Raw genomic sequence first — 53,394 nt, 5'->3', positions numbered from 1 at the left:
CATCAGGGTGGATTCCTTAGCGTCTGTGAAAGATCAGCAGACCCTATATTCTCTCTGGAGAGAATTAGAAGCGGTATGCACCACGGATACCATAGGTATTGTAGTCATCACCGAAGCCAATACGACCTTCAAGGCTGACCTGCTGGTTGAAGAATTTCTTCGCAGAAATACCCCACTCATCACGATCAGTTAAGTCGTTGTTGTAGTAGTCAGCGCCGACACTGAGGGTCTTGTCAAGATAGTAGTCACCCTTAACTCGGTATTCATCCAAGTCACCAAACGCACCGTAGGCTTCAAGGTTGACATCATTGCCACCTACCTGAGTCACGTACTTGGCACGCACGGTTGGGTCTGCACCATCTTTACCATCTTTTTCATCGTAGCCAGTCACACCCAATGCAAGCAACAAGCCTGGTGCTGGTAAATAACCCACTTCAGCGCCATAAGTTGTTACTTTTCGATCCACTGGAGTGTTGTCCACTTCAAGTTCGGTACGGCCCAAACGACCACTTAAGTAAAAGTCGCTGTTCGGTACGAAGTATTCAACCCCAGCGCCATATTCAGAATTTTTCACACCGCTATTGCTGGCGTAGTCAATCTTTGCATTCACGTTGCTGGCACGGTTTAAGAACGCAGCCTCAGCAAGTGGTGCGTTACGGGTTTGCACGGGATTGAAATAATAAGTCCCATCCACACCAAAATTGTTTGTGCTATCAAAATCGTCCCAATCTGTATAGGTATATGAACCACCCACTTCAGCTTGATACGCATGAGCGGTTCCTGTCACTGCAAGTACAGATAAAAGTGCCGATGCAATTGCTAATTTTTTCATGGTTATGCCCCTTTTGAGATAATGAACCAAGTGAATATTGATTACACGTTTTGTTACAACTTTTAGTCTAGTGGAAAAAAAATGATCGTCAATCGCTGGAAGGTAATTTAACATTAAAAATGTAAATGACTTGTAAAATTGACATTTTATCTTTTTGATTATTATTAATAATTTTTAAATGTTTTGATTTATTAAAACTTAGGAGATATTGTGTACATTGGTGTTTTTCGTGTAATTTTTACTCATTTCTATGAAAAAAACAGATAAGCATAAATATTAATCCATCAGAAAAACTGTCCTAAATATTAGGGTCTGTTGACATTTCACAGATGCTTGCGACAGAGGACATTTTTTAGATGATACAAGGCATGACTTATGAGATTTAGCCATTCTAAATGAATAAGGCATAACGCAGTAGCAGCAAAAAATGTCCCTGTCCCGTAGGGTTATGGCTAAAATTTCCCTAAACTTCGTTATGAAACTTGGCAAGGGAGTCGCCATTGCCTGCGTTTCATGCCTTGTTTATGTCGTTTTAGCCTATAACGCAATGCATGGCTGATAATGTCAACAGACCCTATCTTTATCAATAAAACTTGTCGGAATCAGGTGGCTGTGTCGTATAGGGCAGTTATGTTAAAATAGTGAATTGTGTGAAAAATATTGAGAGAAAAGACACGTGGAAATTAATCCGTATCTAAACCAATTGAAAGATTTAACTGATCGTAGCCAGACACTACGGGGGTATCTTTGACTACGATCTAAAGGCTGAGCGTTTAGAAGAAGTTTTAAGAGAACTAGAAGACCCTGCAATCTGGAATGATCAAAATCGTGCCCAAGCGATTGCCAAGGAAAAGGGCAGTTTAGAAAATACTTTAGGTGTGTTTGACCGTCTTGCGGAACAGTTGGACGATGCCAAGGCCATGCTGGATCTTGCGGTTGAGGCCGATGATGAAAGTTTACTCACCGATGTGCAGGCCGAATTGGACAGTGCCGAACAGGCATTGGGAAATCTTGAATTCCGCCGTATGTTTAGCAATCCAATGGACCCAAATCCTTGCTTCCTTGAAATCCAGTCAGGTTCAGGCGGGACAGAGGCACAGGACTGGGCATCCATGTTATTGCGTATGTATCTGCGCTGGATTGAACGTCATGGCTTTAAGGCTGAATTGATGGAAGTCTCTGATGGTGATGTGGCGGGCATTAAGTCGGCAACCATTCGTGTTGATGGCGAGTTTGCCTATGGCTGGTTGCGAACTGAAAGTGGCGTACACCGCTTGGTACGCAAGTCGCCATTTGACAGTAACAACAACCGTCATACTTCATTCTCGGCAGTGTTTGTATCGCCAGAGATTGACGACAACATCGAAATTGACATCAATCCATCCGATGTCCGTACCGATACCTACCGTGCGTCGGGTGCGGGTGGTCAGCACATTAACAAAACTGACTCTGCGGTACGTTTGACCCACGCCCCAACAGGCATTGTGGTGGCGTGCCAGAACCAGCGTTCACAGCATGCCAACCGTGACCATGCCTGGAAACAGTTACGTGCCAAACTCTATGAACTGGAAATGAGTAAACGTAATGAGGCGGCTCAGGCGCTGGAAGACTCCAAGTCGGACATTGGCTGGGGTAGCCAGATTCGTTCTTATGTGCTGGATGATTCTCGCATCAAAGACTTACGTACAGGGATTGAAAATTCAAATACCAAAGCAGTTTTGGATGGCGATTTGGATAAGTTCATTGAAGCAAGTTTAAAGCAGGGTCTATAAGTTTAGTCAGCTTAAAACGGCAATCTCGTTCAGCACAGGTTTGTTAATCGAAAAAATATGATATTAATATCGGAAAAGATGGATATTAATATTTATAAAATTCGATATAATGAATTCAGGTGCTGAACAAAGCTTTGCCTGTTGAGAAACGTGGTGAGTCTATGGATATTGATGTAATCAGCAAGGCCTTAGCCAATCCATTACGCCGACAGATTTTGCAATGGCTGAAACAGCCTGAGCAATTTTTGCCTGTGCAGGAATGTGGTGGCAGTTTTGAACGTGGCGTATGTGCAGGGCACATTGAACGTTTAGGCAAGGTGGCGCAATCGACCATGTCGAATCATTTGTCTGTGTTACAACAGGCGGGTTTGATCAAGGTTGAGAAATATGGACAATGGTCATATTTTACCCGCAATGAAGCTTTGATTCAGCAATACATCGAACATTTAAAACAAACACTTTAATACCGTGTTGCATAAGCCCAGCACGACTGAAAAAGTGAAGTTGAGGCGATCATGGCTGAACTAAATTCTACGCTGCAAGTGGGTGATTTCACGGTTAAAAACCGTCTGGTTTTGGCACCCCTGACCAGAGCGCGCAGTGGGGCGGAGCGTATTCCAAATGACTTGATGGTGGAATATTACCAGCAACGTGCCAATGCAGGTTTAATCATTACTGAAGCAACGGTGATTAGCCCAAAAGCGGTAGGTTATGCCAATACTCCAGGTTTATGGTCACAGGAACAGGCGCAGGCATGGCATAAAATTGTAGATGCGGTGCATGCACAGGGTTCAAAAATCGTGGTTCAGCTTTGGCATGTGGGACGTATTTCACACCCAGACCTGTTGGATGGCGACACGCCAGTGGCGCCGAGTGCAATCCAGCCCGCAGGTGAAGTGAGCTTGCTTCGTCCAAAACGTCCTTTTGTCACGCCTCGTGCTTTATCGCATGAAGAAATTCAGGATATTGTCGCGCAATATAAGAATGCTGCTGAACTTGCCAAAGCGTCTGGTTTTGACGGTGTTGAGCTACATGCGGCCAATGGCTACCTGATTGACCAGTTCCTGCAAAGTTCAACCAATATACGTGAAGATGAATACGGTGGTTCAATTGAAAACCGCGCCCGTTTACTTCTACAGGTGGTTGATGCCTTTATTGAAGTATGGGGTGCGGGTCGAGTGGGTGTGCATCTGGCACCGCGTGGCGATTCACATGACATGGGGGATGACAACCCACTTGCGACTTTTGGTTATGTGGTTGAACAGCTTGATCAGCGCAATGTTGCCTTTATTTTCACTCGTGAATATGAGGCGGAAGATAGTCTACAGCCGCAACTGCGCCCTAAATTTAAAGGCGTTTGGATTGCCAATGAAAACTTAACTGCCGAATCAGCGAATCGTATTTTGGCTACTGGACAGGCGGATGCAGTTTCATTTGGTAAACCTTATATTGCCAATCCTGATTTATTGGAACGTCTGGAAAATGATTTGCCTTTAAATCAAATTCAGTTCGAAACTTTATATGGTGCAGGTGCAGAAGGTTATACCGATTATCCTGTTTTTGAACAACTGGAAGCATAGGCTGCGTTTTTATTCGGCATGGTTTCCATCATGCCCTGTATCATTCTCATAAAAATATGAATATCGGGTGGATGATGATCTGCCCGATATTCATTTAATTTTAAGTCTTGCTTTGCTGCACTACCGCCTGTTCACTTCGATTCTTATAAAAATCCAGAATCACATTGGAAAAATCATGCACCATCAGTTGCGCAACACGATTGGCATAGAAATTCACTTCGGTACTGATGCGATAGTCTATTTTTAAGGTCACTCTGGTTTGTTGCGGATTGATTGGGGTCAGTTCAAAAGAGGTATATTTAAGATCAAAATACTTCCCTCCAATACTGACATGATCATCCAGCGCACCTTTGGGAATTGAATCTGGCGCAAAGCGATAGGTCCAGCTTAAATATTGGTTCGGTTTGGACTGCTGGATGATTTCATCAAAATGAATATCTTTTTGCCAGGTCGAATAACGAATCAGCCCCTCATCTGTGGTTTTGGTGATGCCTGAAACAGGATAGGGCACACCGATGGAATACAGCAGGCTGGGTTTAAATTCCTCTGGTCGAATATCATGTGCATGGTTAAGCTGATACCAAATCACTTCAGCAGGTGCATCAACCACAATGCTTTTTTCCACCTGATCATAATGCAGTTGGGTTTTCTCTGGTAAGGTCAGCAGGATAAAAGGCAGCAAGGCAATGCTATAAATGGCTTTATTCGGTTTCCAGATAAAATGACACAGCCATTTCATCACGGCCGCACCCAGTAGCATGCCCACAAATAAAATCGGGGTCATGATCGCCACACAAATCGCACCCTCATGCAGCACAATGATGGCAAACAGCAGCAACACCACCAGAAAAATACAAATCACTTTAAAGGACTGCACAAAGGAAACTGCATGCTGATAGTTCTGGATATAGGCGATCAATGCCCCAATGATAAACGGAACACCGATCAGGAAACTGGCGGTCATCAGCGCTTCAAGATGACTGGCAAACAGCGCCCATAGGCAGCACAGTAGCGCCAACAACAAAAAAGGCAGCATGATTTTAATCGGGCTACGTGCTGGGTAATGACTTTTTTCTGGTTGGGGTGGTCTAATCTGGTCGGACCAATCAGGCTGCATGGTTTTTCTCAAAGCTATTCTTGTTGGTGTATTAGCCTATCATTTTTTGTTTCAGCCGATTGGGTCAATGGTCGTTTCCACAATTATAAATTGTCAAAACCCCATCAATTTCCGCATAATGGGCTGAGATGAAATGGTAATGTATGGTCTAGGATGGCGCAGACACAGACAACACGACAAACCCCGTTCTGGTATAACTTTTTACTGGCGTGTCTCAAGCCGCTCTATCGCTGGAAAATAAGACAACGGGCGGAAAATGAGGTGCTGTTCCAGCAGGAATGTGTCGAGCGTTTCGGGCCTTTCCAGCCAGCTAAAAATGTCAATGCAATCTGGTTTCATGTCGTGTCAGTGGGTGAGACCAATGCCGCACAGCCCTTGATTGAGCATTATTTAAAACAAGGTCATGCGGTGTTGGTGACCAATACCACCAAGACAGGACAGGCACGAGCCAAGTCATTATTTGCTGAAAAATATTCAAATTTATTTCAGGCAGTATATTTACCAGTTGATCAAAAGCCTTTACTCAAGCAATTTTTCAATCTCTACCAACCTCGACTGTTGGCTTTGGTCGAAACTGAAATCTGGCCAAATTTGATTGCGGAAGCACGGCAGCAAAATATTCCATGTATCTTGCTGAATGCCCGACTTTCTGAAAAATCGGCCAAAGGCTATGGCAAGGTTCTTCGCCTTACCCAGCCGATGTTACAGCAACTGACTTGGTTGCTGGCACAGGATACCGCAACGCAACAGCGTTATGTGGCATTAGGTTTGGATCAGGCCAAAAGTCAGGTGGTAGGCAATATTAAATTTGATATTGCTGCACCGCAATCTTATATCGAACAGGCTGAGCAATTGAAACAACAGTGGCAATTGGCAGACCGACAGCTCATCGTGCTTGCAAGTACACATGCACCTGAAGAAGAAATTTTACTCAAGCAATTACAGTCCCATTTACAAACCCATCCAGAGTTATGTTGCATCGTTGTACCTCGTCATCCTGAACGTTTTGATGAGGTCTATAGTGTCTGTCAGCGTTTAAATTTAAATACCCAGCGTCGAAGCCTAAACCAAACGATTCAACCAGATACACAGGTTTTTCTTGCCGATAGTATGGGTGAGATGTGGCTATGGTATGCCTTGAGCCAGGCCTGTTTTGTCGGTGGTTCATTGAATGAACCTGGGGGAGGACACAATATTCTGGAACCGATGGTGCTGAATATTCCAACGGTGATTGGCCCCCGCTATTTTAATTTCCAGAGTATTGTCGATGAGTTTGTGGCAGAACAGGGCATCCTGATTGGGGAAAATGCCGAGCAGGTGGTACAGCAGCTTTTAGGTTATCTGAATGATCAATTCCAGACTCAGCAATTGGTTACTCACGCCCAGCAGGTGTTGCAGCGCAATAAGGGTTCTCTACAAAAACATATCCAGTTGCTGGACCACTATTTACAGCAAACCGCATCATCATGAATATTGTTTTACTTGAAGCTGAACAAACCCAATCCGAGTTCTGGAAAATTGAAAATCCAAGACAACTGCAACATTTAAGCCAGCATATTCAGTTAAATGCTGGAGATACCTTAAAGGTCGGTGTTCGCAATGGTCAGCGCCATCTCACTGAAGTTGTAACGATTTCAGAGCAACATATTGTACTCAGGCCGATTCAGGTCGAAGCCGTACCTGCAAAGTTGCCTGTGCATTTGATTCTGGCATTGCCACGTCCCAAAGTGCTGCGCCGTGTCATCATGGATGCGGTGACTTTGGGCGTGGAGCGAATTAGCCTGATTCATAGCTATCGGGTGGATAAGAGTTATTGGCAAAGCCCATTTTTACAGCAACTCAATGATTATGTAACGCTAGGGCTGGAACAGGCGGGTGACACCATCGAACCAGAAATCCAGCTTTACAAAAGGTTTAAACCTTTTGTTGAGGATATATTGCCAAGCTTTATTTCAGGACAACGGCCCGCCTATGTGGCACATCCCTATGCAGAACAGCAGATGCCATATGCAATCCAGCATTCATGTAGCCTGATCATTGGGCCAGAAGGCGGCTTTATTCCGTATGAAGTCGATTTACTGCAAAAAAATGGTTGCCAGGCCATGAGCCTTGGCAACCGAATTTTGCGTACTGAAACAGCGGTATCGTCTATTTTAGGTCGGTTGTTTGTCTGAGCGCTCGGCGTTGTCTGACTGATCGCCACGATCGACTTTTACTTCCTGTACAGGGTAGGGAATTGAGATACCCTGTTCATCAAAGGCTGCCACCACCAGTTCCTGAATCTCGCTGATTGAGGTTCCAGTTGAGGTTTCGGTGGTGTTGACCCACCAGCGTACCGTCAGGTTAATCGAGAAGTCGGCTAGTGCGGTAACATTCACTGAAAAGGCAGGCTGACTCAGCACGTTACGGTTATGGTCCAGAATCTTCAGGATAATGTCCTTGGCCTGCTGGATATTGTCTTCATAGCCAATGCCCACCATAAACTCACAACGGCGGCGCTGGTAGGCATTGTTCACCGTTACGGCACTGGTATAGACCGTTGCGTTGGGAATCACGATACGGCGACCATCTGGAGAACGCAGGAATGTGGCACGAATCTGGATATCCTCAACATTGCCCTCCATGCCATTCACCACAATGTCATCGCCAATGCGGAAAGGTTCCCCCAGCAGAATCAGCACGCCTGAAAGTAAATTCTGGAAGATGTCCTTAAATGCAAAACCAATGGCGACCGAACCAATCCCCAGCGCCCCAATCAGTTGGCTAGGGGTAAAGCCTGGAATGGCAATCACCAGCGCGATCAGGAAACCAAAGAACAGGATAAAGGTGCTGCCGACCCGATTCAGTACCAATACCAGGTTTTGGCGGGTGTAGCTGCGATTTTCCAGCGTTTTGCGAATAAAGAACTTAAACAGCTTGGTCAACAGCCAAAAAATGATAAACACCGCAATCGCGATGCAGATATAGGGAACCCGCTGCCAGAAACTGTCGATGATCTTGTCAATCGTGGTATAGGCATCATGGTATTTTTCAGTATGGGCCAATACAGTCTGCGTGGTTTTGGCACCTGCCTGCTGGATCAGTTCACCTGTGTCCTTGGCGACATTGGTCAGGGTTGTTTGTTCATTTGCCACAGAAAAATCTCTATTTCGCAAAGTGGGAATGGAAAGGGGAAGCAATCATAATGAATTTATCGCAAATATGCATGTAAAGTTCAGTTGTTGTTTCACCCCACTTATGCTCTGGAAACCTAGAAGTATCCAGTGGTGTTCTGGATAATTTGTGTTGGCCCCTCCCATAAGTCTGGGCTGGCAAAGTAATAGAAAAACACGAAGATAAACAGCATCATCAAGATACTCAGGATGATCATGATCCATGCCAGCAACTTTTCCCAAGTGGTGGATGGACGGACATCGCCATAATCATTGCGATAGGGCGTACCTGGCGCAAGCAACACATAGAAGGTAAATAGCAACTGGATAAGGGGAACGAGCAGCAGCAGGCTCAGCCAGCCTGTTTTATTGAGGTCGTGTAGACGACGAATCAGGAAAATAATCTGGAAATAAACCGTTGCAAACCACAGTGCAATCATGGCGAATATCATAAGGCCTGGAAATGCGGAAAGCATGGGGGTGTCCAGATTGACATTGTGAATACTGACAATGCCAGTGAACAGCATAAGGAAGATCAAAACCGCCATGCAGGTCAGGCTGAGCAGGCCATACCAGCCCAGATAGCTGAGTCGGTTAAACCGCCCCTTGGCGGATAAGGGATGGTCATTGATGGGCTGTGTCTGGGAGGAGAGTGTGGGATTCAACATCATATTTTCCTATTTTTTGTTTATTAAATCTTTTAAGGTATGGGCAATGATCAAAATAATCACTTATTTTAAAAACAAAAAGCATAGACAAGCAGTTCAAATTTAAATTATTTTGAGTAAATTTTTGAAAATAAACTGATCGTAACATTCCTACGACCAAAGCCGCATTGTTTAGTCTTGTAAATGGTGTCCATACTGCAAGAGAGAACAAAACATACCAGAAGAATAGATGTGATCATCTAGGGTATGAAATAAAAAACCAAGGAAGTAAGCTATGAAAGAAATCTACCCAGTGCCTGATAAATTCAAAGAAACGGCAAGAATCTCGGAAGCAGACTATTTCAAACGTTACCAGCATTCCATTGAGCAGCCTGAAGCATTTTGGGCGGAAGAAGCGCAAAAGATTGACTGGATTAAGCCCTTTACCCAGGTCAAGAATACCAATTTTAGTCAGGATGACTTCAAGATTGAATGGTTTGCTGATGGTGAGCTGAATGTCTCCGCAAACTGTCTGGATCGTCATCTCAAGGATAATCCATTAAAACCTGCCATTATCTGGGAAGGTGACCATCCATCACGCCATAAAATCATCTCCTTTGCCGAGTTGCATGATGAGGTGTGCCGTTTTGCCAATGTGTTGAAGAAACAGGGTGTGGTGAAAGGTGACCGTGTGGTGCTGTACATGCCAATGGTGCCTGAAGCGGCGATTGCCATGCTGGCATGTGCCCGCATTGGTGCGGTGCACTGTGTGGTGTTCGGGGGGTTCTCGCCCGATTCACTGGCCAGCCGTATTGAGGACAGCCAGGCCAAACTGGTGATTACTGCCGATGCGGGAATGCGTGGTGGCAAGCTGATCCCATTGAAGGAAAATGTTGATGCCGCCCTGGACATTCAGGGAACGGACAGTGTAGAGAACGTGATTGTGGTACACCGTACAGGCAACCCGATTCAGTTCAATGAGGCGCGTGACATCTGGTATCATCTTGCCATTATGGAAGTGGATGAGCACTGTCCACCTGAGCCGATGAAGGCGGAAGACCCACTTTTTATCCTTTACACCTCTGGTTCAACAGGCAAGCCAAAAGGGGTGCTGCATACCACGGGTGGTTATCTGGTTTACGTCAACACCACTTTTAGGGAAGTGTTTGACCTTAAAGAGGATGATGTGTACTGGTGTACCGCAGATGTGGGCTGGATTACAGGCCATAGCTACCTGCTGTATGGCCCACTCAGCAATGCCACCACAACAGTGATGTTTGAGGGGATTCCACAGTATCCAACATGGGCGCGTATCGGCCATGTGATTGACAAGCACAATGTCACCATCCTCTATACCGCACCAACCGCCATTCGCGCCATGATGCGTGAGGGTGATGCCTATGTGCGTGAAAGTGACCGCAGCAGCCTGCGCCTGTTGGGTTCAGTTGGTGAGCCAATCAACCCAGAAGCGTGGAACTGGTACTATGAAGTCGTTGGTGAAAGCCGTTGCCCAATTGTGGATACATGGTGGCAGACTGAAACGGGTGGAATCCTGATCTCACCATTGCCAGGTGCAACCGCATTAAAACCAGGTTCGGCAACCCGCCCATTCTTTGGGGTGCAGCCTGCCCTTGTTGATGGTGAGGGCAATGAGCTGGAGGGTGCCAATGAGGGCAATCTGGTGATTAAAGACTCATGGCCAGGCCAGATGCGAACCATCTGGGGCGATCCAGAGCGTTTTATTGAAGCCTACTTCTCCACCTTTAAAAACTGCTATTTCACTGGCGATGGTGCGCGCCGTGATGAAGATGGCTACTACTGGATTACTGGCCGTGTGGATGATGTCCTCAACGTTTCAGGTCACCGTTTAGGCACAGCCGAAATTGAAAGTGCGTTAGTTGCACATGAGGCTGTTGCCGAGGCTGCGGTGGTTGGAATGCCGCATGACATCAAGGGACAGGGGATTTGTACCTTTGTCACCTTACAGGCTGATGTGGCTGAATCGGAGGAATTGCGCAAGGAACTGGTCAACTGGGTGCGTAAGGTACTTGGGCCAGTGGCAACGCCTGATGCCTTGCACTGGGCACCTGCCTTGCCAAAAACCCGCTCAGGCAAGATTATGCGCCGTATCCTGAGAAAGATCGCCGCCAATGAACTGGATACACTGGGTGATACTTCAACCCTTGCTGAACCAGCAGTGGTGGATGCCCTCATTGCAACGGTTTATCCAGACAGATAAGCCTTACCCAAATAATAAAAGAAAAGAGCGTTCAAGTGAACGCTCTTTTTTATGAGCAGTGTTTAATGGTCAGCCAGGAAAGTTGAAACCTGCCGAAAATAAAAAGCCCCAAGCCGAGTCTTGGGGCAATAATACTTGCCATTACTTTATTTTTCTTCTTATCAAGGCTAAAACCGCGTTATTGTTTATGCAACGTGGTTTAGATTTTTTTGTGGTTTTGGATGGAGGCGGGATTCTGCCGCATCCAGATCAGGTACTGCCGCTGAGGGAAGCACATCCGCCTGTTCAATCTGTTTGTTAATACCGAGATTCTGGTTGGCCTGTTCAGTTTTTGCCCTGGTTGCCGCCGCACGTTGACCCTTGGCAGGTGCCCATTCCAGAATTGGTAGGGCACGTGCCACAGCCAGGGTCACACGGTCTGACAGTTGCTCACTTTTTACCGTGTATTCAGGTGTAAAGTCGCGATCAGTGGCATATACACCAATCGGCAGGGTCTGTGCCTGAAAAAAGCTAAATAGCGGACGTAGCTGATGCTCCAGCACCAGTGCATGCCGATCACTACCGCCTGAAGCCGCCAGCAATACAGGAACATCGACTAAAGCAGTCTGTTCAACAAAGTCGAAGAAGTGTTTAAATAAACCAGTGAATGATGCACGGTAAACGGGTGTGCCCACAATCAGGGCATCTGCCGCCTCAACTGCGGCAAGGTCATCCTGTACACGCTGTGGCAGTTGGTTGCGGTAAATGGCGCCACCCAATAAAGGACCAATTTCACTGAGTTTAATGAAATGTACCTTAATGCTGATCGCTTCTGAAAGTTCATCAAGGATGGCCTGAATTAAACTTTCAGTTTTAGAGGGACTATTTAGCCCCCCTGAAACGGCAACAATGTTGAGGGGAGTGGTGATTGTCTTGTGATTTGGCATGGTTGGGCCTGGGCAGTTTTCCTGAATTGCCCCTATTTATCTACCTGAATATGCTGGCTGTAAAATAAGGAAATGCTGCAAGCTTATCTTTTTTATCGATATATCTAAAAATAACGATAGGCTTGAAGTTAGTTGGTTTTAATTGCATGTTTCTATTCAATATTTCTTTAAGGGCTTTATTCTTGAATAAATAGGATATGGATTATATAAATATTCGATTTATTTTGCTGGAAAAGGAAATAAATCAGGTCTTGTGCTTGACCTGCGGTTTATTTAAAAATAGGCTAGGATAGATTGAATTTGAATAAACACAGTACATTGACGTACTTACAGATTGCGTAAAGCGCTTATGAATATTTTAATTGTAGATGATCATCCCTTATTTAGACATGCGTTGATTCAAGCGGTTCGTTATAGCCTGCCACAGGCACAGATTCAGGAAACGGCCGATGTTGACGAATTCTATGCGCGGCTGGAGCATGGGGCGGAACCCGATCTGGTGTTGCTGGACCTGAATCTACCAGGTGCTTCTGGATTTTCTGCGCTGGTGTATGTACGGGCACAGTATCCAGCGATTCCAATCATCATTGTTTCTGCCCATGAAGAAGTGTCGATTATCCAGCGGGCAATTGCACACGGGGCAATGGGATACATTCCAAAATCTTCACACCCCAGCCATATTGGCGAGGCCATTAAGCAGGTGTTGGAGGGTGAGATCTGGCTGCCACCGAATTTACCGACACATGCGGGATTTGACCCAAGGGCTGCGGACGAAACCGCACTGGCAGAGCGTTTACAGTCACTGACACCGCAGCAGTTCCGCGTGTTGATGATGGTGGCTGAGGGATTGCTGAATAAACAGATTGCCTATGACCTGGAAGTGTCCGAGGCAACCATCAAGGCGCATGTAACCGCCATTTTCCGTAAACTTGGCGTACAAAACCGTACTCAGGCAGTGCTGGCAATCAGTGCCTTAAATATCGAAGACAAGAAGATGTAGTCGAGAGCAGGTGAGAACTGAATGACTTTTCCAATTTCTCCCTAAAATAAAAAAACCAGTTCAAAATGAACTGGTTTTTTTATGATCAATCTGGGTTCTGGACAGAACTACAATTCAATCTTAGAAACGTAACTTCGCATTTACGCCAACAGTTTGCATATCTGCGTCAGAACCTACAGCATTTGCATTTACATAGCTTGCACCAACCGCAATTGCTGGAGTGATGAAGTAGTTTACATTCACACCCCAAGCTGAGTCTGGTGAACCAGCAAAGCTAGATTCAGCATAAGAAACGCCTGCACTAAGTTGTGAGTTTAGGTACAAATCAGTTTTTAACTCGTACGCAGTGTCTTGACCGTAAACAATACCTGTTTCAAAACCAATTGACATTGGAGTACCTGTGATTGCACCAACGTATTTAGTACGTGCAGTGATCGCATCCTGGTCATCGGCAATCGTCGCTGTCTCACCAACCGCTTTGGCAAAACCACTGTTTAGGATTGTGAACGTATCTAAAGATGTTTGTTCAACAACGTTGGTATAACCTACAGCCACAAGGAAATTTGGTGCGATAACAGAACCAAACTCAACTGCCCAGCGTTGACCACGGTCATCAGAAAGACCATATTTACCGTCATTGTCAGTTGCGCTGTAGCTTAAGCTTGCATATGCAGGCATATATGGAGTTGGCAGGTAAGCTTCAGCCTTAATACCCACGTTTTGGGATTTAACGTCGTCAAGGTTTGCAAAGTTATATCCAACAGCAACATTTGAAGCCTGGTTAAGGAAAGCAGCTTCTGCCAAAGGACCTTTAGATGCATCTACATTATTGAAATAGTAGGTTGCCTGTCCACCCACAGTAAAGTTGTTATAATCTCTGTTTTCATCATTTGAATCTAGGGCTTCAGACTGACCTTGAATTTCGAATTGGTAAGCGTGAGCACCGGTCATGGCTAATACTAAAGCAGTGGCTAAACCGAGTTTTTTCATACGAATTTCCAGCATTAATAAAAAAAAGATATACATCTAAAAACAGGATTCATTGTATTGTAACAAAATATGAAGTCAATGTAATAAATGGGTTACTCCGATAAACGAACAATCAAGGGCTAAGGGTTGTTTAAAAAATAGACAAATATATTTTATTTTGTCAACCTGACACGAAATATATAACTAACAATTAGATAGATGAAATTTTCATCTTTGAAATCGCTGTAATAGGATGGTCATAATTCCATATTTTAATTGATTTATTCGATATTATTGATCGTTTTTTACATTTAATGTGGGCGGAAAAATTACATAATTAAGCTTAAAAAGTGTGAATAGAATCTACTTTTCCTGTGTTTATGCGGTTTGTTTTTTATAATTTAAGTAGATTATCTGAATAAGATAGATAAAACCAGGTTAACAAAAGGCTGGATTTTTTAAAATGGATTAACAAAAACGATGAAAAATGTAAATCTGATCTATTTAATCGACTTTACTTTTTGAGATGTGGTTCACATAATAGTGAGCAAGAGGTGTGGTATTTGCATTTTACCTCATAACATTTTCTCGAGTATTCGATGTGTCATGCATCATTGTTTACTAGCTCGGCTTTCCCCAAGGCTGAGCTTTTTTTTTTGCCTATTATTTTAGTCATTTAATATGCAATTAAATGAGAGATAAAAGACTGGGATTCGAACAGGTTGGTGCTCCAAGATTATTTTTTATGATCTGGGAGAATCACGTATGGGTTGCCGAAAGAAGCATAATTTTCCCATAAAAAAAGACCCAACCTTAATTTGAAAGATTGGGTATTAGAAAAGGATGTTTCAATAGAGGGGAGAAAACATCCTTGAGGGTTTATGGATCAAAAGGACTCTTTGGAACTGGTTAAATTATTGCCTGTTTCGGCAGATATGTGAAATTGGTAATTTTCATCTTATGGATTTAGTTTCCCGATGAATTGGCATTTTACTTCCACTAAAGAAGCACCTAAATCATGACAGTACAAATTAAAATTCAGGTAGAATCATTGTCTGTTTAAAAATCAGCCGAAATATTCCTGAGAAGCGCAAGGTGTATGCATGGAACGTAAGTTAAAGAATGAAAAATTACGTTCAGAGCAAATCAGCCTGCGCCTTTTTGCCTGTATGGTCGTGATTATCTTATCGATCCTCTATATTTCCATTCCGCTTATTATCCATAGTGATCAAGAATATATTAAAACCCAACAGGTACTGACTGAAATGACCAGTTTGCGTGCCTTGGTGAAAACCGCCAACAAAATTTCCAGGGAACGTGCCCCCAGCAATAAGCTGATGTCGAGCCAGCCAGATGAACTGGAAAACAACAGGAAAGAATTACAGGCATTCAGGCAGGTGGTGGATGCGCAAATCAATGAAACCATCCTCACACTACAAAAAAATGGCTTTGATTCAATCGCGCTACAATTGAGGGCGGATTTAAAACCAAAACTGGCACAGGGACGTAAAAAGGTCGATGCCTATGCCGAAATTCCAGCTGATCAACGTACTTCTGCCCAGCTTGACCATGCAATTGTGTCAATGTTTAAGATTTGGGATAGCAACCGTAAATTGCTCAATGTGTTAATGACCCAGTCGAAAACCAAAGACAGCAAGATGTCGAATTATTTTATTTCGATTCTGGTGTTGACCGATATGCGTGATCAGGCAGGGCGGGTTGCTTCGAACATTATGGCACCTGTTACCTTTGGCGAGAAAATTTCTGACGAGAATCGGGCACGTTCCCTACAAACCCAGCATCAGGCACAATATTTTTGGACAATGGTGGATGCCATTCAGCCACAAAATGCAAAAACCTCTGAATATCAATATTTATATCGACGTGTAAAAACTGAGTTTCTGGATCAGGGTCTGCCTCTCATCGTGAAACTGCTGGATGAAAGCAAGAATAATGAAGCCTACTTCTTAACTGGAACGCAACTGACGGAACGTATTGTTGATAAGTTCATCACGGTGATGGACTTGCAAAACTATATTCTGGACTACAGCATTGAAGTTGCCACTGAACAGCATAAAAGTGCCAGACATCAATTGATCTTTACCCTGTGTATTTCCAGTCTTTGCCTGTTGATCGCGATTTTTACCATGATTTATGCAAGGCAAAGGGTTTTTAGCCCACTGATCAGGGCCAGAGATATGATTCTAGGCTTATCAAATACGCCTGATGAGCAGCAGCCGAGCAAACCTCAGCAAGAATTTGTTTCCCTGTTTGAGGCGATAGGTAAGCTAAAAGACATGCTGCAACAGCGTGACATGATGGAATTGCAGCTTAAACAGATTGCGAATTCTGATGTTTTAACAGGTGTGTCCAACCGTTTGGCCCTGGATGAATATATTGGTATCTTGGAATCACAGCCTGAGTCTTTGGCACAAACCTGTGTGATTGTGGTGGATATTGATAATTTTAAATTCGTAAATGACCAGTATGGGCATATTGTTGGTGATCAGGTGATTGTCATGATTGCGGATCAGTTAAAGCAGCATGTACGTTCATCTGACCTGATTGTGCGTTATGGTGGTGATGAGTTTTTGGTGGTGATTGAAAATATCCAAATGGATGTGGCAAAGGCGATTGCTGAGAGTATTCGTTTGGGTATTTCAAAAGAGCGTATTGTAATTTCTAATATGGATGAAGCGATTCAGGTTTCGGTCAGTATTGGCGTGGCGATTGGTGCAGGAAGCTGGTTGGAGCTTTTGGAAAAAGCCGATCAGTCGATGTTAAGGGCTAAGGCAAAAGGTAAAAATGTGGTGGAGGGGTAAAGTGGGTTTAATAATATGATTTTTATCGTTATTCTAAATAAGTCAGCGAATTTAAATCTGCTGTTGTTAGCATGCAAGATAATTAAAAAAATTGAGTTTTGCCTGTGCTGCCGAAAGACCAAGAAAAATTGTGTAAGATAATTTATTCACCCGACCATCATAAAGACTGGCAGAAGATAGCTCGATCCTCTAAACAATATGATGCTAATGATATTGCCCAAAATGCTTTTCTATTTGTTATAGACAAGTGGATGGATGAATTTGATTTATGCAATCCTAAACATTGGGTTGAACTAAAACAAAAGATGTGGAGTCTTTATGGTCATGGCGTTGATCGTGTGCTGAAAAAAGCATTGAGTATGGATCAAACTTCTCGAAATGATCCAGACGAGGCAATTAATCCAATTCTTTTGGGTATATCATCTCCAACATCAACTGAGCCATTACAGGGTATGATTGATGCCGAGGAACAGCAAATATTACGAAAGAAGCAGGTAAAGCAGATTCAAGAAAATAGTTTTTCGATGGCTTTAGCCTATGTTCAGCTATTTGAAAGTCTAAAACCTAAATTACTCAAATATACCTATTTAAATATCGCTGATTATATGAAAATGTCTTATTCATGGTTAAGGCAATGTTTAAAGCGTGCTGAGAAACTCCAGCAAACTCAGCATTCCTTGTTTGATAATATTGAGTATGCACCAGCTCAACATTTAGGGAGTTGGCGTAAATTCAAGCTAGAGAGACAAAATCAACCTAAATTTGCGCCAGTATTTAAGAACCAGTTAAATTTATTTCAACATCGGCTTTAAGAATCGCCCTGTATGTGAAATCTCAACTTCAGCAACTTGCTCAGGTGTACCTTCTGCAATGATCTGGCCACCACCCGAACCACCTTCAGGCCCTAAATCAATCACCCAGTCAGCCGTCTTGATCACATCCAGATTATGTTCAATCACCACAATCGTATTGCCCTTGTTGCGAAGCTCATGCAGGATATCCAGCAACTTGGCAATATCATGAAAATGCAGGCCAGTGGTCGGCTCATCCAGAATATACAGGGTTTTACCTGTATCACGTTTTGCCAGTTCACGAGCCAGTTTTACCCTTTGCGCTTCACCACCTGAAAGTGTAGTCGCTGCCTGACCCAGACGGATATAACCCAAACCTACTTGCATCAAGGTTTCCAGACGACGGTGAATCACGGGAATCGCGCTAAAGAACTCTGCCGCATCCTCGACGGTCATTTCCAGCACATCGGAAATGTTCTTGCCTTTATAACCCACTTCCAGCGTTTCGCGGTTATAACGCTTGCCATGACAGGCATCACAAGGCACATACATATCAGGCAGAAAATGCATCGCCACCTTGATCATGCCATCGCCTTCACAGGCTTCACAACGCCCACCTTTCACATTAAAGGAAAAACGGCCTGCACTATAGCCCCGTGCCTTGGCTTCAGGTGTCTGCGAAAACAATTCACGAATCGGGGTGAATAAACCTGTATAGGTCGCAGGATTCGAACGTGGCGTACGTCCGATCGGGCTTTGGTCAATATCCACCACTTTATCCAGATGCTGTAAGCCGTCGATTGAATCAAATTTTTCCGCAGTGAGTGTGGTTGCGCCATTCAGCTGTGTGGCGGCCAAAGGCAACAGGGTGCGGTTAATCAGGGTTGATTTACCAGAACCTGACACACCCGTGACACAGGTCATAATACCTAATGGGATGGTCAGATCAACATTTTGCAGGTTATGTCCACTAGCGCCAGACAGCTTGATCACTTCATTTGGACGAGGTGATTGGGTACGTTGTTTTGGCACTTCAATTTTTAACTTACCTGAGAGGTATTGACCTGTGAGTGAGTCAGCGTGATTGGCCAGTTCCTCATAGGTTCCTTCGGCAATGATGGCACCGCCGTGAATCCCCGCACCTGGACCAATATCAATAATATGGTCAGCGGCTCGGATCGCATCTTCATCATGCTCGACCACCAATACGGTATTGCCCAGATCACGTAAGCGAATCAGGGTTTGTAACAGGCGATCATTATCACGCTGGTGCAGGCCAATGGATGGTTCATCAAGCACATACATCACGCCCATTAAACCCGCACCAATCTGTGAGGCGAGACGAATACGCTGCGCCTCACCACCTGACAGGGTTTCAGCCGAACGTGCGAGACTTAAGTAATTAAGTCCAACACTGACCAAGAAATGTAAACGCTCACGAATCTCCTTAAAGATTTTATCGGCGATTTCACCTTTGGCACCTTCAAGGTTCAGGTCCTGATAATAGTTTTCAGCATCGCCAATCGACATCTTAGTGATTTGTGCAATGGTTTTATCCTTGACTCGAACATGACGTGAGATTTCATTCAGACGTGAACCACCACAGGCATCACAGGCGGCATTGGAAAGATATTGAGCCAGATCATCACGAACGTAGTTTGACTCAGTTTCACGGTAACGACGTTCCAGATGTGGCAGGATTCCTTCAAACGGTTGCACACGGGTGTGCTTACGACCACGTTCATCAATATAACTCAGGTCGATTTTCTCTTTGCCTGTGCCTTGCAGGAATTTTTTCTGCGTATCCTTATCCAGCTTATTCCACTGCTCATCCAGACTAATGCCAAAGTGATCAGCGACTTTTTGCAGCATGGTGTAGTAATAAGGACGCTGTCTGTCCCAACCTCGAATTGCACCCTGGCTGATGGAAAGCTCAGCATTTGGAATCAGTTTTTCTGCACTGAAATGGCTACGTGTGCCTAGACCATCACAGACAGGGCAGGCACCAAATGGATTGTTGAATGAGAACAAACGTGGTTCAAGTTCAGCCACCGCACGGTCACATTCAGGACAGGAGTGTTTTGCCGAGAACACCCGTTCAGGATGCTCACCATTCATCCATGATAAAACCGCTATATCGCCGCCTAAACGTAGAGCGGTTTCAAAGGATTCTGCAATACGGTTGCCAAGGTCATCCCGTACCTTAAAGCGGTCCACCACCACTTCAATGGTATGTTTTTTCTTTTTGTCCAGTTCAGGCGGGGTATCAATATCAATGATTTCACCATCAACACGGGCACGAACAAAGCCCTGACCCTGTAACTGTTCAAATAGCTGGGTATATTCACCCTTGCGCTCACGCACCACAGGCGCAAGCAGCATCAATGCCGTGCTTTCGGGCAGTGCCTTGACTGCATCAACCATTTCGGAAATGGTCTGGGCCACCATTGGCAGGTCATGTTCAGGGCAGTATGGCGTACCGACACGTGCATACAACAAACGTAGGTAGTCATAGATTTCGGTAATGGTTCCCACCGTCGAACGAGGATTGTGGCTGGTCGACTTTTGCTCAATCGCAATCGCAGGGGATAAGCCCTCAATTGAATCGACCTCGGGTTTTTCCATTTGCGAAAGGAACTGGCGTGCATAGGCCGAAAGCGACTCGACATAGCGGCGCTGACCTTCGGCATACAGGGTATCAAAGGCGAGCGATGATTTACCTGAGCCAGAAAGTCCCGTAATCACCACAAATTTGTCACGTGGTATATCGAGTGACACATTCTTTAAGTTATGGGTACGTGCGCCTCGAATACGGATATGACTTTGACTCATAAATACATCTCGAAATTGTGCGAATAAAACGTGTATATAATAGCGATTTAAAATTGTTCAAGCTGTAACAAAACGATTTTAAACGTCAGATTGTGTCGGATTAATGATTTCAAATATGTTTTTAACATGAAATTCTAATGTGACCCAAAGACTTATCCCTGAGATTTACAGACCATCCATTCAAAAATAAATTCCTAAAACCGAGGGCATCATGTCAAAAAAACTGCAAGTTTCGATTGTTGCGATTATTCTGCTGGCTTTCGTTTATGTGTATGCGTCTCCCTATCTGGTGATTTACCAAATCCATCAGGCACTAAAGAATGAGGACAGTGCAGCACTGGCAGCCTATGTGGATTTTCCCAGTGTTCGACAGGGAATCAAGGATCAGTTGAATACTGAGCTCGTAAAGAAATTTCCAGAACATGCACAGGCATCCGAGGGTGGCTTTGCCGCTTTCGGTGCCTTACTGGCTTCTTCGATGGTTGATAAAATGGTGGATGTGATGGTCAGTCCCCAAGGCGTTGCCATGCTTTTACAGGGAAAAAAGCTAAAAGAAAGTTTGCCATTTCAAGCCCAGCTTGAACAGTCCGAACAACAGCAAACACAGGCAGGAGAGCAGGCAAAGGAAAAGCTGTCTTATCATGGTAAATATCAGTCATTCAATCGCTTTACGGTGGAAATCCGTCATCCACAAAAGCAGCCTCCAATTAATGTCATTTTGCAAAGACAAGGCTTGAGCTGGAAAGTCACACAAATCGTATTGCCAATTGAGCAATTGAAATAGATCAGTGCTACATTAAAATCAATTGTGTAAAGTGCAAAACAAGGAACAAATAAAATGTTGGGAACAATTTTAATTGCGTTGATTGCTATATTGCATGTTTATATTTTAGTGCTGGAAATGTTTTTATGGGATAAACCCTACGGTTTAAAGGCTTTTGGTAACACACCAGAGAAAGCACAGCTGACCAAGGTTCTGGCACAAAATCAGGGCCTGTATAATGGCTTTCTGGCAGCAGGTTTGTTTTGGTCGTTACTGGCACCCGCAGGCTTTGCTGTTGCAATTGCCAACTTCTTTTTAGGCTGTGTACTGGTTGCAGGCATCTATGGTGGACTGACCGCCAGTAAAAAAATTATTTATATTCAGGCTGTACCTGCATTGATCACCTTAATTGTTGTCAATCTTTTTTGATAATACTCAACAATAAAAGTATTTATTCAACTTTGTTTATGGTTTAATGAGCTCAGTTTGAGATGAGCCTCATACAGTATATCGGACAATACGATATACGACTAAGCCCCTGAATAGGGGCTTTTTTATGTCTGTATCACTTGTTTTAGGCGTGATCCAACCCCAACCACTCTCTTTGCTGATAGGCACTGTCCCAGAAGAGCCATTCCAGTTTTGCACCCATGCTATAGGCTGCATGCATTTTTGCCAAAGTATCCGCATCACAGCGTGCGGCCACTTTATCAACGGTTGCAATCACGTTGTGTACCGCGGTATGAAACTCCTCACCTGAATAGGTATCCACCCATGCCTGATAGGGATTATTTTCCACAGACTGGCTGACAATATCGTTGCCAACCTCTGCATAAATCCAGAAACACGGCAACAGCGCGGCTAAAACCACAGGGTAGCTTTCCGACCAGGCCGTTGCGGTCAGGAACGATGTGTAATGATGACAGGCAAGGGTTAAAGGCGTGCTTTCAAACTCGGTTTTAGTAATACCAAACGCCTGCATGAAATCCTTATGTAGGCTGCGCTCCACAATAATCGCAATTTTGGCGGCCTCAGAAAACTGGATCACGTCATCTGCGTCAAAGGCCTTTGCTGCTGCAACAGCCAATGCGCGACCATAAGCCAGTAAGTAATGTGCATCCTGAATGACATAATGACAAAACGCCTTACTGTCTAGTGTGCCAGCGGCAAGCTCCTGATTAAAAGGCAGTGCCAATATTTTTTGATATAAATCGAGATTACGTTGCCAAACATCTTGAGAAAACGTCATAAACTGAACCTATAAACGTGTTATTTCATCAATCATGGCAAAACTATAGCAGAGTCTGGTTTTCGCCAATGCATTTCCCAAAAATAAGTGCAACAATCTTCACAATTTTTAGCTCAAAATTCGCCTACAATAGGCACATTTTTAAATCCTGACGATTTCGTATAAAGGCTGCTCATGAAGCATTTTCGTTTCTCAATTTTTTTTACGGTAGTGTGTCTGGCACTATCCGCCTACTGGGGCTATACGCATGGTCCCGAAGCAGGTGTGGCAACCATGCTCAAGGCGCTCACCATTACTGCAATTCTGGCGGTGATGGAAGTCTCCCTATCGTTTGACAACGCTGTTGTGAATGCGTCGGTATTACGTGGTTGGGATCATTTCTGGAAAATGATTTTCTTGACGGTGGGTATCCTGATCGCGGTATTTGGGATGCGTCTGGTTTTCCCTGTGGTGATTGTAGCTGTGACTGCCGATATGGGCATGGTCGAAGTGGCTAAACTGGCACTCAATGATCCAAAAACCTATTCAGAACGCTTAATGGCGCATCATGCTGAGATTTCTGCTTTTGGCGGGACTTTCCTGTTGATGGTGTTCCTGAATTTCTTCTTTGATGATGGCAAGGAAACCCACTGGTTCAGGTGGCTGGAGGCCAAGTTGGCGCATCTGGCCAGTGTTCCTGCGATGTCGGTTTTCCTGGCACTCATCGCAATGCTGATCATGGCGGCGAATGTGGATGAGGCTGCACGTCTTGCGGTGACGATGGCGGGCATCTGGGGCATCGTGGTGTATATTGGCGTGCAGGTGCTGAGCCATTTACTGGGTGGCGAACCTGAAATTGATGAGAATGGCAATGCGGTGACGCATGATTCCAGTGGGGCGGCTTCAGGTGTGGTCAAGGCGGGTTTCGGTGGATTCCTGTACCTTGAGGTGCTGGATGCATCGTTTAGCTTTGATGGTGTGATTGGGGCGTTTGCCATCACCAGTGATGTGGTGATCATCATGCTGGGTCTTGCGATTGGTGCGATCTTTGTCCGTTCGATGACAATCTATCTGGTGGAGAAAGGAACGCTGGATGCCTATATCTTCCTTGAACATGGCGCACACTACGCGATTGGCGCACTGGCATTTATCATGATTGCCAGCGGTACAGGCCTGCATGTGCCAGAAGTGGTTACAGGTTTGATCGGGGTCGCCTTTATTGTTTGGGCGGTACTTGCCTCGATTCAGTACAGTAAGCGGGAACAGCAGGCCTCTTAAGCTCATTTTCAGTTTGGTCATGTATTTTATAAGGGAGCAAATATTGTTCCCTTATTTTTTCTCCCAAAGCTAGGGGCTGTTGATACTTCATAGATGCTTGCGACAGAGGATATTTTTTAGACGGTACAAGGCGTGATTTGCGAAATTTAGTCATTCTAAATGAGCAAGGCATAACGCAGTAGCGGCAAAAAATATCCCTGTCCCGCAGGGTTATGGCTAAAACTTCCCTAAACTGTGTTATGAAACTTGCCAAGGGATTGCCATTGCCTGCGTTTCATGCCTTGTTTATGTCGTTTTAGCCGATAACGCAATGCATGGATGAAATGTCAACAGCCCCTGTGTTTTTTCATAATCTATTTATAACCTTTGTAGGCGAATGGCTTATAATTCGCTAAGCCAGTTACAGTGTCTTATCAACAATGAATGCTTTAGAACGCCGTTCAACCTTTGCCTTAAGTAGCATTTTTGCCTTACGCATGTTGGGCCTGTTCATGATTATTCCTGTCTTTTCTGTTGCAGGGCAGTCCTACCAGTATGCAACACCAGCCCTGATTGGTTTGGCTGTCGGGGTGTATGGCCTAACCCAGGCAATCTTACAAATCCCATTTAGCCTGTTGGCAGACCGCTTTAGCCGAAAACCCCTGGTTGTTTTGGGCCTGTTGCTGTTTGCATTGGGCGGGGCAATTGCTGGCCTGTCTGACACCATTTATGGGGTGATTATTGGACGGGCGATTGCGGGCGCGGGTGCAGTGTCAGCGGTGGTGATGGCATTGCTGGCCGATGTCACCCGTGAGGAGCAGCGAACCAAGGCAATGGCTGCGATGGGCATGAGCATTGGTTTGTCCTTTGTGGTGGCATTCAGCTTGGGACCTTGGCTCACCAGTATTGTGGGTATTTCAGGACTATTTTTCGTCACCACACTGATGGGGCTGGCGGCAATCCTGATGTTGTTACTGGTTCCGAAAGTGACCCGACATCATCGAAACTTTCAGCAGGGCTATCTGAATCAACTGAAACAGGTGATGCAGATGGGAGACCTGAACCGTTTGCATGTATCGGTTTTTGCCCTGCACCTGTTGTTAACAGCCATGTTTATCTATGTGCCATCACAGTTGATTGAATATGCGCAGATTCCACTTGCCAAACATGGTCTGGTTTATTTGCCACTATTGGTGATTAGCCTGTTTTTTGCCTTTCCAAGCATCATCATTGCGGAAAAATACCGCAAGATGCGGGGCATTTTCCTGTCTGCAATTGCGGGGATTATTGGTGGTTTGCTGATCCTGATCTTCGGTTATGAATCCAAATATGTACTACTGGCTGGGCTGGGCATTTTCTTTATTGCGTTCAACGTGATGGAGGCCTTGCTGCCATCCTGGTTGTCCAAGGCCGCACCCCTCCAGTCCAAGGCCACCGCAATGGGAGTAAACGCCAGCAGCCAGTTTCTGGGCGCATTCTTTGGCGGTACGCTGGGTGGGCAGCTTTTGATGTTACAGAATACTGCGCTCGGGTGGAGTGTGCTGGCGGGGATTGCTATACTATGGCTGCTGATTAGTTTTGGGCTGGCGCAGCCAAGATATTTATCCTCGATTGTATTGCCCCTGCCTCAAGCGGTACAAACAGATGAATGGACTTCAAAACTATTGGCAATTCGTGGTATTGAAGAAGTGGTGGTGATGCCCGAACAGCAGGTTGCCTATATTAAGGTCGATAAGCAGTGTATTGATGATGCTGGGCGACAAGATTTAACGCACTTGTTGGGCAAAGAGGTAGCCATTTAAGCATAACTCTTATAAAGTAAAACATAGAAATACATAGGATGAAGACAGCTAATGCGTGGTGTGAATAAAGTTATTTTAGTCGGTACTTTAGGTAAAGATCCAGAAACTAAAACCTTTCCAAATGGTGGGTCATTAACCCAGTTTTCGATTGCAACAAGCGAGTCGTGGGTAGATAAGAATACGGGTGAACGTAAGGAACAAACGGAATGGCATCGTATTGTGTTGCACAACCGTCTGGGTGAAATTGCACAACAATACCTGCGTAAAGGTTCAAAAGTCTATATTGAAGGTTCATTGCGTACACGCCAGTGGACAGACCAGAATGGTCAGGAACGCTACAGCACCGAAATCCGTGGTGACCAAATGCAGATGCTTGATTCACGCCAGCAAGGTGAACAGGGCTTTGCAGGTGGCAATGACTTCAATCAGCCACGATTTAACAACAATAACAATCAGGGTGGCGGTTACCAGAATACGGGCTTTAACAATAACCAGAATGGTTATGGTCAAGGCGGTGGCTTTTCTGGTGGAAATCAGGGCAATTATGCAGGCAGTCCACAGGCAGGCAATGGTTTTAATACACCAAAAGCAGCACCACAACCTGCGGCGGCTGCTCCTGCGGATTTAGATGATGATTTACCGTTTTGACACCTACTAGAGACCATGTTTTGTAAAGTTTATAAAATTATTCTTTATTAGCAGTTAGTTACAAAAGAAATTTACAGATACTAGAAATGGTTCTGTAAATTTTTTTACTTATGATCTATGATATTTAATACTTAGATATTTTGTTAAATATAACCATGATGTCTGTTAAAAGATTTGTAATGAGTAGTGGTGAGAGATTCGCTGTTCTTTTGAATAGTGATGGTGTTCCTATGACTTATCCAAATTTATATACGATCATTCATTTAAGAAATCGTGGTCTATCAATCAATACTATTACAGCTATTCTGGAAGATATTAAGTTGCTGTTTCAGTTGTTGGATAAGTTAGGAATTGACTTGGAACAAAGGATAAAAAGTAAAGATTTTTTAAAATTAAATGAAATCGAAGCTTTAGTAAATTTAACCAGTTTCAATCGCAGTCGATTAAGTGGGGCAGCTTCAAAAACAAAGATCATAAGTTTTCCAAAAAGTAATAACAAAGAGCGAGCTAGAGCAAAATTGGTTGTTACTCAGGACTATGTATCCAAACAATTAATATATCGGCGGTTAACTAATTTTGCTGAATATATTGGATGGTTTGAGACATATCTTCATTCATCAGCAATAACAAGTACAAAACGGTTGTTAAAATCTCGTAGACCCCGCAAGTCCACGGATATTCAGTCTGAATACAAATCTTTTGATAGTGATCAATTACATAAAATTTTAAAGGCAGTTGATCCGGATAATCAGAATTGTATCTGGACTTCAGATTACATTACTTATAGAAATGAGCTGATTACCTATTTGTTTTTATATCTTGGATGCCGTAAAGGTGAATTATTAAATTTAAAAGTTACAGATATAACCCTCTCTAAAGGTGGTACATCGTATCTTACTATTAAGCGTAATCCTCATGATGGAAGTGATTCTAGGCTATATCAGCCGTTGGTTAAAACTAGAAGTCGATCAATTGCAGTCAATCAAAACTTAAAGAAAAAATTAGAAACTTATATTTTAAATTATAGATCAACCATACCAAATGCAGAGCTAACTGACTTTTTGATTTTATCAAATAAAGGTCAGCCACTTTCAATCAATGCTTTAGATAAAATCTTTTATGAAATCTCTAAAGCTGTGCTATTCAATGTACATGCACACGCATTTAGACATACTTGGAATGACAAATTTTCTGAGAAATCTCAACTTTTAGTGGCAACAGGTCAAACGACTGAAGCTCAAGTTGAAAATGATCGTGCTTATCTGATGGGGTGGATACCTAACTCACAAAGTGCAAGAAGATATTCAAGACGTGCAGAGAACAAACGTGCTGTAGAGATTTGCTTAGGTATCCAAGAAAAATTTGAGGATGAAAATGAATAAATCAATTCGAATCGATAGCTTAGATAAGTCGCAAAATACTTTTACCTCATTCAAAGGTTATGAGTTTAGTATCGATGATCAGAAATGGGTATTAGATATCAATAAAACTATAGATATCTCTCGGATACGAAATTATGAGTTTTCTGTCCAATCAGATGTGGTCATGACTTTGGTTCATTTTGCTAAGTATAGTTCAAGTTCACATACAGCAAACATGTGCGAATATATTGGTAAATATTTTGATATTACAGGAGAGAATCATTTTTCAATTAAAGGTCTTTTAAATTATAAAAATTTTTATTCGGCAAAAAAAGATGAATACAAAGTAGCTATGCTACGAGTCTTTTTGAAGAAACTATATGATTTAGGTTATTCCTCAGTAGATGATGAAGTTTACGATCTAATGGATTCATGGAGATTGAGTGGCAATGAAAAAGGAGCAGCAGTCCTTTCCCTTGATCCAGATGAAGGCCCATTTAGCCCATTCGAATTTCAAACAATTATCACTAGAACCAATGAATATTTAGCAGAAAATAAGATTTCCTATTATGAGGCTGCTCTAATTCGTGTTTTTTGTGCGACTGGTAGACGACCAATCCAAATTGCAGGATTAAAGATAAAAGACTTATACGTAACGGATAAGTATAATTTTAATGATAAAAATGAAGTTCATATACTTAACATTCCGAGAGCTAAAGTTAGAGGTGCTAGTGGATTCCGATTTGCTTTTAGTGAAGTTGGAATTCGTGAAAGTATCGCTCAAATTTTATTTGAGCATATTCGGGTTCTGGAACAAACATTGAGTAATGCAATTAATCGAGAATTATTAAAACAGGAAGTTGATGAACTACCATTATTTTATGATCTTGAAAAATTAACAGAGTTAGATTGGGGCGATGAAAAGGAAATTTCGAAAATTTTACCGAATGAAATTATTCATTTGCCTACGGTTCAACTAACTCAAAAATTAAAAGATGCGGTAAGAAAGCTTGGTGTTCGTTCAAGGGAAACAGGTAAGCCAATATTTGTTAATGCTTATAGGTTTCGCTATACGCTTGGAACAAATGCTGCTAGGCAAAAAGCAGGCGTGAATGTTATTGCAAAGCTGTTAGATCATCATGACACCCAGAATGCACACTGCTATGTAGAAAGTGTTCCTGAAATTGCACAACAAATTTCATCTATCATGGATGAAAGTTTACGCAAATATGCAGATGCTTTTCAGGGAAAAGTTGTAAAGGATGAGATTGAGGCTCAATCACAAGTTAAAGATGCGAATAGAATTTCTTATGTAGAACAGGATTGTGATGTCGGCTCATGTGGTACACATCAATACTGTAACGATTATGCACCAATCGCATGTTATCTGTGTAGTAAGTTTATGCCTTGGGCAAATGCACCTCACCATCTAGTTCTAGAGCAATTAATAAAAGAACGAGATGATCTAATTGCGATGGGGTGTAGCCTTGAAGTCGCTGCCGTGAATGATCGAACAATTATTGCTGTTCAGCAAGTTATTGATGCTTGTAAGGAGTTTAATCATGGATAATTTAATATATTTTCCATCTGACAAAATCCAATCTCCTTACTCCGAAATAAAGCGGTTTATTGATTTTGTTAAACAGTTATCAGAATTAAATGAAGATATTAGATTTGATGAGAATTATTGGAAAGGTGAAGTAAACTTTGTCAAAACGGGTATTTCATCCAAAGATAGATTACCTGAAAATCTTTTGCATCATTCAATTCTAGAATTTGCCAAAGCGTATGTTAAGTATCAGAGAATTAAGAGCAAGTTAAAAACCCAAGATACAATTCTTTCAATTCGGGCAATAGAACAAATATGCTTAGACCGATATGGTGAAGTTGATTTAACTAAATTGGTTATTGCAGATTTTGACTTGGCTGCTGAAAATGCAAAAGTAAATTATAAAGCGAGTTCTGCTTACCATGTAGGTAGACAACTAAAGATTCTATTGGATTTTCTTCGCCAATTAAAAATAGTTGCTTTACCAGAATGGAAAAATCCAATTAAAAAACCTGCTGATAAGTCGATTGTGCTAGATGAGGAGTCAGAGGAACATAGAGAATCTAAACTTCCTGATGAGGATGCGATTTTTGCATTAGCTGATATTTTCTCACGGAAAGATTCAGAATTGTCAGATAGAGATATTTTTGTTACCAGTGCTGTGAGTTTGCTTCTAGCTGCGCCAGAACGAGCATCAGAGCTATTTTTCTTAAAGCATAATTGTATCCACGAGGAAGAAGTCCAAACGCTTTCTAAGAGCAGTTTAGGGCTTACAGCAGATGGTTCTAATATTGAGACAGTATTAGGTATTAGGTGGTATGCACAGAAAAATTATGGGCATGACATTAAATACATTCCAAGTGTCATGATCCCAACGGTAAAACGGGCTATTGAACGTTTGATTAAGATGTCAGAAAAGTCTAGACATTTAGCATATTTGCTTGAGACAAGTGATAAATTTCCGAGACATGAGCTTTGTCCTGATGTCCCTGATCATCAATTTTTAAAACGTAGTGAAGTATTATTGGCAATGGGTTTTGATGAGTCAATATGTGATGCTATTGATGCAAATAAAAGTGCAAGACAGTTTTTAAAAACTCGTGATATTCCTATTAGTGATTATGAAGTCTGCCTGAATGATTTAAATATTATGCTGCGAAAGAGACTGCCTCAAGGTTTTCCTTATGTACCTTTTAAGACTGGTAATGGTATTCAGGTTAAATGGTCTGAAGCATTATTTTGTTGTTTCGCAAACCAATTCCATAGTGATAAAGCAACTATTTTCTCAGAATTATGGATGCCCCATATTGATACTTTAAATGAAGATTTATCACCAACCAAAAAGAAGTTACGAGGAAAAGATGAGTTAGCTAATGTGCAATCTATTTTTCAACGGTGGGGATATGGTGACTATAGTATGTCTACACATCAGTTTCGACATTTATTGAATACGATAGCAAATACCAATGGAATGGATAGCATGTTACTCGCTAAATGGTCAGGGCGGGCTGATATGAAGCAAAATCGAGTATATGACCATACTTCGGTTGATGATCGTAATTATGGCTTAATTGAGATGCAGAAAAATGAGGTTGGTACAGTAAATACTGATAGTACATTTACATTCCAGATCGCTACACCTCGAACTCTACAAGAGCTAAATACCAAAACAACATTGTCTATGCACACTACCGAGTTTGGACTTTGTACACATTCTTATATTGATGAACCCTGCTTAAAGTATAGAAACTGTCTTAATTGTACAGAGCATGTCTGTATTAAGGGTAATGCAGAAAAGAAAAAACGACTTGAAGATCGACTTAGAAAAGAAAAAATCTTATGGGCAAAGGATAAGGAGGCTGTTAGTAAAAATGTTACTGGTGCAACGGTCTGGTTGCAAACTAGAGAGCTTACAATTAAACGTTGTGAACAGATGATTACTCTATTGGATGATCCAAACATTCCCGATGGAACACCTTTGAGTCTGCCCCCTTCTGAAGATGTTACACATCTCGATTTAGCGTATCAAAAAGCAGGTCGTAAACGTATCCCCGTTATTGAGAATACTCAACGTAAAAAGATCGAGGATGAACCACGTTTGCTCAGTCCTGCATTGCAAATGGATTTATGGATTTGATATGGCACAGCATTTAACCGATAAAGACATCGAGAATATTGTTGAGCTTCTTGATTATTGGCCTTTAGATCAGAAATTGACTTGGGAACTCCTATGTAAAGCTATTGAGCTACAGCTAGAGTTTGTACCTGCGCCAACTCGTCAAACATTACAGAAATATGTACGAATTAAGAATGCCTATGATCAATGCAAAAAACCAAAATCTACACAGGTTAAGAGTACTCCAACACAGAAATTACCTGCTAGTTTAAAAATTGCTCAAACTAGAATTGAGGCTTTGGAAGTCAAGAATGCCAGACTGGAAAAAGAAAACGCTATGCTGTTAGAGCAGTTTGTAGTGTGGCAATACAATGCTCATAAATATGGACTAAGTATTGCTAAATTGAATGAGCCGATGAGTAAAAAAAGTTCGGATTGATTTTAAGTATAAATAAGATTAATTAATCAGTGAATACTATTTTCTGACTCCGCTAAAAATCAAAGTAATTGACTGGACGGCTGCTTAAAACTATCATTCCCTTGCTGACCTAAATTGTCAGTCGGTTTTAGCAGACCGTGGCGTATAGCGTACCAGATTTATACTTATCTAAGTATGGATTATGTGCGAAACCTTCTTGTTCCCCCTTTGCGGTAGAACGGGAGGGGGACGCTTCGTGCGTGCTGGTTCTATATGCCCAGTCTGCTAACCCCCTCTTTGTTCTACCACCATCATTTAGCAGTGATTTTGGTAGACTTTTATTCGCATATAGGAATTTATAATGTCTCATTCATTTTTCTCATCTGTGCCTCGCCACATGTTCAGCCTCATTATTTCAGACAATGGGGAATACAGAGCTAATTCTTAATTAGCTGTATTAAAAGCAACATTTTTAAATAGAACAATTCATAAGGTGGATGGCTAAGTCACGCCTATAAAAAATACCTATTTTTATGTCCCCCTTGTGATTGTGAGTTATTGCATTAAACATGTGTGGGAATAACTATGGCTGAATTAACCAAACCAAAAATCATTCCAATCGAAAACTACCCAAAGAAATCCAAGCTATTTTTAAAGTGTGTAGTCTTACCGATTGTGATCTTTTTAATTGTTGCCAAGATTTTTTCTTTTGGCGCTTTCGCATATATCTTCTTTGGTTTTGATCTATTCTGGTTTGTGATCATCTACTACCTCTATCAATATGGAAATACTTTCTTTGATGGGATGACCGAACAACTGAAACGTCAGGGTGAAACCTTTAATTATCAAAATCGTGGAGTATGGATTAACAGTCAGGATAAGACCATCATCCTGTTTGATCAGCCTGATCAACGCCTAGTCAAATATCCTTTTGACTATATTACCTCTGTAGGCCATTACAATTTGGTCGAAGATCGCTTCAGAACCACAACTACAGTGATTAGTAACCCGATGATGGGAACACATATTAATCAGCGTGAGCATCGAACACCGATGAAGCGGGAGTTCCAAGTCAATATAGGGACAAGAGATCAATTCAAACCTAGCTATAGCCTAAAAGTGCTATTCCCTTGGCGTAGTCCTCAAATGGCAAGTGAAATCCGCCAGTTACTCTCGGCTGATCATTATCAATAGCAAAATTATGGATCAAGATGGATTAATACCTAATCTGATTCTAATGACAATCAACATAATCTTAATCTAGCTACATATCCTCCCATTTCTTAATAATCGTAGAAGTTGGAGGATAATTGATGATGATTAGAAATTGTATTAGTGAACCTCCTTAGTGTTGATGATGGGCATATGAGCTAAATAATGTGGTTGATGCCAAATAAACTTGTAAATGTTCTAGAAAATATCTCTAAAAATTTATATCCCTAGCTCCTTGAAAAGAATATAGATATCTCCATTTAACTTACAAACAAATTTATATTAAATGAGAATAGTTGTGGATATTATTATTGGTAATGAGTAGTGAAAACTTGCATAATATAATTATTACTTTATATGATGAAGTTTACTCTATAAAGAAAATAATCTTAAAAAAAGCTATTCAGATGTGGAAATTAACTGAGCTTTTTCTGCATCGTAGTAAACAGTCTCAATAGAACCGTTTTTAATATGATTAATAATGTCATTAATGATATTAAGAGAAACTAAGAACCATTCTTGAGGCTTAACAGGGTTTCCAAATCTATCTTCAATGACAATATCAAGCTGCGCTGATTGTAAGACTTTATGAATAAGCTTTTCTAATCTTTGGGGTACAATATTTTCAGGAAGTGAATAAGTTGCGATAAGTTCAACATCAGCAAGCAAATAGGTTGGGTCTTTTCTAGCCTCTGTGATTCGCTTATTTACTTTACCAGTAGTTACTCCAATTTTATGTAGTACATGTCTATTTGCCTTGATAAACTCATTATCAGATAGGCTGCGTAACACATATATTGAGCCGCTTTTGACTTCAATATCAGTATCTTTTTCTGATAAATTACTTGAATTGAATAGAGGTCCTACATTTTTTGTAACTAATATCCGTCTCCCAGCTATATCATCATATAGAGCTTTTTTCAGAGAACGCATTAGCAAATTACTTTCTGTACCATTTGAGTATATCACTCTCATTCTAGCGTCATTTTGTCCATTCGGAGCTTTGAAATATTCTCCTATTTCAGCTACATATACAATTTGTCCATCTAAAATGAATAAATCATTTAATTGAATACTTGCATCTTTACCAAAAGGTTTTGTTAAACGGAGACCTTGTTCTAGGTCCTTTTCAACTTGTTTAAAAACTTCGTTAAATATAGGAAAGTCTAGGCAAACTTTTCGAGTCGCAATTAACTCACTTGCTTCGCGTTCTTTTTGTGGTCTAACATGTTGTAGTGTCAGAATATTATCTTCACTTTCAACTTCAATTCCTAATTCAGAGAGTAGGTCATCATCCTCTAATTTAGACATATTAGATGGTTCGGAAGTAGAACTATTTAATAGATTATGTTGATCAAATTCCTCTAAAAGAGATCTGGCTTCAGGCAATTTCCTAAGCTGGTCAAGTCTGACAGCATAGAGACGTTCAAAAATATCAGCGTCGTTTGAGTTCGATGGAACTCTTTCATTTTTTTCGTAGAATTGAATAATTTCCTCAAACCCAGAAATTAGGCGCTCTTCTTTGGCTGTATAGGTCACCTGTTTTACTGGTGCTAAATCTATACCTAATTCTGATAGCAAATCATCATCAGAAATATCAGCCATAAAATTTACCTTGTTTAACCTAATAGTTCGAATTTATCGAGATGGACTACAACAGAACTCATTGCAGAGTTCTGTTTAATTTTTTCAAGACGAGATGCACATAATTTTTCAAAGATATCTGCATCATCATTAAGGGATGGAACTCGGTGATGAGTTTCATAGAAAACATTAATTTCCTCAAACCCAGAAATTAGACGTTCTTCTAACGGAGTTAAAGCCTTAGTAGATTCTAACTCAAGTTCGATTTCTAGTTCATCTAGAATCTGTTCATCTGAAAGACGTTTCATCACTTATTGTCCACTATCAAATACCAGATTTTGCTTTTTCTTGTGCTTTGAATCTTGCAAAAGCTGCAACACCTTCTGCCATCCTTTTTTCCCAAGCATCTTGAGAGTTAATATCAGGCAAACGGCCTCGCTCTTTTTTAAACTGTACAGCTCGAATTGCCAATTCTTTTGCTTCTTCAGGGCTTAGGTTGATACGCTTAGCTGAGATATGTGCTTGGACTTGTCTTAAGGTAGCTTCATCCATTGCTTTTGAAAGTACGGCATAAGCTGATTCAAATGGATTGATATGATCAATTAAGTCAATATCAAGATCTCTGACATTTATAAACCTCTTTACGCCTTGAATAAAGGCTAAATTTGATTCAGGTTTGTTATCAGTATCTGTAAATTGGGGAGTAGTTCCGCCAAGCGTTTCCTGTGCTTGTTCAAGTTCTTTCTTTGCTTGTTGAATTAAGTTGAAAGCTGCAATTGCATGTTGACGAACTGCTTCTTGATCTTCAGCTTCTAGCTCTGGGTATTTTTCCTGAACAATTTTACCTAATGCTAATTGTGTTAGCTCTTCTGGAACAATATTTTCTTGGTCGAATAAGCCTCGTTCGATTGCTGATTTATTCTGTACAAAGGCTGTGATGATCTCATTCAAATCTTCCTTACAGATTCGATTAGCTTCTTCAGATTCAGGTTTTTTAAGGCCATTGATTTCAACATGGACTTGTCCAGTTTTGTCATTAATACCTATATTATTTTTACCTTTCTGGTAACCATCTTCACCATAATCAAAGCCATCTAAAGCACCCTGATCTTTGGGCGTGAACTCAAAACGAGGGGCGAGTACTTGTTCCATCAATAGGCTTGCAGCAATCGCTTTTAGCATGTCATTGACTGCCTCAACCACAAGTTTTTCTGAGGCATCTGGTTCAGCAATTAAATTGGTAAATTTAGCACGATATTTACCTTCGGCATCACGTGTAGCACGACCAATAATTTGCACAATTTCCGTCAAACTACTGCGGTAACCAATAGTGAGAGCATGTTCACACCAAATCCAGTCAAACCCTTCTTTAGCCATACCTAAGGCAATAATGATATCAACATGGTCACGATTAAAACGCTGCGTAGGATTTTTGAGTGCTGTTAATACTTTGGAACGCTTAGCTGCATCACTATCATCTACAAGGTCTGCAACTTTTAGAGTACGTTTATTACCAAATTCGGTCGTGATTTCGATTAAATGAAATCCTGTCTCATCATCTACACCTTTCCACGTGCCTAGCTCATCCATGATATGTTCAACTTCAAGATGCTTACCAATTTTGGTACTTTCTTTGGAGTTGACGTTTGGGATATGGATAATAGTTTTTAGGTTAGGATCTAATACTTTCATTACAGCATCGGTATATTTTCCTGTATAGAAGAAATAACCAATATCCAGTGCTTTTAAATAGCTATAACCATTTAATTGTTCATAGTAAGTATAAGTAACAGTCTCAAATTTATTTTCATCAGTTGGGGAGAGTACTGCCTCCGAATCTCCACGGAAATATGAACCTGTCATTGCCACAATATGAGCTTTATCACGTTCAATAAATTGGCCTAATTGATTACCTAATTTGTTATCAGGATTGCTGCTTACATGGTGGAACTCATCAATTGCTAAAAGCCGATTGTCAAAAACTTCTACTCCGAGTTCTTCTACTGCAAAACGAAATGTTGCATGCGTACAAACTAATACTTTGTCGTCACCTGCTAAGAACTCACCGACGGCTTTTACTTTAGACTTAGCAACTTTTTCATCATCGGCATTTGGAGCATTACATAGGTTCCAGTGTGGTTGCACTTTCCAATCTGCCCAGAAACCATACTTAGTCAGTTCTTCATCTGCGAAGCTACTACCAATAGAGCGTTCAGGAACGACAATTAAAGCTTGTTTAATACTTTGATTGGCTAACTTGTCTAGGGCAATGAACATTAATGCACGTGATTTACCAGAAGCAGGTGGAGACTTAATTAAAAGATATTGTTCACCACGTTTTTCAAAGGCACGTTCCTGCATTGGACGCATGCCTAGTTCATTCGCTTTGTTGGATGTGCCTGTGCAAGCAGTTTTGATAGAAACAGCAGGAACAGTCCGTTTATTGGTTGGATTTTCTGAAGTTGTCATGCTTATTTCTTTCCTACTTGTTTTGAAGTCATTTCGGTATACATTGAAAATAGTTTCTCAAGGCGTTCCGTATCATTCTTAAAGCGACGACCAATATAAATACGTTCTAGAACTTCATCATTTTGCTCATGAGCAGCACGTAAGTTTTCGGGCATTTTTTCTGGATCATAAAGGTCTGCAATCGTTGCAGGGAAATGTGCTTCCCGAGCTAATAAAATATTTTCAGCACAACGAGTTAGGTCTACTTTATTTTTTTCAGTAAGTTTTGGTAGAGGAAAGGTATTCCATCCTAGAGTATTTGAATATCTATAATCAGTTTTCATTTTGCCACATACAGCACCTATCCATGCTAGATGGACTTTTGAACTTAATATGGCTAAAGTCCAAATTGGTGCATCATATAAAGCAAAAGCTTGATTAGTTGTTAAGGCTTCTTTAGATTTTAAATCGCAAGGTAAATATTCTCTTCGTTCTGTTGATACAGTTGGAACCAAAATCAAATAATTTTTTGCAGTATTTCTGTCCCTGAATTGATGGGATCTTTCAGCTAATTTATGTAAAGATTTATCCTTACTGGATAAACGATTTTCTTTCACATTTGCTATTCTTTGATTAATAAACGGATCACTTAAAGCCAAACTTAAATTGCAATCATCAACCCATATACAAAATCTAATTTTCCCTTTCAAAAATTCCTGACCACCAAATAAAGGGCGAATGATTTTACTTAGTTCAGGATTTTTGCTGATTAACTCATTTTTTTCTAAGCTATTGAGAGTTAAAAAATTTCCATCACCAGGATAGTTTCCATAGTTCATCACAGGTAAGGCGGCAAGTGGTTCAGCCGCTTTGTGCACAATGAAGGTTTCCGTGTCCATTAAATACGGACTAATGTTTTTTACGTTTTTTATTATTAATTTACCATCAATCTCATAATATATTTTCTTAGTTTTTAAACTCTTACTTAAACCTATTATTGAAACAGTTACTCCTGCATTATGTGCTGCTAGATTACTCCATTTGAAACTATTGAGAGCAAACTTGATTTCTACTTTGGTTAAAATTAATGGCCATAAGCTAGGAACATGCTGTCCCTGACAAATAGAATTAGTCGTTACAAAAGCGGCTTCTGCATTACTTTGATCGATGTACTCAGCAGCCTTAAATATCCAACCAGAGACATAGTCCAATATTCTAACATCAGTAGTGTTTTTAAAAACACTGACTAAATCTTCTTTCTGAGATACTAATTGTTCTCTAGCGCCTTTATATGGAGGATTCCCACAAATATAGGTTTCCCCACCTTCATTTTCAAAATCAATTTCTGTCTGTTCTAAGGGTGTTTGAAATAAATCATCAGCAACAACTTTGACTGTACTACCTTTTGGAGAGCAAATACTTAACCAATCCAAACGTAAAGCATTACCACAAATAATCCAGTTCTCTTTAGAAAGTGGCAATACAGTTTGTAATGCTTCAATCTGACCACAGTATTGAACGTTAGACTGGTATTCCGCAATAACAAGAGCTAATCGAGCGATTTCTGCTGGGAAGCTATTGATCTCAATGCCTCTAAAATTTGTTAGAGGAATATCAGTAGCTCTACCTATTTCGCCACGCAGTTCATTAATTTTAGCTTCAATTTTACGAAGTTGCTTATATGCAATAACAAGAAAATTTCCCGACCCACACGCAGGGTCAAATACACGAATACGTGCAATTCGCTTACGCAAATTCAGAAGTTTTAAAGAACTTTCTTTAGAAGCTTCTAATTGCTCATTTAAATCATCAAGAAATAACGGGTTTAAGACCTTTAAGATGTTGGGCACACTGGTATAGTGCATTCCCAATGAACCACGCTCATCATCATTGGTAACAGCCTGAATCATTGAGCCAAAAATATCAGGGTTGATTTCTTGCCAATTTAACTTTCCTGCATGTAATAAATAAGTACGGGCAATCTTTGAAAATTTTGGTACTTCTGTACTACCAGAGAATAGACCACCATTCACATAAGGGAATTTTCTCGCCCAAACAGGAAGTTTTATATCATCACGTTGATGATGATCCACATTCATTGCATGGAATAATGTACCAATGACTTCATGTGTGTTACTTGAATCACGTGCGGACATTTGCTCTATTGTCTGAGTGAAAATTCCTCTTGGTTGAAAAATTTCAGTATCTTCTGCGAAGAAACAGAAAATTAAACGTGCCATGAAATGGTTCATGTCTTGGCGACGTTCCTCAGTCGCCCAATCTGGATTTTCTTTTAATAATTCGATGTAGAGTTTATTTAAACGTCCCGTTGCACGTACATCAATCGGGTTATCTTTAATTTCCCGAATAGTTGAGATGCCTGCTAGTGGTAAGAAAAACCCAAAATGTTCTGCAAACTTAGAAAACTCAGAACTAATAGTTTCCCCAGACAGGAGATCTTCCGCTTGTAAGTTAAGACCATCAGTAGCCAGAATGAATTTGGCTTTAGCTTTCTCTGTTGCCTTACTTTCTCGTAGTGCACTCAAAGTCAAAGTGACTGAGTCATGATCACATATAGCTATGTGAATATAATTTCTTTGTAGAACCCCGTTTTCAATGTCTGAAGAATTACTCTGACCAGCACGCAGCTTTTTTATTGTAGTTTCTTTATTGCCAAAAGCTCTCAAAAAGTCATAAGCAAACTCTTGGGCATCAAACGGCTTTTCTGCAAGTTCGGAGACGGCTGCTTCAATTTCAACGGCATTCATAGGCTTTAAGTTATATGTGATTCATCTTTGGGAATATTTTAGCAAATAAAAGAATATACATCCTCTTCTTAGGGCAATATTTGTCTGAGGCTGTGACCATATTTTATATTTCTTAATATATGGTGATTCTACATAAATTTATGTAGAATCACCATATAGATATGATATTATAAAACAATGACCTATACTGAATTTAATAGGCTTGTTCGGAAAGCAAATCTAACGTTGAAAGCTTTTGCTGAACTGCTAAAAATGAATCCAGCTTCTCTTAGTAACTATGCAAAAAAAGGAGAGGTGCCAATGCATCTAGCAATTATTGCAACACTTCTATCTGAAATGCATGAACAAGGTATTGATTATTCTTCTATTTTAGATAGAGTTGAAATTTCTACTAAAAAACCCCGTGGTTCAGCAAAAGTTGGGAAATTCGGAGGAGATAAACAAATTGATCTTGAGCTAGGAGATGATTGAGAATGGATGATTCTATGAAACACTCTCTTCTACAAGATCCTACTAAGTATGGTATATCAGAAAATATGCTCATTCAGTTTTCTGAGAAAGAGCCATTGTATGTGCATTTATCATATTTAGATTTGTTTACGAATGAGATTGATAAGCGGCCAGATGCCGTTGTTGAAATTAATGGTAGAGCTGCCTTATATTTAGTATCAGAAAATATATTTACAATTGATGAGTTAAGGCAATTAAAAGAAATCTTAGCCTCTCGTGCTGATGCACGCTTTTTAGGTGTCTTGAGAGCTGGTGTTATTGATATTTATCCTTTAGGAATTTTTTCTGAAAATGATGATCAGCCTATAGTTAAAAAAATTGATTTATCAGAGAGTAGTATCAATCTTCATGATTTTTTAATAGGTAATTTAACTGACAAACTTGATAAAAAAAATAATCAACGTAAAGTTGAACAGAGCTGGCTTGAAAATTATTTATTTCGTCTTTTACAAACGACTGCTCGTAATTTAAGAGAAAATATATCTGCAAATAAACTAACAGATAATCAAATTTTATCGTTAGTTGGTCGAGCATTATTTACACGATTTCTAATTGACAGAAAAATAATAGTAGATTCTGATGTTGGTAATATTTCTAATAAAACATCTAAATTAAATAACTTATTTAATAGCGTTAGCTCTATATCTGATACTTTCGCATGGTTGGATAAAACATTTAATGGTAACTTGTTGCCTTTAGGTGATTTTTATTATAATTCAGAGGATTATAATGAATTTTTCTCACAGATTGGAGATGAGTCAGAACATATTTGTTTTGAGCTACAAGATATACTTTTAGCAACGATTAATAGACAAATGTCTTTAGATTGGGGGCGAATCCAATTTCAACACGTTCCTGCGGATATGTTAAGTCAAGTTTATGAGCACTTTGCTCATGCTTATCAAAATGAATTCGCTAGGAAAACGAGTATCCACTATACACCTAGTCACATCGCTAAAATATTAGTAGATTCAGCGTTTGATGGGTTAGAAATAGAAGACAAAAGCTCAGCTCAAATACTAGATCCTTCTGCTGGAGCAGGTGTTTTTTTAGTACTTGCGTTTAAACGTCTAGTATTAGAAAAATGGAAAATTACTGGGGAAAGACCCACACGTAATCAAATTAGAGGAATTTTAAACCACCAGTTGGTTGGTTTAGATATCAATTCAGAATCACTCAAATTTGCTGCACTAAGTTTATATCTCACAGCCTTAGAGCTAGACCCTAATCCTACGCCTTTATCTGAGCTTAAGTTTGACTGTTTGAATACTAAAACGCTTATTAATGTCTCTTTTGGGGAAGATCTACAAGAAACTTTAGGTAGTCTTTCTGAAAGACTACCAGTAGAACTGAATGAGCGATTTGATATAGTGGTTGGTAACCCACCTTGGACTAAGCAAAGAGGCCGAGGCGTTGGTGAGAAATTCAATGAATTAATTGAAAGAATAGCGATTTCAAGAGGCATTGATTCTAAAATCGCATCTCAATTCAATGTTGGATGTGATCCAGATATTCCTTTTATCTGGAGAGCAATTGAATGGTGTAAGCCAAATGGAATGATTGCTTATGCATTACATGCCCAACATACATTATTTAACTATGGAAATAGTTTTATATTACGTTCAGCTTTATTTGACTGTATTGAGCTTACTGGTATTTTTAATGGCAGTGCATTACGACAAGAAAAAGCTATCTGGGAAAATAATGATGCACCTTTTTGTTTTTTAATAGCTAAAAATAAAAAACCTTCACCATTTAGTTCTTTTTACTATTTGAGTCCATATGTAGAAAAATCACTAAATGAGCAAGGTGGATTCCGAATGGATCCTCATATGGCTATACCTGTTGAACAATCTCAAGTTCAGGCTAATCCTCATCTATTGAAAACTTTATTTAGAGGATCTTGGTTGGATCATGAAATTATTGAGAAAATTCGTACAAACAGTGAAGTGATAACATTACAAGAGTTTTGTGATAAATGGAAACTTATCTGCGGCAGTGGTTTTCAGTTAGGTAGCCAAAAAGTGGATGCATCTCTTTTCAAGGGGAAGTATTTATTTGACTCTAAAGAAAAAAATAAACATCAATATATAATTAATACCAGTAGACTACATTATTTTTATCATGATCGAATATATGGGAACAGAAATCCACAATTATTTAAAGCCCCATTAGTTTTATTTCTTGAATCTCCTCCACCGTTTAGGAATCAACGAGGCGCACTGCTCTCGACAGAGGAAGTAATATATTCAGAATCTTATGTTGGGGTATCAACTGCTAAGCATTCATCACCATTATTACTGGCTAAATATTTGCAGCTAATTTCATATAGTAATTTATTTCTTTATTATTTTCTTATGACTAGTGCGAAATTTGGTGTGGAAAGAGATGCAATACTTACAAAAGAAATATTCACTTTTCCTTTAATAGACTTTGGTTCTTTTAATGAGGAACAGCTTACTCTCATAGAAAGTTTGAGTGAAAAATTAATCAATAGAGAAGAACCTTGGAATGAAATAGACCAATTTATGGCATCAATTTATGGCCTTAATAAGAATGAAATGCAAGTAATTGAAGATAGTCTAAAGATGTCTTTACCATACGCAGAAAATAAAAAAGTTGCACAGAATAATCCTGAAAATGAAACTTTGGAATGTTTTCAGAATGAACTTTGTCGTGTGATTAATCCATTTACAAAGAGATTAAACTTGAAATTATGGTCTTCAATTGAAGATAATCTTAATGGAAATCAATCTGGGTGGAAGTTTATTCGGATAGGGTTTAGTGAACCTAAAGATATAAATAATAATTTAAGTCATAAATTTTTGTCAGAATTAGCTGATCAATTCTGGGTGTCACAAGTAAAAATACATATCGATGAAACTGGTTGCGAATTGCTTATAGGCCAATTAGCACAAAATCGATATTGGACAAAAACAAAAGCTCGATTACTAGCTTTAGATATTTTAAATACTGATTTGGATAGAGCATATAATTATTGTGAGGGTATTCAATAATGAGTATGTTCGCCAGTTTAGGTAAAAAACCAACAGAAAATAACTACCCATTTCCTGCATGGCCAGCTCATATTATTTTAGTGGTTGAGGATGCTCTAAGACTAGCTTCTAAATCAGCAGAGGGTTTGTTGGGAGGGAAAGCAAAATTATTAGCCGCAACGGAAGAGCAAATAACCGCATCAATTCAAAATACTCTTCATGAAATTTTGAGTGATGGAACAATTGTTGATGGTTTTACATCGGATATTTTTCAAAGTATATCTAGAAATGAATCTGTTGAAGACTATACTGGCGCATACTTGGATAAGCAACCTGATTTAACATTTAAATTAGTAGGTCAATGTAAGCCACATCAAGGGCTTTATTGTGAATGTAAAATCCTAGACAAAACTCATCCTGTTAGAAATTATTTATATGATGGCTTATCTCGATTTGTTACCGGTAAATACGCATGGGCTATGCAACATGCTCATATGATTGGCTATGTGAGAGATCAAAATCTATCTACTATAAATTTAACAACATATTTAGCTCAAAATAATAAAGCTGAAGGAAAAACACATAGTGACTGTTTACAAATACAAGGAGTACCTGTCATTAAACCAAATGATTTGGTTTACACCAGTCATGATAGAAGATTTAAGTTAATGAGATTGTCAACTAATCCTAATGCTACTCCAATAAATATTAGGCACTTGTGGTTGAACATATGAAATATTTTAATGTGTTTTCTAATCTCAACATCAGATTTTGTTGTTTCAATATGAACTTATTCCTATTGAGTGAGTTTATATTTGCACTGGGTTTTTCTTTAGTTTTTTATCAAAACTTAAAAAACTAAAAGTTGTTATAAGAGTCTTTGCCTATACTCATTTCGAATTTAAATTTTTCTTTAAACGCCATTTATAAAAAGTTTTTTTCCTCATTTAGAGTTGTTCAGAAATATTAGAGAAATTCAAACGGTTTAAAAAATACTTTAAGTGATATTCGTACCTCTTTACAGATCAATTATCCGAAAATGTTAATTTTTCATCGAAAAATTTAACAAAATATTTAACATTTTTTTATAAGTAATTGTAATTTATTTGATTAATTTTTTATGATGGGTATATCCGTTCTAGTACATCGTAGAACTCTCAAGAAAAGGCATAAAATTAAATTTTATGCCTTTTTTATTTTCATCTGCTTCTTCTTTTCTAAGAGATTGTCTCATTCATATTTGACTTTGGTTCTTACAAACATGCATCGTTCTGTACATAGGATCATGTGTTGTATTTCCATAGCTATAAGCCCGATCTTGCAAGGCGTAAAATCAATACCAAGACCAGAACTTCTAAACGAATAGGAGTACACAGATGAAAAAGATTGTTGGTATCTATGAAAATAAGCACATGCATTGGGTGGGTGATGGCTTCCCAGTCTACAACCTGTTTTCCTATGATCGCCTAGGGCAAAGCATCAGCCCTTTCCTATTGCTGGATTATGCGGCGCCTTACCGTTTTGACCCAACAACTGAGCAACATGGTGTTGGTTCACACCCGCATCGTGGCTTTGAAACAGTAACGATTGCCTATCAGGGTGAGGTCACGCATAAAGACTCTAGTGGCGGCGGTGGAACCATTAAGGCAGGTGATGTGCAGTGGATGACGGCAGGTGCAGGTGTGTTGCATCAGGAGTTCCATTCCCCTGAATTTGCTCAACATGGTGGTTTGTTTGAGATGGTTCAGTTGTGGGTGAATCTGCCTGCACATTCGAAAATGACCCCAGCAAAATATCAGGCCATTGAGGCTGGCCAGATTCAAAGTATTGCACTGGATGATGCAGGCAGTAGCTTGCGGGTGATTGCAGGGCAGTATCAGGATGTTGCAGGGTCCGCAAGTACATTCAGTCCAGTTAATGTCTGGGATGGCATTGTAGTTGCGGGGCAGGCACATGATTTTTACGTCACTGAGGGCCACACCACACTGTTTGTGCTGCTATCTGGAAAAGTACTGTTCAATGACACCCAAACGGTTGAGGGGCCAAGTATCGTGGTACTAAGCCGTGAGGGAATTGACTTTAACATTCAGGCAAAACAGGACAGCAAGTTCCTGATTCTGACAGGCCAGCCACTGAATGAACCCATCGAGGGTTATGGACCATTTGTAATGAACAGCAAGGCTGAAATAGTCGAGGCGGTTCGTGATTTTAACAGTGGTCGCTTCGGTATTATGGAAAGTTAACTCATCAAAATCAGTTATCTATATAAGAAAGCCCATCACTCCGTCCGAGTGATGGGCTTTCGCTATAAGGTTCTCTATTGATTTTTTTAATATTGGGTCACTTATTCTTGTACAGTTTATTATGTGACTCTGTTCTCATTATTGTTTAATCAGAATAGCGTTAAATTTATACTTTGCAAAGCCCCTAAAGTACAAAAAATGGATAAATAAAGAACGATCTGTATGTTTTTGTGGATTTTGATCTAATAAAGTTTTATTTTTCATTTATTTAGCGTGTAAAATCAATTTGTGTCAAAATGTAAACATAACTGACAAACAATTGGTCGACAAAATTCTGGTTTAAATACTGAATCTGGTATTTTTTAATACGGCGTTTGAGCGGATGATCAGTCATAATCAAGAAAAATCATCAACTGATGGGACATAATTTTGGATATTGCAATTATTGGCAGTGGAATGGCAGGACTTGCTGCCGCCAGAATCCTACAGGATGCTGGACATCAGGTGACTATCTTTGAGGCCCTCTCTGGTCGGGGTATGGATAGTCACAGTATCGATTTTGATGGAGGCCTGATTGACGCGCCATTACGGGTAATGAATCCCAAGCTATGGAAAAATACGCTCAGTCTGGCAACCTATTTAGGCATAGAAACCTTTCCAGTACGAACCTTTATGGCCTGTAGCTGGCTGTTTGAAGATAAAACCGATACATGGTTGACCACCTCGCGTAGCCGTATTGGCAATTTTCCGATTATCAATAACCGCAAGGGTATCCAGCAGTATGGCTGGCGTCTGGTCAAGGGCATGCTGCAACTCAAGACCGCCATCACCCAGTTCTTTAAGTCAGAAAATCAGGACATCACCCTGGCCGAGTTCATGAATCAGTACCATATTGAGGAAGTGTTCTGGCACGGTACGGTAATGCCTGTGCTTTATACAATTTGTACCTGTCATCCCAAAACCATTGGTGAATGGCCTGCCAAACCTTTACTGGAATTTATTCGCCAGCTCACTGAGGGTGAGGCGCTGTTGCGTATGAAAGGGGGCACACCTGCATTGGTGGATCGCCTAATTGCGGGAATCAGCATTTATAGTGGTTCAGCAGTTCATAAAGTTGAAGAGCAGGGAGACAAGGTACGGGTTGAAAACACGCTTGGCGAAAGCCAGTCATTTGACCGTGTGGTGATTGCCACCCCAACACCTGCCATTGAGGGTTTCCTCAAGCAGCCACAATTTGCTGAAGACATTGCCCTGTTAAAACAGTTTAGGTTTGAACAGGGTGATTTGGTGATTCACACCGACCCGATTGTCATGCCCCAGCGCCGTAAGGATTGGGCAGTACTCAGTTATATGATGGACCGAAAGTTTACACGCCAGCAATTTACGGTATGGATTAATTCCATTGAACCAAGTCTGGTTGGTAAAAATGCGGTTTTCCAGACATGGTGTCCTGTGATTGAAATTGATCCCAAAAAAATTATTTCCAAAGTCAAACTGACCCGCGCGGTGGTGGATTCTGAAACTGTGGCATTGAACAAAAAAATTCAGCAACGTCACCTACAGTTGAACCGTAAGGTGTTTTACTGTGGCTCATGGTCATGTGATGGCCTGCCAATTTTAGAGTCCGCCGTGACCTCTGCCATGCATATTGCCGAAATTCTGGGGGCGCCATTGCCTTTTGTTGGGCTTAAACCCAAAGTCAAGGTTGCACCTGAACTCGGCTACTAAACATGGCGATTTTCAGACAGGCATTGATCGAAAAAGTCATTGGGCATAAATATGCGATTGATGCCAAACGGCTGGGTGATGATTCATTGCTTGCCTGGAGCAATCTGGGGTATTGGCAAGGTCAACAGCATAACTATCCACTGGCATGTCAAAGCCTGGCTGACCAGATCGCGGCATCTGTTCAGCTCAAGTCAACAGATCGTGTTTTAGACCTTGGTTGTGGGCAAGGTGCCAGTTTATTGCACTGGCTTAATCATTATCATATTGAACAATTGAGTGCAGTTGAATTACAGAAAGATTGCATTCAACGAATCCAAAAGGAATTGCCACAGGTGGAAAGCATCTGTGGTTCTTTTTTGAATTTAAGGTCGCTGTATTTTTTAAATTTATTTGATGTGGCCGTATGTGTTGATGCTGCGTATCACAGTGAATTGAATTTATTTCTGGATTCAGTTTCTACTGTTTTGAATTCAAAAGGGCGAATTGCCTTTCATTATTTGATGTGGTCAGATGATTGTCAACATTGTTCCTATCTACACAAGCAGCAATATCGCTATCTGTTAAAAGGTGCTGATGTGAGGTGGCAGTATTTGATGGACAAACAGCAGCTTTCTCAAGCACTGGTAAAGCATGGTTTTAAGGATATTGTCATTCAGGATTTTTCAGAGCCTGTTTTGAAAGGTTTTGCCCAATATATTGAGACACGGTCAGCAAAGAAAAGGCCTTTTGATTTTGCCCAACTCAAAATAGCAATGACGGCCAAGTTGTGCCAAAAACTCTATCAAGATGGTCTGGTGCGTTATGTTCAGGTGAGTGCAGTTAAAAACTAGGTAATAAAAAAGGCTTAAACCTTAAAAGTTTAAGCCTTTTTTGAATTTGATGGTGCCGACACACGGATTCGAACTGTGGACCTACTGATTACAAGTCAGTTGCTCTACCAACTGAGCTATGCCGGCAACGTGGCGTGAATTTTACAGATTCTGCTGAAAAAAACAAGTGAAAAAATAAACAAATGAATTTGGCAATTTAATGGCTTTTAATTGACCACAACCTATGGGATGAACAATAAGGAATCAAAGTATTATGATCCTACATTTCCTCAGCCTGTACGTTTGACTGAAATGTGTATTGGTTGATCAGCTTGGGAAATCCATCATTGGATTGAGTCAAAGATGGAAGAACGAGAGTAATGGGAGCTTTTGCTCTTTATTTTTTGTCTTACATGCGTATTTCTTGCGACAAAAGTTATATGTATTTATATTGTAGGTAATCTTTTTAACAAAATTTTTATCTAAGAATAATGTCTTACACTAACCACCAAATAAAATATTTCGCATGGGAAATAACAAAGAAACGTTCAGCAACAGATGCCGATCGTTTATCACAGTCATTGTTTGATGCTCAAGTAGATGTAAATCCTCATCAAATTGAGGCTGCCCTTTTCGCTTTAAATAATCCTTTAAGTAAAGGTGTGATTCTTGCTGATGAAGTTGGCTTAGGAAAAACGATTGAGGCGGCCTTAGTGCTTTGTCAATACTGGGCAGAAAGACGTCGAAATTTATTAATTATTTGCCCTGCGTCTTTACGAAAACAATGGGCACAAGAATTACAAGACAAATTTAATTTGCCTACACAAGTTTTGGATCTAAAAACATGGAGCATGACACGTAAAGATGGTGTCTATGATCCATTTAATAATGGAAAAATTTCTATAATCTCTTATTCATTTGCAAATCGGATGGAATATGCCTTAGCACAAATCCCATGGGATTTAGTTGTAATTGATGAAGCACACAAATTGCGTAATGCTCATCGTTCCAGTAATAAAATAGGGAATAGTTTAAAACGCTCCTTAGCTAGTAAGAAAAAGCTATTATTAACAGCTACTCCCTTACAAAATTCATTGATGGAACTATATGGGTTAAGCACAATTATTGATGAGTATTTATTTGGGGATGAAAAAGCATTTCGTGTAAGGTATGTAGTCGACGGAGACATTCAGTCACTTAAAAAACGAATTCAACAATTTATGCAAAGAACATTGCGTAAAGATGTTTTGGAATATGTACCCTACACTAATCGACATGCTTTAACCGTTCCATTTACACCTAGTGATGATGAACAAAGCTTATATAATTCCATTAGTGCATATTTGCAACGTGAAGTCAGTTATGCCTTTCCTCAGCAACAAAAACATTTAATATCAATTGTTTTAAGAAAGCTTCTTGCATCATCAACTCCTGCTGTTATTGCGACTTTAGAGGCAATACAAAAACGCCTTCAGAAATTGTTGGATCAACAAACTTTAGATGAGGACTGGCTGAGTAATTTTATTATTGATGAAGATATGGATGAGGAATTGCTGGATGATATTGAAGATAACTTAAGTAACGAGCAAATTGATACCAATCTAATAAAATCTGAAATTGCTGAAATTGAACGTTATATACAGCAGGCATATAAGATTAAAAATGATAGTAAATCGTTCGCTTTGCTATCAGCAATTGAACAAGGTTTTGCTCGAATGTTTGAAATGGGAGCAAAACGTAAAGCGGTAATTTTCACTGAGTCTAAGCGTACACAGGAATACCTTATAGCATTCCTAGAGTCTCGTGGATACAACGGAAAAGTAATAGGATTTAATGGAAGTAATACATCACCTGTGAATACGGGTATTTACCAAAAATGGTTGGGTAAGTATATGGGGAGTAGCCAAGTTACAGGCTCTCCAGCAATTGATCGAAGGACTGCTCTCATTGATTTTTTTAAAAATGATGCAGAAATATTAATTGCGACAGAAGCAGCAGCCGAAGGTGTAAATTTACAATTTTGTTCTCTGGTTATTAATTATGATTTGCCTTGGAATCCTCAACGTGTAGAGCAGCGCATAGGGCGTTGCCATCGTTATGGACAACAGTTTGATGTTGTTGTAGTTAATTTCTTAAATGAAAGAAATGAAGCTGACCAACGTGTTCTAGAACTGCTTAAAGACAAGTTTCAGTTATTTGATGGTGTATTTGGTGCTTCAAATGATATTTTGGGGACTATCGAAAGTGGCATAAATTTTGAAAAACGTATTTCTGAAATTTATGACCAGTGTCGTAGCTCGGAGGAAATTGAAAGAAGTTTTAAGCAGTTACGAGATGAGCTTGAAGATCAAATCAATGAAAAAATGAAACGTACTCAAGAATTATTGCTTGAGCATTTTGATGCTGATATTCATGATTTATTAAAAATCCAAAAAGAAAGAGCTGAGCACCAACTGGATAAGATTAGCCGCTTATTTTGGATTTCTACAAAATACATTCTTGAGAAATACGCTAAATTTAATAATGAAAGGCTAAGTTTTGATTTAACTAAATCACCTATTCTGAATACGCCATCAGGAAAATATCAACTTATTCGTAAAGGCGAGCGAATTCCTGAAAATACTTTTATTTATCGTTTGACTCATCCCCTTGGTGAATTTGTTTTAGATAATGCCAAAGGATTACAGACACCAAAACAACTGATTCAATTTGATTATAGTCAATACGGTCAAAAAGTAAGTTTGTTGGATCAATTAAAAGGACAGCAAGGCTGGTTATCCATTACGGTATTAAGCTTAGATTCCTTTCAGGAAGAAGAACATCTAGTGATTACTGCAATGACAGATGCTGGCAAAGTCTTAGATAGCGATCTATGTGAGCGTTTACTCCAAGTCAATGCCACAGTTACTTGTGATATATCAGATAACGTCCCTGACATATTTCAAGCAAATATAGATAAAAAATACCAAGTTGCTTTAAATCATGCTTTAGAACTCAATGATGATTTTTTCAAAAAAGAGCGAGATAAATTGGAACAGTGGGCAGAAGATAGCTTACTTTCGGTAGAAAAAATGCTTGAAGATATAAAGTTAAAAATATCTAGTCTTAAACGAGAGTCTCGAAAAGCACCTGATATTGAAACTGAAAAACGACTACAGGAAGAAATACAAAAAGCTGAAAAAGAAAAACGACGTATGAGACAACAAGTTTTTGATGTGGAAGATGAGATAGCGGATAAGCGTGACGCGATGATTGATGCACTTGAGCAAAGACTGCATCGTTCTAGTAAAGCTGAAAATTTATTTGTAGTGAGATGGAAATTGGTTTAAAGCCAATGGTTGTTTTTTTCTGCAACTTTTTTTTATATTAAGATCTTTTTGAAGTATTCTTAGTGGTTAATTTTGCCTATGCAATTTTATTCGCTTTACCAGAACCTATTTATCATAAGGTTTTGAAAAATAGGAAATATTTATGAGCACTCAGTTTTCAGCACTTGTTTCGAAACTTAAGGAAATCTTTCAGATCAATCGTCCTGATTTGGATTTTGGAGTTTATCGTATTCTAAACGCTCGCAGTACTGAAATTGCAGAATTTCTGGATAAGCGTTTAAAAACTAAAGTAGAGCAATACCTTGGCGAAGCAAAGTCGAGTTTTGATGAAAATGCAATAAAAGAATTAGAAGCTGAGCTGAAAGCAGAATTTGGCAAACGTGCTTTTAATGAGCAAGGACAACTCATTGATGCTGAAGCAATTGAAAGTGCCTTAGGACAAAAATATATTGCGTTAACTCAAGCCGATGTCAATGAAATGACAGATCAGTCGCAAGTGTATAGTCATTTGCTGACTTTTTTTAGTCGTTACTATGACGAAGGCGATTTCATTAGCCAACGTCGTTATAAAGGTGATACGTATTCTATTCCTTACTCAGGTGAGGAAGTGATGTTACATTGGGCAAATAAAGACCAGTACTACACAAAGTCTGGTGAGATGTTTAGTAATTATCGCTTTAAGCTGAATGATGAGCGTTCAGTTTTATTCCGCTTGGTCAGTGCAGATACAGCTCGTGAAAACCGTAAAGATAATGACAAAGACCGTCGCTTTATTATTGTGACTGAACCAAAGACCTTCATTCGTATAGATGAAGACGGTGAAGAGTTTGAAGAAACGATTGTTCCATTTTCTATTCAAAATAACGAACTAACCATTCTTTTTGAATATGCAACTTTACCGAAAGGTTCAAAGCAAGAAGCCTTAAATACTGAATCGCATAATAAAATTTTGAAAGCGAATGTTCTAACGGCTGATTGGTTAAGTGATTTAGCTCAACCTGCACCGACTGAAAAAGAACCAAAGCGTACAGTGTTGCACAAGCACTTGAGTACTTATACGCAAAAAAATACAGCAGATTATTTTATTCATAAAGACTTAGGTAAATTCCTACGTCATGAACTTGATTTCTATATTAAAAATGAAGTGATGCACTTAGATGATGTGGTGAGTGCCGATCAATTTATTCAAATTGAACGTCAACTTAGTATTATCAAGTGTTTACGTCAGATTGGTTTAGAAATTATAAGTTTCTTGTCTTCGCTTGAAGATTTTCAGAAAAAGTTATGGCTAAAGAAAAAGTTTGTCGTAAGTGCTGAGTACTGTATTACTTTAGACCGAGTAGATCAGTCCTTGTATGCTGAAATTGCTAAAAAAACAGAGCAGTGGCAACAATGGGAAGATTTAGGCTTTAAAGGTACAGATGCAGGTTGGGGAACCATTGATTACTTAAAAAACAATCAAGCCTTGATGGTGGATACGTCATTATTTAGTTTAGAGTTTAAAGCAGAACTTTTAAAACGAATTGATGATTTGGATGCCCAAACAGATGGGTTGATCATTAATAGCGATAATTTTCAAGGAATCAATTTACTAGCAGAGAAATACTATTCTCGATTAAATAGTATTTATATTGATCCACCTTATAATACTGATGCATCTGCTATTTTATATAAAAATGGTTTCAAGAAAAGTTCTTGGGCAACTTTAATGCATAACAGAGTTGAAAAAGCTAAGGACTTATTAAATCAAACAGGTATTATTTGTTTAGCAATTGATGATGAGCAAGTCAGTGAATTGCGCTCTATTGCAGAAGAATTTTTTATAAAGCAGATAGGAGTGGCACCAGTTCGATCTAATCCAGCAGGACGAAAGACGAAAGGTAAATTTGCACCAGCACATGAATATGCTTTGTTTTATGCTAAATCAGAAAATACTGTGCCACTTA

The 53,394-nt window shown here is 40.2% G+C and carries 39 protein-coding genes, 1 tRNA gene and 1 pseudogene (1 of these 41 cut by a window edge); 28 read left to right on the top strand and 13 right to left on the bottom strand.

Going from position 1 to position 53,394, the window contains the following annotated elements:
- Nucleotides 1–64: 64 nt before the first annotated feature.
- On the bottom strand, nt 65–832 hold the full coding sequence (locus N5J47_RS02790; protein ID WP_004769952.1) for a putative porin: 768 nt from the start codon (nt 830–832) through the stop codon (nt 65–67).
- Nucleotides 833–1,508: 676 nt separating this feature from the next.
- Here N5J47_RS02790 and prfB point away from each other — a divergent pair.
- From prfB to N5J47_RS02775, 3 genes are all read left to right on the top strand, one after another.
- Nucleotides 1,509–2,604 (top strand): peptide chain release factor 2 gene (gene prfB / locus N5J47_RS02785; RefSeq protein WP_279958774.1). Its coding sequence is split into 2 segments (ribosomal slippage): nt 1,509–1,580 and nt 1,582–2,604, totalling 1,095 coding nucleotides; the frame shifts between segments, so codons are not numbered across the junction.
- A gap of 161 nt (nt 2,605–2,765) precedes the next feature.
- Nucleotides 2,766–3,068: a helix-turn-helix transcriptional regulator gene (locus tag N5J47_RS02780; protein ID WP_038346460.1), complete on the top strand. Its 303-nt coding sequence runs from the start codon at nt 2,766–2,768 to the stop codon at nt 3,066–3,068.
- Between the two features lie 51 nt (nt 3,069–3,119).
- Nucleotides 3,120–4,184 carry an alkene reductase gene (locus tag N5J47_RS02775; protein ID WP_279958773.1) on the top strand — a complete coding sequence of 355 codons (1,065 nt, stop codon included), beginning with the start codon at nt 3,120–3,122 and terminating at the stop codon, nt 4,182–4,184.
- Between the two features lie 100 nt (nt 4,185–4,284).
- Here N5J47_RS02775 and N5J47_RS02770 read toward each other — a convergent pair whose 3' ends face one another.
- Nucleotides 4,285–5,301, bottom strand: coding sequence for a hypothetical protein (locus tag N5J47_RS02770; protein ID WP_279958772.1), 1,017 nt, complete (start codon nt 5,299–5,301; stop codon nt 4,285–4,287).
- Nucleotides 5,302–5,454: 153 nt separating this feature from the next.
- Between N5J47_RS02770 and N5J47_RS02765 the strand changes: the two genes are divergently transcribed.
- Nucleotides 5,455–6,771: a 3-deoxy-D-manno-octulosonic acid transferase gene (locus N5J47_RS02765; RefSeq protein ID WP_279958771.1), complete on the top strand. Its 1,317-nt coding sequence runs from the start codon at nt 5,455–5,457 to the stop codon at nt 6,769–6,771.
- Nucleotides 6,768–7,475 carry a 16S rRNA (uracil(1498)-N(3))-methyltransferase gene (locus tag N5J47_RS02760; RefSeq protein ID WP_279958770.1) on the top strand — a complete coding sequence of 236 codons (708 nt, stop codon included), beginning with the start codon at nt 6,768–6,770 and terminating at the stop codon, nt 7,473–7,475. Before N5J47_RS02765 ends, N5J47_RS02760 begins: the two co-directional genes overlap by 4 nt.
- On the opposite strand, the gene N5J47_RS02755 is transcribed toward N5J47_RS02760, so the two are convergent.
- Nucleotides 7,455–8,435 carry a mechanosensitive ion channel family protein gene (locus N5J47_RS02755; RefSeq protein WP_267980861.1) on the bottom strand — a complete coding sequence of 327 codons (981 nt, stop codon included), beginning with the start codon at nt 8,433–8,435 and terminating at the stop codon, nt 7,455–7,457. The two genes, N5J47_RS02760 and N5J47_RS02755, sit on opposite strands and share 21 nt — an antisense overlap.
- Before the next feature lie 116 nt (nt 8,436–8,551).
- Nucleotides 8,552–9,121, bottom strand: a complete 570-nt coding sequence (locus tag N5J47_RS02750) for a DUF805 domain-containing protein (protein ID WP_279958769.1) — start codon at nt 9,119–9,121, stop codon at nt 8,552–8,554.
- A gap of 274 nt (nt 9,122–9,395) precedes the next feature.
- Here N5J47_RS02750 and acs point away from each other — a divergent pair, with 274 nt between their 5' ends.
- Nucleotides 9,396–11,339: an acetate--CoA ligase gene (acs, locus tag N5J47_RS02745; RefSeq protein WP_279958768.1), complete on the top strand. Its 1,944-nt coding sequence runs from the start codon at nt 9,396–9,398 to the stop codon at nt 11,337–11,339.
- Nucleotides 11,340–11,524: 185 nt separating this feature from the next.
- Here acs and msuE read toward each other — a convergent pair whose 3' ends face one another.
- Complete coding sequence (gene msuE / locus N5J47_RS02740) at nt 11,525–12,265, bottom strand: FMN reductase (RefSeq protein ID WP_279958767.1); 741 nt, start codon at nt 12,263–12,265, stop codon at nt 11,525–11,527.
- 349 nt (nt 12,266–12,614) lie between these two features.
- Here msuE and N5J47_RS02735 point away from each other — a divergent pair, with 349 nt between their 5' ends.
- Nucleotides 12,615–13,265, top strand: a complete 651-nt coding sequence (locus N5J47_RS02735; protein ID WP_004678977.1) for a response regulator transcription factor — start codon at nt 12,615–12,617, stop codon at nt 13,263–13,265.
- Nucleotides 13,266–13,385: 120 nt separating this feature from the next.
- Here N5J47_RS02735 and omp33-36 read toward each other — a convergent pair whose 3' ends face one another.
- Nucleotides 13,386–14,255, bottom strand: coding sequence for a porin Omp33-36 (omp33-36, locus tag N5J47_RS02730; RefSeq protein ID WP_267980857.1), 870 nt, complete (start codon nt 14,253–14,255; stop codon nt 13,386–13,388).
- Nucleotides 14,256–15,337: 1,082 nt separating this feature from the next.
- Between omp33-36 and N5J47_RS02725 the strand changes: the two genes are divergently transcribed.
- Together N5J47_RS02725 and N5J47_RS02720 are read left to right on the top strand one after the other, a co-directional pair.
- Complete coding sequence (locus N5J47_RS02725; protein ID WP_279958766.1) at nt 15,338–17,056, top strand: GGDEF domain-containing protein; 1,719 nt, start codon at nt 15,338–15,340, stop codon at nt 17,054–17,056.
- A 104-nt stretch (nt 17,057–17,160) separates the two neighbouring features.
- Nucleotides 17,161–17,868: a hypothetical protein gene (locus N5J47_RS02720; protein WP_279958765.1), complete on the top strand. Its 708-nt coding sequence runs from the start codon at nt 17,161–17,163 to the stop codon at nt 17,866–17,868.
- On the opposite strand, the gene uvrA is transcribed toward N5J47_RS02720, so the two are convergent.
- Nucleotides 17,848–20,679, bottom strand: a complete 2,832-nt coding sequence (gene uvrA / locus N5J47_RS02715; RefSeq protein ID WP_279958764.1) for an excinuclease ABC subunit UvrA — start codon at nt 20,677–20,679, stop codon at nt 17,848–17,850. The two genes, N5J47_RS02720 and uvrA, sit on opposite strands and share 21 nt — an antisense overlap.
- Nucleotides 20,680–20,890: 211 nt before the next feature.
- Here uvrA and N5J47_RS02710 point away from each other — a divergent pair, with 211 nt between their 5' ends.
- Entirely contained in the window at nt 20,891–21,463 is a 573-nt protein-coding gene (locus tag N5J47_RS02710; RefSeq protein WP_279958763.1) for a DUF2939 domain-containing protein, read from the top strand.
- A 54-nt stretch (nt 21,464–21,517) separates the two neighbouring features.
- Entirely contained in the window at nt 21,518–21,871 is a 354-nt protein-coding gene (locus N5J47_RS02705; RefSeq protein ID WP_279958762.1) for a DUF1304 domain-containing protein, read from the top strand.
- Between the two features lie 145 nt (nt 21,872–22,016).
- On the opposite strand, the gene tenA is transcribed toward N5J47_RS02705, so the two are convergent.
- On the bottom strand, nt 22,017–22,691 hold the full coding sequence (gene tenA / locus N5J47_RS02700; protein WP_279958761.1) for a thiaminase II: 675 nt from the start codon (nt 22,689–22,691) through the stop codon (nt 22,017–22,019).
- A gap of 174 nt (nt 22,692–22,865) precedes the next feature.
- Between tenA and N5J47_RS02695 the strand changes: the two genes are divergently transcribed.
- The 8 genes from N5J47_RS02695 to N5J47_RS02660 all read left to right on the top strand — a co-directional run bounded on the left by N5J47_RS02695 (nt 22,866) and on the right by N5J47_RS02660 (nt 33,015).
- The gene (locus N5J47_RS02695) at nt 22,866–23,948 is read left to right on the top strand and encodes a DUF475 domain-containing protein (RefSeq protein WP_279958760.1); all 1,083 of its coding nucleotides are present in this window, start codon (nt 22,866–22,868) and stop codon (nt 23,946–23,948) included.
- A 419-nt stretch (nt 23,949–24,367) separates the two neighbouring features.
- The gene (locus N5J47_RS02690; protein WP_279958759.1) at nt 24,368–25,729 is read left to right on the top strand and encodes an MFS transporter; all 1,362 of its coding nucleotides are present in this window, start codon (nt 24,368–24,370) and stop codon (nt 25,727–25,729) included.
- Nucleotides 25,730–25,780: 51 nt separating this feature from the next.
- Nucleotides 25,781–26,377 (top strand): single-stranded DNA-binding protein, encoded by a 597-nt coding sequence (gene ssb, locus N5J47_RS02685; protein WP_267980849.1) that lies wholly within the window; start codon nt 25,781–25,783, stop codon nt 26,375–26,377.
- A gap of 155 nt (nt 26,378–26,532) precedes the next feature.
- Entirely contained in the window at nt 26,533–27,759 is a 1,227-nt protein-coding gene (locus N5J47_RS02680) for a site-specific integrase (protein ID WP_279958758.1), read from the top strand.
- Entirely contained in the window at nt 27,752–29,308 is a 1,557-nt protein-coding gene (locus N5J47_RS02675) for a site-specific integrase (RefSeq protein ID WP_279958757.1), read from the top strand. Before N5J47_RS02680 ends, N5J47_RS02675 begins: the two co-directional genes overlap by 8 nt.
- Nucleotides 29,301–31,424 carry an integrase gene (locus N5J47_RS02670; protein WP_279958756.1) on the top strand — a complete coding sequence of 708 codons (2,124 nt, stop codon included), beginning with the start codon at nt 29,301–29,303 and terminating at the stop codon, nt 31,422–31,424. Before N5J47_RS02675 ends, N5J47_RS02670 begins: the two co-directional genes overlap by 8 nt.
- 1 nt (nt 31,425) lies before the next feature.
- Nucleotides 31,426–31,842 (top strand): hypothetical protein, encoded by a 417-nt coding sequence (locus tag N5J47_RS02665; RefSeq protein WP_279958754.1) that lies wholly within the window; start codon nt 31,426–31,428, stop codon nt 31,840–31,842.
- 564 nt (nt 31,843–32,406) lie between these two features.
- Nucleotides 32,407–33,015 carry a hypothetical protein gene (locus N5J47_RS02660; RefSeq protein WP_279958753.1) on the top strand — a complete coding sequence of 203 codons (609 nt, stop codon included), beginning with the start codon at nt 32,407–32,409 and terminating at the stop codon, nt 33,013–33,015.
- Nucleotides 33,016–33,432: 417 nt separating this feature from the next.
- On the opposite strand, the gene N5J47_RS02655 is transcribed toward N5J47_RS02660, so the two are convergent.
- The 4 genes from N5J47_RS02655 to N5J47_RS02640 are packed head-to-tail and all read right to left on the bottom strand — an operon-like array spanning nt 33,433 to nt 39,833.
- Nucleotides 33,433–34,638 carry a GIY-YIG nuclease family protein gene (locus N5J47_RS02655; protein ID WP_279958752.1) on the bottom strand — a complete coding sequence of 402 codons (1,206 nt, stop codon included), beginning with the start codon at nt 34,636–34,638 and terminating at the stop codon, nt 33,433–33,435.
- A 14-nt stretch (nt 34,639–34,652) separates the two neighbouring features.
- Complete coding sequence (locus N5J47_RS02650) at nt 34,653–34,925, bottom strand: hypothetical protein (RefSeq protein ID WP_279958751.1); 273 nt, start codon at nt 34,923–34,925, stop codon at nt 34,653–34,655.
- A gap of 16 nt (nt 34,926–34,941) precedes the next feature.
- On the bottom strand, nt 34,942–37,086 hold the full coding sequence (locus tag N5J47_RS02645; RefSeq protein WP_279958750.1) for a DEAD/DEAH box helicase: 2,145 nt from the start codon (nt 37,084–37,086) through the stop codon (nt 34,942–34,944).
- A 2-nt stretch (nt 37,087–37,088) separates the two neighbouring features.
- Complete coding sequence (locus N5J47_RS02640) at nt 37,089–39,833, bottom strand: DNA methyltransferase (protein ID WP_279958749.1); 2,745 nt, start codon at nt 39,831–39,833, stop codon at nt 37,089–37,091.
- A 177-nt stretch (nt 39,834–40,010) separates the two neighbouring features.
- On the opposite strand from N5J47_RS02640, the gene N5J47_RS02635 reads away from it, so the two are divergent.
- From N5J47_RS02635 to N5J47_RS02610, 6 genes are all read left to right on the top strand, one after another.
- Nucleotides 40,011–40,304, top strand: a complete 294-nt coding sequence (locus N5J47_RS02635; RefSeq protein WP_047430144.1) for a hypothetical protein — start codon at nt 40,011–40,013, stop codon at nt 40,302–40,304.
- Nucleotides 40,305–40,306: 2 nt separating this feature from the next.
- The gene (locus N5J47_RS02630; protein WP_279958748.1) at nt 40,307–43,360 is read left to right on the top strand and encodes an N-6 DNA methylase; all 3,054 of its coding nucleotides are present in this window, start codon (nt 40,307–40,309) and stop codon (nt 43,358–43,360) included.
- Nucleotides 43,360–44,073 carry a hypothetical protein gene (locus N5J47_RS02625; RefSeq protein ID WP_279958747.1) on the top strand — a complete coding sequence of 238 codons (714 nt, stop codon included), beginning with the start codon at nt 43,360–43,362 and terminating at the stop codon, nt 44,071–44,073. The genes N5J47_RS02630 and N5J47_RS02625 overlap by 1 nt, the downstream gene beginning before the upstream one ends.
- 642 nt (nt 44,074–44,715) lie before the next feature.
- Nucleotides 44,716–45,582 (top strand): pirin family protein, encoded by an 867-nt coding sequence (locus N5J47_RS02620; RefSeq protein WP_279958746.1) that lies wholly within the window; start codon nt 44,716–44,718, stop codon nt 45,580–45,582.
- Between the two features lie 429 nt (nt 45,583–46,011).
- Nucleotides 46,012–47,310 carry an FAD-dependent oxidoreductase gene (locus tag N5J47_RS02615; RefSeq protein WP_279958745.1) on the top strand — a complete coding sequence of 433 codons (1,299 nt, stop codon included), beginning with the start codon at nt 46,012–46,014 and terminating at the stop codon, nt 47,308–47,310.
- A gap of 2 nt (nt 47,311–47,312) precedes the next feature.
- On the top strand, nt 47,313–48,140 hold the full coding sequence (locus N5J47_RS02610) for a class I SAM-dependent methyltransferase (protein ID WP_279958744.1): 828 nt from the start codon (nt 47,313–47,315) through the stop codon (nt 48,138–48,140).
- Between the two features lie 50 nt (nt 48,141–48,190).
- Here the strand turns inward: N5J47_RS02610 and N5J47_RS02605 are convergent.
- Nucleotides 48,191–48,266: transfer RNA gene (locus tag N5J47_RS02605), tRNA-Thr, on the bottom strand.
- Between the two features lie 96 nt (nt 48,267–48,362).
- Here N5J47_RS02605 and N5J47_RS02600 point away from each other — a divergent pair.
- The 3 genes and pseudogenes from N5J47_RS02600 to N5J47_RS02590 form a co-directional block, all read left to right on the top strand.
- A pseudogene (locus N5J47_RS02600) lies at nt 48,363–48,446 on the top strand (AlpA family transcriptional regulator); the annotation flags it as partial.
- 164 nt (nt 48,447–48,610) lie between these two features.
- Nucleotides 48,611–51,448, top strand: a complete 2,838-nt coding sequence (locus tag N5J47_RS02595) for an SNF2-related protein (RefSeq protein ID WP_279958743.1) — start codon at nt 48,611–48,613, stop codon at nt 51,446–51,448.
- A gap of 142 nt (nt 51,449–51,590) precedes the next feature.
- On the top strand, nt 51,591–53,394 hold the 5' portion of the coding sequence (locus tag N5J47_RS02590; RefSeq protein ID WP_279958742.1) for a DNA methyltransferase. It continues 1,361 nt past the right edge of the window; the window shows 1,804 of its 3,165 coding nt (coding positions 1–1,804); it begins with the start codon at nt 51,591–51,593; its stop codon lies off the right edge, out of view.

The sequence above is a fragment of the Acinetobacter sp. GD03645 genome, from assembly GCF_029845285.1.
GTDB classification, from domain to species: Bacteria; Pseudomonadota; Gammaproteobacteria; order Pseudomonadales; family Moraxellaceae; genus Acinetobacter; species Acinetobacter corruptisaponis.
Note: the sequence above shows the minus strand (reverse complement) of the source record. Positions and strands in the feature narration are given on the sequence as shown.

Excerpts from the sequence above, each read along its gene's own strand:
- N5J47_RS02790 (WP_004769952.1), bottom strand. The coding sequence starts at position 832 with ATGAAAAAATTAGCAATTGCATCGGCACTTTTATCTGTACTTGCAGTG.
- N5J47_RS02780 (WP_038346460.1), top strand. The coding sequence starts at position 2,766 with ATGGATATTGATGTAATCAGCAAGGCCTTAGCCAATCCATTACGCCGA.
- N5J47_RS02775 (WP_279958773.1), top strand. The coding sequence starts at position 3,120 with ATGGCTGAACTAAATTCTACGCTGCAAGTGGGTGATTTCACGGTTAAA.
- N5J47_RS02770 (WP_279958772.1), bottom strand. The coding sequence starts at position 5,301 with ATGCAGCCTGATTGGTCCGACCAGATTAGACCACCCCAACCAGAAAAA.
- N5J47_RS02765 (WP_279958771.1), top strand. The coding sequence starts at position 5,455 with ATGGCGCAGACACAGACAACACGACAAACCCCGTTCTGGTATAACTTT.
- N5J47_RS02760 (WP_279958770.1), top strand. The coding sequence starts at position 6,768 with ATGAATATTGTTTTACTTGAAGCTGAACAAACCCAATCCGAGTTCTGG.
- N5J47_RS02750 (WP_279958769.1), bottom strand. The coding sequence starts at position 9,121 with ATGTTGAATCCCACACTCTCCTCCCAGACACAGCCCATCAATGACCAT.
- acs (WP_279958768.1), top strand. The coding sequence starts at position 9,396 with ATGAAAGAAATCTACCCAGTGCCTGATAAATTCAAAGAAACGGCAAGA.
- msuE (WP_279958767.1), bottom strand. The coding sequence starts at position 12,265 with ATGCCAAATCACAAGACAATCACCACTCCCCTCAACATTGTTGCCGTT.
- N5J47_RS02735 (WP_004678977.1), top strand. The coding sequence starts at position 12,615 with ATGAATATTTTAATTGTAGATGATCATCCCTTATTTAGACATGCGTTG.
- omp33-36 (WP_267980857.1), bottom strand. The coding sequence starts at position 14,255 with ATGAAAAAACTCGGTTTAGCCACTGCTTTAGTATTAGCCATGACCGGT.
- N5J47_RS02725 (WP_279958766.1), top strand. The coding sequence starts at position 15,338 with ATGGAACGTAAGTTAAAGAATGAAAAATTACGTTCAGAGCAAATCAGC.
- uvrA (WP_279958764.1), bottom strand. The coding sequence starts at position 20,679 with ATGAGTCAAAGTCATATCCGTATTCGAGGCGCACGTACCCATAACTTA.
- N5J47_RS02710 (WP_279958763.1), top strand. The coding sequence starts at position 20,891 with ATGTCAAAAAAACTGCAAGTTTCGATTGTTGCGATTATTCTGCTGGCT.
- N5J47_RS02705 (WP_279958762.1), top strand. The coding sequence starts at position 21,518 with ATGTTGGGAACAATTTTAATTGCGTTGATTGCTATATTGCATGTTTAT.
- tenA (WP_279958761.1), bottom strand. The coding sequence starts at position 22,691 with ATGACGTTTTCTCAAGATGTTTGGCAACGTAATCTCGATTTATATCAA.
- N5J47_RS02695 (WP_279958760.1), top strand. The coding sequence starts at position 22,866 with ATGAAGCATTTTCGTTTCTCAATTTTTTTTACGGTAGTGTGTCTGGCA.
- N5J47_RS02690 (WP_279958759.1), top strand. The coding sequence starts at position 24,368 with ATGAATGCTTTAGAACGCCGTTCAACCTTTGCCTTAAGTAGCATTTTT.
- ssb (WP_267980849.1), top strand. The coding sequence starts at position 25,781 with ATGCGTGGTGTGAATAAAGTTATTTTAGTCGGTACTTTAGGTAAAGAT.
- N5J47_RS02680 (WP_279958758.1), top strand. The coding sequence starts at position 26,533 with ATGATGTCTGTTAAAAGATTTGTAATGAGTAGTGGTGAGAGATTCGCT.
- N5J47_RS02675 (WP_279958757.1), top strand. The coding sequence starts at position 27,752 with ATGAATAAATCAATTCGAATCGATAGCTTAGATAAGTCGCAAAATACT.
- N5J47_RS02670 (WP_279958756.1), top strand. The coding sequence starts at position 29,301 with ATGGATAATTTAATATATTTTCCATCTGACAAAATCCAATCTCCTTAC.
- N5J47_RS02665 (WP_279958754.1), top strand. The coding sequence starts at position 31,426 with ATGGCACAGCATTTAACCGATAAAGACATCGAGAATATTGTTGAGCTT.
- N5J47_RS02660 (WP_279958753.1), top strand. The coding sequence starts at position 32,407 with ATGGCTGAATTAACCAAACCAAAAATCATTCCAATCGAAAACTACCCA.
- N5J47_RS02655 (WP_279958752.1), bottom strand. The coding sequence starts at position 34,638 with ATGGCTGATATTTCTGATGATGATTTGCTATCAGAATTAGGTATAGAT.
- N5J47_RS02650 (WP_279958751.1), bottom strand. The coding sequence starts at position 34,925 with ATGAAACGTCTTTCAGATGAACAGATTCTAGATGAACTAGAAATCGAA.
- N5J47_RS02645 (WP_279958750.1), bottom strand. The coding sequence starts at position 37,086 with ATGACAACTTCAGAAAATCCAACCAATAAACGGACTGTTCCTGCTGTT.
- N5J47_RS02640 (WP_279958749.1), bottom strand. The coding sequence starts at position 39,833 with ATGAATGCCGTTGAAATTGAAGCAGCCGTCTCCGAACTTGCAGAAAAG.
- N5J47_RS02635 (WP_047430144.1), top strand. The coding sequence starts at position 40,011 with ATGACCTATACTGAATTTAATAGGCTTGTTCGGAAAGCAAATCTAACG.
- N5J47_RS02630 (WP_279958748.1), top strand. The coding sequence starts at position 40,307 with ATGGATGATTCTATGAAACACTCTCTTCTACAAGATCCTACTAAGTAT.
- N5J47_RS02625 (WP_279958747.1), top strand. The coding sequence starts at position 43,360 with ATGAGTATGTTCGCCAGTTTAGGTAAAAAACCAACAGAAAATAACTAC.
- N5J47_RS02620 (WP_279958746.1), top strand. The coding sequence starts at position 44,716 with ATGAAAAAGATTGTTGGTATCTATGAAAATAAGCACATGCATTGGGTG.
- N5J47_RS02610 (WP_279958744.1), top strand. The coding sequence starts at position 47,313 with ATGGCGATTTTCAGACAGGCATTGATCGAAAAAGTCATTGGGCATAAA.
- N5J47_RS02595 (WP_279958743.1), top strand. The coding sequence starts at position 48,611 with ATGTCTTACACTAACCACCAAATAAAATATTTCGCATGGGAAATAACA.